The organism is Campylobacter sp. RM19073 (assembly GCF_024723495.1).
GTDB lineage: Bacteria > Campylobacterota > Campylobacteria > Campylobacterales > Campylobacteraceae > Campylobacter > Campylobacter porcelli.
The window spans coordinates 1-54,033 of record NZ_JANQCT010000011.1; the positions used below are offsets into that span (position 1 = coordinate 1).

At 33.2% G+C, this 54,033-nt stretch carries 52 protein-coding genes, 1 tRNA gene and 1 pseudogene; 25 read left to right on the forward strand and 29 right to left on the reverse strand.

All coding sequences use genetic code 11. The features are described from left to right. The 11 genes from CSUIS19073_RS05215 to gpmI all read right to left on the reverse strand — a co-directional run. On the reverse strand, positions 1 to 1,291 hold a 1,291-nt coding region (locus CSUIS19073_RS05215; RefSeq protein ID WP_337214387.1), incomplete at its 3' end, for a PDC sensor domain-containing protein. Positions 1,292 to 1,413: 122 nt separating this feature from the next. Next, positions 1,414 to 1,947 (reverse strand): DUF2393 family protein, encoded by a 534-nt coding sequence (locus CSUIS19073_RS05220; protein WP_086238021.1) that lies wholly within the window; start codon positions 1,945 to 1,947, stop codon positions 1,414 to 1,416. Then, the gene (locus tag CSUIS19073_RS05225) at positions 1,947 to 2,471 is read right to left on the reverse strand and encodes a DUF2393 family protein (RefSeq protein ID WP_086238019.1); all 525 of its coding nucleotides are present in this window, start codon (positions 2,469 to 2,471) and stop codon (positions 1,947 to 1,949) included. The genes CSUIS19073_RS05220 and CSUIS19073_RS05225 overlap by 1 nt, the downstream gene beginning before the upstream one ends. Next, on the reverse strand, positions 2,461 to 3,192 hold the full coding sequence (hisIE, locus tag CSUIS19073_RS05230) for a bifunctional phosphoribosyl-AMP cyclohydrolase/phosphoribosyl-ATP diphosphatase HisIE (RefSeq protein ID WP_236845273.1): 732 nt from the start codon (positions 3,190 to 3,192) through the stop codon (positions 2,461 to 2,463). Before hisIE ends, CSUIS19073_RS05225 begins: the two co-directional genes overlap by 11 nt. 15 nt (positions 3,193 to 3,207) lie before the next feature. Then, positions 3,208 to 4,293 (reverse strand): SPFH domain-containing protein, encoded by a 1,086-nt coding sequence (locus CSUIS19073_RS05235; RefSeq protein ID WP_086242304.1) that lies wholly within the window; start codon positions 4,291 to 4,293, stop codon positions 3,208 to 3,210. A 10-nt stretch (positions 4,294 to 4,303) separates the two neighbouring features. Next, positions 4,304 to 5,227, reverse strand: a complete 924-nt coding sequence (locus CSUIS19073_RS05240) for a branched-chain amino acid transaminase (protein ID WP_086238016.1) — start codon at positions 5,225 to 5,227, stop codon at positions 4,304 to 4,306. A 490-nt stretch (positions 5,228 to 5,717) separates the two neighbouring features. After that, on the reverse strand, positions 5,718 to 6,650 hold the full coding sequence (accA, locus tag CSUIS19073_RS05245) for an acetyl-CoA carboxylase carboxyl transferase subunit alpha (protein ID WP_086242303.1): 933 nt from the start codon (positions 6,648 to 6,650) through the stop codon (positions 5,718 to 5,720). After that, positions 6,650 to 7,861, reverse strand: a complete 1,212-nt coding sequence (locus CSUIS19073_RS05250; RefSeq protein ID WP_086242302.1) for a beta-ketoacyl-ACP synthase II — start codon at positions 7,859 to 7,861, stop codon at positions 6,650 to 6,652. The genes accA and CSUIS19073_RS05250 overlap by 1 nt, the downstream gene beginning before the upstream one ends. Positions 7,862 to 7,904: 43 nt before the next feature. Further along, positions 7,905 to 8,138 (reverse strand): acyl carrier protein, encoded by a 234-nt coding sequence (gene acpP, locus CSUIS19073_RS05255; RefSeq protein ID WP_086238013.1) that lies wholly within the window; start codon positions 8,136 to 8,138, stop codon positions 7,905 to 7,907. A 57-nt stretch (positions 8,139 to 8,195) separates the two neighbouring features. Next, a complete protein-coding gene (fabG, locus tag CSUIS19073_RS05260; protein ID WP_086238012.1) occupies positions 8,196 to 8,939 on the reverse strand; it encodes a 3-oxoacyl-ACP reductase FabG in 744 nt (247 codons plus the stop codon). An 11-nt stretch (positions 8,940 to 8,950) separates the two neighbouring features. Next, entirely contained in the window at positions 8,951 to 10,414 is a 1,464-nt protein-coding gene (gene gpmI, locus CSUIS19073_RS05265; RefSeq protein ID WP_086242301.1) for a 2,3-bisphosphoglycerate-independent phosphoglycerate mutase, read from the reverse strand. Between the two features lie 173 nt (positions 10,415 to 10,587). Here gpmI and mraY point away from each other — a divergent pair, with 173 nt between their 5' ends. The 3 genes from mraY (at position 10,588) to CSUIS19073_RS05280 (ending at position 13,004) form a co-directional block, all read left to right on the forward strand. Beyond that, positions 10,588 to 11,652 (forward strand): phospho-N-acetylmuramoyl-pentapeptide-transferase, encoded by a 1,065-nt coding sequence (gene mraY / locus CSUIS19073_RS05270; protein ID WP_086242300.1) that lies wholly within the window; start codon positions 10,588 to 10,590, stop codon positions 11,650 to 11,652. Positions 11,653 to 11,656: 4 nt separating this feature from the next. Further along, positions 11,657 to 12,856 carry a UDP-N-acetylmuramoyl-L-alanine--D-glutamate ligase gene (murD, locus tag CSUIS19073_RS05275; protein ID WP_086238009.1) on the forward strand — a complete coding sequence of 400 codons (1,200 nt, stop codon included), beginning with the start codon at positions 11,657 to 11,659 and terminating at the stop codon, positions 12,854 to 12,856. Between the two features lie 72 nt (positions 12,857 to 12,928). Then, positions 12,929 to 13,004 (forward strand) — tRNA-Phe (locus CSUIS19073_RS05280). 794 nt (positions 13,005 to 13,798) lie between these two features. Here the strand turns inward: CSUIS19073_RS05280 and CSUIS19073_RS05285 are convergent. The 9 genes from CSUIS19073_RS05285 to CSUIS19073_RS05325 form a co-directional block, all read right to left on the reverse strand. After that, positions 13,799 to 15,811: a hypothetical protein gene (locus tag CSUIS19073_RS05285; protein WP_086242299.1), complete on the reverse strand. Its 2,013-nt coding sequence runs from the start codon at positions 15,809 to 15,811 to the stop codon at positions 13,799 to 13,801. 1 nt (position 15,812) lies between these two features. Continuing rightward, a complete protein-coding gene (locus CSUIS19073_RS05290; protein ID WP_086242309.1) occupies positions 15,813 to 16,529 on the reverse strand; it encodes a glycosyltransferase family 2 protein in 717 nt (238 codons plus the stop codon). 1 nt (position 16,530) lies between these two features. Beyond that, positions 16,531 to 16,872: a hypothetical protein gene (locus tag CSUIS19073_RS05295; protein WP_086242298.1), complete on the reverse strand. Its 342-nt coding sequence runs from the start codon at positions 16,870 to 16,872 to the stop codon at positions 16,531 to 16,533. After that, the gene (locus CSUIS19073_RS05300) at positions 16,869 to 18,038 is read right to left on the reverse strand and encodes a hypothetical protein (protein ID WP_086242297.1); all 1,170 of its coding nucleotides are present in this window, start codon (positions 18,036 to 18,038) and stop codon (positions 16,869 to 16,871) included. Before CSUIS19073_RS05300 ends, CSUIS19073_RS05295 begins: the two co-directional genes overlap by 4 nt. After that, on the reverse strand, positions 18,031 to 18,375 hold the full coding sequence (locus CSUIS19073_RS05305) for a nuclear transport factor 2 family protein (RefSeq protein WP_086242296.1): 345 nt from the start codon (positions 18,373 to 18,375) through the stop codon (positions 18,031 to 18,033). The genes CSUIS19073_RS05300 and CSUIS19073_RS05305 overlap by 8 nt, the downstream gene beginning before the upstream one ends. Next, the gene (locus CSUIS19073_RS05310) at positions 18,368 to 19,093 is read right to left on the reverse strand and encodes a glycosyltransferase family 2 protein (protein ID WP_086242295.1); all 726 of its coding nucleotides are present in this window, start codon (positions 19,091 to 19,093) and stop codon (positions 18,368 to 18,370) included. Before CSUIS19073_RS05310 ends, CSUIS19073_RS05305 begins: the two co-directional genes overlap by 8 nt. Continuing rightward, positions 19,090 to 19,725 (reverse strand): HAD family hydrolase, encoded by a 636-nt coding sequence (locus tag CSUIS19073_RS05315; RefSeq protein ID WP_086242294.1) that lies wholly within the window; start codon positions 19,723 to 19,725, stop codon positions 19,090 to 19,092. Before CSUIS19073_RS05315 ends, CSUIS19073_RS05310 begins: the two co-directional genes overlap by 4 nt. After that, positions 19,718 to 20,293: a hypothetical protein gene (locus CSUIS19073_RS05320; RefSeq protein WP_236860772.1), complete on the reverse strand. Its 576-nt coding sequence runs from the start codon at positions 20,291 to 20,293 to the stop codon at positions 19,718 to 19,720. Before CSUIS19073_RS05320 ends, CSUIS19073_RS05315 begins: the two co-directional genes overlap by 8 nt. A 169-nt stretch (positions 20,294 to 20,462) precedes the next feature. Next, positions 20,463 to 21,134, reverse strand: a complete 672-nt coding sequence (locus CSUIS19073_RS05325) for an outer membrane beta-barrel protein (protein ID WP_086242293.1) — start codon at positions 21,132 to 21,134, stop codon at positions 20,463 to 20,465. 169 nt (positions 21,135 to 21,303) lie between these two features. On the opposite strand from CSUIS19073_RS05325, the gene CSUIS19073_RS05330 reads away from it, so the two are divergent. From CSUIS19073_RS05330 to CSUIS19073_RS05355, 6 genes are all read left to right on the forward strand, one after another. After that, positions 21,304 to 23,373, forward strand: coding sequence for a capsular polysaccharide biosynthesis protein (locus CSUIS19073_RS05330; RefSeq protein WP_180379371.1), 2,070 nt, complete (start codon positions 21,304 to 21,306; stop codon positions 23,371 to 23,373). Next, positions 23,370 to 24,566 carry a capsule biosynthesis protein gene (locus tag CSUIS19073_RS05335; RefSeq protein WP_086237989.1) on the forward strand — a complete coding sequence of 399 codons (1,197 nt, stop codon included), beginning with the start codon at positions 23,370 to 23,372 and terminating at the stop codon, positions 24,564 to 24,566. Before CSUIS19073_RS05330 ends, CSUIS19073_RS05335 begins: the two co-directional genes overlap by 4 nt. 64 nt (positions 24,567 to 24,630) lie before the next feature. Next, on the forward strand, positions 24,631 to 25,413 hold the full coding sequence (gene kpsM / locus CSUIS19073_RS05340) for a capsule polysaccharide transporter KpsM (RefSeq protein ID WP_086242291.1): 783 nt from the start codon (positions 24,631 to 24,633) through the stop codon (positions 25,411 to 25,413). Continuing rightward, positions 25,410 to 26,075 carry an ABC transporter ATP-binding protein gene (locus tag CSUIS19073_RS05345; protein WP_086237987.1) on the forward strand — a complete coding sequence of 222 codons (666 nt, stop codon included), beginning with the start codon at positions 25,410 to 25,412 and terminating at the stop codon, positions 26,073 to 26,075. The genes kpsM and CSUIS19073_RS05345 overlap by 4 nt, the downstream gene beginning before the upstream one ends. Continuing rightward, a complete protein-coding gene (locus tag CSUIS19073_RS05350) occupies positions 26,072 to 27,214 on the forward strand; it encodes a capsule biosynthesis protein (protein WP_423775234.1) in 1,143 nt (380 codons plus the stop codon). The genes CSUIS19073_RS05345 and CSUIS19073_RS05350 overlap by 4 nt, the downstream gene beginning before the upstream one ends. A 3-nt stretch (positions 27,215 to 27,217) precedes the next feature. Then, positions 27,218 to 28,417: a glycosyltransferase gene (locus CSUIS19073_RS05355; protein WP_086237986.1), complete on the forward strand. Its 1,200-nt coding sequence runs from the start codon at positions 27,218 to 27,220 to the stop codon at positions 28,415 to 28,417. Positions 28,418 to 28,459: 42 nt separating this feature from the next. Here CSUIS19073_RS05355 and CSUIS19073_RS05360 read toward each other — a convergent pair whose 3' ends face one another. Both CSUIS19073_RS05360 and CSUIS19073_RS05365 read right to left on the reverse strand, forming a co-directional pair. After that, complete coding sequence (locus CSUIS19073_RS05360) at positions 28,460 to 29,182, reverse strand: DNA-methyltransferase (protein ID WP_086237985.1); 723 nt, start codon at positions 29,180 to 29,182, stop codon at positions 28,460 to 28,462. After that, positions 29,175 to 30,233: a DNA cytosine methyltransferase gene (locus CSUIS19073_RS05365; protein WP_086237984.1), complete on the reverse strand. Its 1,059-nt coding sequence runs from the start codon at positions 30,231 to 30,233 to the stop codon at positions 29,175 to 29,177. Before CSUIS19073_RS05365 ends, CSUIS19073_RS05360 begins: the two co-directional genes overlap by 8 nt. 56 nt (positions 30,234 to 30,289) lie before the next feature. Between CSUIS19073_RS05365 and CSUIS19073_RS05370 the strand changes: the two genes are divergently transcribed. Then, positions 30,290 to 31,480, forward strand: coding sequence for an HNH endonuclease signature motif containing protein (locus CSUIS19073_RS05370; protein WP_086242290.1), 1,191 nt, complete (start codon positions 30,290 to 30,292; stop codon positions 31,478 to 31,480). Positions 31,481 to 32,055: 575 nt separating this feature from the next. Here CSUIS19073_RS05370 and CSUIS19073_RS05375 read toward each other — a convergent pair. Beyond that, complete coding sequence (locus CSUIS19073_RS05375) at positions 32,056 to 32,985, reverse strand: ribose-phosphate pyrophosphokinase (protein ID WP_086237982.1); 930 nt, start codon at positions 32,983 to 32,985, stop codon at positions 32,056 to 32,058. Positions 32,986 to 33,128: 143 nt separating this feature from the next. Here CSUIS19073_RS05375 and CSUIS19073_RS05380 point away from each other — a divergent pair, with 143 nt between their 5' ends. Both CSUIS19073_RS05380 and ccoS read left to right on the forward strand, forming a co-directional pair. Next, entirely contained in the window at positions 33,129 to 35,486 is a 2,358-nt protein-coding gene (locus CSUIS19073_RS05380; RefSeq protein WP_086242289.1) for a heavy metal translocating P-type ATPase, read from the forward strand. Positions 35,487 to 35,488: 2 nt separating this feature from the next. Next, positions 35,489 to 35,710, forward strand: coding sequence for a cbb3-type cytochrome oxidase assembly protein CcoS (ccoS, locus tag CSUIS19073_RS05385; protein WP_086242288.1), 222 nt, complete (start codon positions 35,489 to 35,491; stop codon positions 35,708 to 35,710). Positions 35,711 to 35,766: 56 nt separating this feature from the next. On the opposite strand, the gene CSUIS19073_RS05390 is transcribed toward ccoS, so the two are convergent. Further along, the gene (locus CSUIS19073_RS05390; protein ID WP_086237979.1) at positions 35,767 to 36,075 is read right to left on the reverse strand and encodes a c-type cytochrome; all 309 of its coding nucleotides are present in this window, start codon (positions 36,073 to 36,075) and stop codon (positions 35,767 to 35,769) included. Between the two features lie 158 nt (positions 36,076 to 36,233). On the opposite strand from CSUIS19073_RS05390, the gene gmhB reads away from it, so the two are divergent. Genes gmhB through gmhA form a run of 4 tightly spaced genes read left to right on the forward strand, consistent with a single transcriptional unit; the run spans position 36,234 to position 39,642 of the window. Next, the gene (gene gmhB, locus CSUIS19073_RS05395; protein WP_086242287.1) at positions 36,234 to 36,734 is read left to right on the forward strand and encodes a D-glycero-beta-D-manno-heptose 1,7-bisphosphate 7-phosphatase; all 501 of its coding nucleotides are present in this window, start codon (positions 36,234 to 36,236) and stop codon (positions 36,732 to 36,734) included. Then, positions 36,731 to 37,696 carry an ADP-glyceromanno-heptose 6-epimerase gene (gene rfaD / locus CSUIS19073_RS05400; protein WP_086242286.1) on the forward strand — a complete coding sequence of 322 codons (966 nt, stop codon included), beginning with the start codon at positions 36,731 to 36,733 and terminating at the stop codon, positions 37,694 to 37,696. The genes gmhB and rfaD overlap by 4 nt, the downstream gene beginning before the upstream one ends. Then, positions 37,696 to 39,072 (forward strand): D-glycero-beta-D-manno-heptose-7-phosphate kinase, encoded by a 1,377-nt coding sequence (gene rfaE1, locus CSUIS19073_RS05405; RefSeq protein WP_086242307.1) that lies wholly within the window; start codon positions 37,696 to 37,698, stop codon positions 39,070 to 39,072. The genes rfaD and rfaE1 overlap by 1 nt, the downstream gene beginning before the upstream one ends. 9 nt (positions 39,073 to 39,081) lie before the next feature. Then, the gene (gene gmhA / locus CSUIS19073_RS05410; RefSeq protein ID WP_086242285.1) at positions 39,082 to 39,642 is read left to right on the forward strand and encodes a D-sedoheptulose 7-phosphate isomerase; all 561 of its coding nucleotides are present in this window, start codon (positions 39,082 to 39,084) and stop codon (positions 39,640 to 39,642) included. On the opposite strand, the gene waaF is transcribed toward gmhA, so the two are convergent. The 5 genes from waaF to waaC are packed head-to-tail and all read right to left on the reverse strand — an operon-like array spanning position 39,635 to position 44,471. Next, positions 39,635 to 40,555 (reverse strand): lipopolysaccharide heptosyltransferase II, encoded by a 921-nt coding sequence (gene waaF / locus CSUIS19073_RS05415; protein ID WP_086237974.1) that lies wholly within the window; start codon positions 40,553 to 40,555, stop codon positions 39,635 to 39,637. The two genes, gmhA and waaF, sit on opposite strands and share 8 nt — an antisense overlap. Next, on the reverse strand, positions 40,539 to 41,555 hold the full coding sequence (locus CSUIS19073_RS05420; RefSeq protein WP_086242284.1) for a glycosyltransferase family 4 protein: 1,017 nt from the start codon (positions 41,553 to 41,555) through the stop codon (positions 40,539 to 40,541). The genes waaF and CSUIS19073_RS05420 overlap by 17 nt, the downstream gene beginning before the upstream one ends. Positions 41,556 to 41,591: 36 nt before the next feature. Beyond that, complete coding sequence (locus CSUIS19073_RS05425; protein WP_086242283.1) at positions 41,592 to 42,653, reverse strand: glycosyltransferase family 9 protein; 1,062 nt, start codon at positions 42,651 to 42,653, stop codon at positions 41,592 to 41,594. Beyond that, on the reverse strand, positions 42,650 to 43,513 hold the full coding sequence (locus CSUIS19073_RS05430; protein WP_086237971.1) for a lipid A biosynthesis lauroyl acyltransferase: 864 nt from the start codon (positions 43,511 to 43,513) through the stop codon (positions 42,650 to 42,652). The genes CSUIS19073_RS05425 and CSUIS19073_RS05430 overlap by 4 nt, the downstream gene beginning before the upstream one ends. After that, the gene (gene waaC / locus CSUIS19073_RS05435; protein WP_086242282.1) at positions 43,506 to 44,471 is read right to left on the reverse strand and encodes a lipopolysaccharide heptosyltransferase I; all 966 of its coding nucleotides are present in this window, start codon (positions 44,469 to 44,471) and stop codon (positions 43,506 to 43,508) included. The genes CSUIS19073_RS05430 and waaC overlap by 8 nt, the downstream gene beginning before the upstream one ends. 60 nt (positions 44,472 to 44,531) lie before the next feature. Here waaC and CSUIS19073_RS05440 point away from each other — a divergent pair, with 60 nt between their 5' ends. The 9 genes and pseudogenes from CSUIS19073_RS05440 to CSUIS19073_RS05480 all read left to right on the forward strand — a co-directional run. Then, positions 44,532 to 45,335: a 3'-5' exonuclease gene (locus CSUIS19073_RS05440; RefSeq protein ID WP_086237969.1), complete on the forward strand. Its 804-nt coding sequence runs from the start codon at positions 44,532 to 44,534 to the stop codon at positions 45,333 to 45,335. A 2-nt stretch (positions 45,336 to 45,337) separates the two neighbouring features. After that, on the forward strand, positions 45,338 to 46,153 hold the full coding sequence (locus CSUIS19073_RS05445) for a DNA ligase (RefSeq protein ID WP_336526357.1): 816 nt from the start codon (positions 45,338 to 45,340) through the stop codon (positions 46,151 to 46,153). Then, positions 46,154 to 46,393 (forward strand): hypothetical protein, encoded by a 240-nt coding sequence (locus tag CSUIS19073_RS05450; RefSeq protein WP_086237967.1) that lies wholly within the window; start codon positions 46,154 to 46,156, stop codon positions 46,391 to 46,393. It abuts the gene before it with no gap. Beyond that, a complete protein-coding gene (gene pseH, locus CSUIS19073_RS05455; RefSeq protein ID WP_086237966.1) occupies positions 46,371 to 46,844 on the forward strand; it encodes a UDP-4-amino-4,6-dideoxy-N-acetyl-beta-L-altrosamine N-acetyltransferase in 474 nt (157 codons plus the stop codon). Before CSUIS19073_RS05450 ends, pseH begins: the two co-directional genes overlap by 23 nt. A 150-nt stretch (positions 46,845 to 46,994) precedes the next feature. Further along, positions 46,995 to 49,032: pseudogene (locus CSUIS19073_RS05460) on the forward strand (HsdM family class I SAM-dependent methyltransferase); the annotation flags it as partial. A gap of 117 nt (positions 49,033 to 49,149) precedes the next feature. Continuing rightward, positions 49,150 to 50,241, forward strand: a complete 1,092-nt coding sequence (locus CSUIS19073_RS05465; protein ID WP_337214389.1) for a restriction endonuclease subunit S — start codon at positions 49,150 to 49,152, stop codon at positions 50,239 to 50,241. 86 nt (positions 50,242 to 50,327) lie between these two features. After that, the gene (gene pglE / locus CSUIS19073_RS05470) at positions 50,328 to 51,422 is read left to right on the forward strand and encodes a UDP-N-acetylbacillosamine transaminase (RefSeq protein ID WP_086237963.1); all 1,095 of its coding nucleotides are present in this window, start codon (positions 50,328 to 50,330) and stop codon (positions 51,420 to 51,422) included. Continuing rightward, complete coding sequence (gene pglF / locus CSUIS19073_RS05475) at positions 51,419 to 53,200, forward strand: UDP-N-acetylglucosamine 4,6-dehydratase (configuration-retaining) (protein ID WP_086237962.1); 1,782 nt, start codon at positions 51,419 to 51,421, stop codon at positions 53,198 to 53,200. The genes pglE and pglF overlap by 4 nt, the downstream gene beginning before the upstream one ends. Position 53,201: 1 nt before the next feature. After that, a partial coding sequence (locus CSUIS19073_RS05480; protein WP_337214388.1) for a PDC sensor domain-containing protein occupies positions 53,202 to 54,033 on the forward strand: 832 nt, incomplete at its 3' end.

Here is a 54,033-nt window from a genome sequence, read left to right on the forward strand (position 1 = left end):
GTAGTAGCTCTGGAGAAGCTGGGTTTAAAGTGATTCTAGCAGTTAGATTGCCTTTTTCTACTTCGTTTGCTTTTTGGAGTGATTCTTCAACGGCCTTTGAGTCTTTATCTAAATTTGATTTTATGATTATGATATTATCATTTATAACCTTTGCCATTTGGCTGATTTCATCATTATTTGTAATAACCGCAAGGCGTGCATCTGCTCTTTTGTGATTTAAAAAATCAAAAAATTCTGATAGTAAAATTCTAATATTTTCAATTCTGTGAATTAACATATTTGTAGCAAAGAATAGGAAAAATCCGCCGATTATAGCTACGACTATGCCTACGATTATTAGCCCATTTCTAGCTGATGCTACTTGAGTAAATATCTCATTGGTTGGCACAAGTGTGGCAAGACTCCAAGGCTCATTTATATAATTTATATTAACTTTAGCTAAATTAAAATGGACATTTTGATTTAGAGTTTTGCTATCAGCTGTTACTGTGGCATAGCTATTTTGATTGCTATTAATTACTGGGAATAATTGGGCTAAATTTGGATTTACTTGTTGGACTGGTAGGCCTCTTATTTCTGGATTGGAGTTGGCTACCATTATACCTTTATTTGATAGCAAAAAGCTTGTATCTGTTTTATATAGTTTGATCTCTTTTAGTCTATCAATAAAGAAATTTTCTATGTTTAAATCAGCACCGATTATACCTATAGTTTTTCCTTTATATTTTACTGGGAAGGTCATTGAGGACATAACTATTTGATTGCCCTCTATGTGGTCGCTAAATGGCTCAGATAGTCTAGGCTTCTCAAGACCATTTATATAGTAGTCTTTGCTTTTGTAGTTGTCCTCGATACGCTCAAGTCTGCCATGATAATTTACATAGATTGCTAAATCCCCAGCATTAGTATATCGTGGGTCGTTGGAATTTGGATTTTTAGCGTAGATACTATCATCTGTAGTATAAAAGAATATACCAGCGGCTAATTTACTCTCTTTTAGAGCGTCATCTAGCATATTGCTTATGATATTAACAGGCATAGCTATATTAGAATCTAGTGTTGATTCCATAGCGATTTTATAGGCATGTAAGCTATCAGCTAGTCTATTAAACTCAGCCGCAACTAAATTTGCATTTGATTTAGAGCTAGCCTCCATAAAGGCATTAGCATTATCTTCAGCCATACTTGAGGCTCGGTAAATGGCGATACCAGCAACTATGGCAACTATAAACCCGGTAAATATAAAACCTACAATCGCAAGTTTTACAGAGAGTTTCATATTTTTCAACATATTTATCCTTTGTTTTAGAATTATTTTATTAATATTTTATCCTATTATATATTTATAATAACTTAAAATATAAAAAGTAGAATTATAAGTAAATTATATAATTTGAATAAGCTAAATTTAGCTTATTTGCAATCTAGTGTATATTTTGTGCTGTGATTATTGAAGTGGGCTGGGTATGGCATAGTAAAGCCAAAGCTTTTTTGGTCGCCACTTGGTAGGTCTTTGACTATTAAAAATTCAGCCTTTATCGAGCTTTTTTGGTTATTTGAGCTGCCTAGGTAGGTTTGGAAAAATCCACGCTCTTCAAAGGCGCTAGCCTCTAGCTTTTTAACTGGAGCATTGATGAGTTCTATCTCCATAGTACATGAATTGATATAGCCATATCCGATATTTCTAACTACGCCTGTGTAGGTGATGGTCTCATTGATTAGAGTTCTTTTGCCTTGAAAGCTCTCTATAACTGCCACTTTGGTGTATCTATCGATAAGCATCATGGAGATGATGGCAATACAGCTCATAATAGTAACATTAGCTATCAAAAGGCTGATGGCAGCTTTTACTCTTTTTTCTTTTAGTATGATAAAGTAGGTAAAACCACCAAAAAGGGCTATGATGATAATGATGGCTAGAATGTGAAATAGGTTAAAATAGCTCATTAGAAACACTCCGAATTTAATATAGTATTATAATTTTGCGGACGAAAATCTTTTATAGTAAATTTAATCTCTTTTGTTTGACCTGGCTCAACTCCTTGTATTATAGCTATTTGGGTGCGAAAAGGGGTCAATCTAAATTTGAGATTTTGAATGCTGTTTTTGCCAATATTATGAAAGCTTAGCTTTACTCTACATTTTTTAAAAATCTTTTTAGAAGTATTGGTGATATTGATATCAGCTATCATAATATCGGCGTAGTATAGCTGTCTAAGCGGAGCCATAATTAGCTCCCTTGGGCGTATGGTATTATCTATAAATTTAAGTGAATAAAATAGCCCCGCACCAAGTCCGCCAAAGTCAAAAAAAAGTATAAATAGAGCAAGCATAGGTTTTTTAAATAGCATATAAAGTGCCAAAACCAGTAGAGCAAAAAATAGCAAAACCACCCACGAAATAGCTATATAGTCATAAAATCCAAAGTTATTAATATAGAATTTAATGGTATCTAAAATACTATTTATCACGGGAGTTTTTCTCTACTATTCCGCTTATGCCTTCTCGGCGTTTTAACTCATCTAGGATTGCGCTTGGATGAATATCATAATCAGCCAACGCTACAATCATATGAAAGATCACATCAGCAGCCTCATATATGACATCATATTTTGGCTCATCTGCCCTATGATCTCCAAAATTCTCAAGATTTAAATTTGAGTATAGCTTAAATCTTTGAAGATCTTTTATAGCTAAATTTAACTCACAACTCTCTTCGGCTATCTTTTTTAGGTAGCTATTAGGCGATTTGGAGTAGAGTTTGGATATGTATGAGTCTTTGCTTGGGTTTAGCTTTCTATCTAGGGCTACATGGTATAGGTGGTCTAATATATCATATTTAATGGTTTTTTCAAGATCTAAATCATCTTTTTTTTCTAAATTTAAATGGTTAAAAAAGCACGATTTTGCCCCTGTATGACAAGCGGCGTTGCCTATTTGCTCGACTTTTAATAGTAAGGCATCATTATCACAATCTAAGGATATGGATTTTACTATTTGAAAATTACCGCTCTCTTGACCTTTTTTCCAAATTTGAGATTTTGTGCGTGAGTAGTAGTGGGCAAGACCGCTACTTTGAGTTAGCTCAAAGGCCTCTTTATTCATATATGCTAGCATTAGCACATCGCCACTTTCATACTCTTGGACTACTACTGGAAGTAATCCATCGATCTTATCCCAATTCACACTCACGCCCATTTAATACCCCTAATTTTGTGCTGAAATTTGCTTTTGTTTATCTTTGGTATCAACCCAGATATTTGGGACAGCCCCGCCAGGAGTTAAGAAAATTTTCGCATCTTGATTGGTTTTTAAAGCTTCATTAAACCCTTTTTGAGTCTCAATTTGTTTGAGTTCTAAAAGATTATTTGTTAAGCTTCTTGCGATTTGCGAATTTGAGTAAGCTTGTGCGTCAGCTTCGATTTTTACAGCGTCGGCTCTACCTTGAGCTTCGATTTTAACAGCTTCGGCTGTACCTTTAGCAAGAGCTGCTTTTTTAAGTGCTTCTTGATTTGCCCTTTCAACCTCATATTTAGTTCTTTCGGCCTCTTGTTTGGCTATTTGGACTCTTTCTATCTGCTCTTTTACCTTTGGTGGCAAGATAATCTCTCTAAGTTGCACGCTAGCAAGCTCTACAGGCTGGTTTGGTTGCTTATCAATATCAGAGCGAATTCCCATATCGATAGCTGCAGCAATATCATTTCTACGCTCTGGTAGCTCTTCTGCTGTGTATTTACCTGTTACATTCCTAACAACATTTCTAACTACTGGGTCAATTATCTTGTTTTCCCAGCTAAATCCCCATGCGGCTATGGTTTGCGGTGCGTTTTGTGGATTTAGGCGGTATTGGACTGTTATATCCATGCTAACTGGAAGTCCGCGTGAGTCAAGGACTGAAATTGTATCTTTGGTCTCTATACCGCTACCACGATAGTTTGCTTCGTTTCTACCCTCGCTTGAAGTGTAGTTGATTTGACGCACTTTGGTATCAACTACTCTAACTTCTTGTATGAAAGGCAAGAAGAAGTGAAAGCCAGGTTGAAGTGGATTTGGGTCAAATTTACCAGCAGTGGATTTGATGCCCACTTCACCAGAGTTTATCACTACAAAAGGCTTAGCAACGGCTAAAACTACAATTATCGCTATCAAAGCGTAGATTATACCACTAAATTTACTTAATCCTCCACTGAAATTTGGCACATTTGGCTTTTTAAAATTGAAATTTGGCTTTTTCTCATCGCTATTTGAGTTGCCATTTTTTTTATTAAAATAGTCGTTTAAATCTGCAGGCAATTTCTATCCTTTAATTTATGTAAGTAATTAGATTTTCATATTTTACATTTCTACCCATCACAACCTCAAAATATGCGTCTTGAAGTTCTTTTGAGACCTTACCTCTTTTGCCACTACCTATAATGCGGCTATCTATTTGGCTAATTGGAGTAACCTCCGCAGCAGTGCCAGTAAAGAAAGCTTCATCGGCGTTATAAGCCTCATCTCTTGTGATTCTTTGGCGTAGGACTTCGTATCCTAAATCTTTTGCGATTTGGATTACATTTTTTTGTGTGATACTCTCTAGGCTAGTATCATTTGGTGGGGTGATTATTACGCCATCTTTTACTATAAAGAAGCATTCGCCACTTCCTTCAGCTATAAAGCCTTGTGGATCAAGAAGTAGGGCTTCATCGCAACCAGCTTCGTGTGCTTCGAAATTTGCCATTTGAGAGTTGAAGTAGTTTGCACTTGCTTTGGCCTTTGCCATCATAGAAAATGGAGCTGGCTTCATCCAAGAAGCGATTTTGACTTTTATACCATTTTGCAACGCTTCTTCTCCCATATATGCACCCCATTGCCATGCTGCGATAGCTACATTTATAGGGCAACCGATGTGGCTTACACCCATTTTGCCATAGCCTAAGAATACAAGTGGTCGGATATAGACATTATCTGTGTAGGTGTTGCTTTTTAGTAAGTCTATGTGAGCTTGATTTATCTCTTCTTGAGTAAATGGAATTTTAATCCCGCAAGCCTTAGCTGATTCAAATAGCCTTTTAGTATGAGCTTTAAGGCAAAATATCGCTAGTCCCTTTGGTGTCATATATGCTCTAACGCCTTCAAATACGGCATTTCCGTAGTGTAGTGAGTGGGTTAAAACATGAGTCGTAGCCTCGTGCCATTTGACTAATTTACCATCATACCATATATGTTCTGCTTCTGGTAGTGCCATAGTAACCTCTTTGTGAAAAATTTTTAGGCAATATTTTAGCTAAATTTACTTAATATCTTTTGAATAGTGTAAAATTTAATCCATACTTTAAAACCTAGTAATTTAATATAGCTTAAATTTAAAGCTTTTGATATTTTGTGAATATGGTTTAAGAAATTGCAGTTTTACCCAATATAATTTATAGTTTCAATTTATTGATATATAAATTTATTTTTAAGAATATGAGAATTTATATAAATTTTTTATTTATATTTGGTAAATTTATCCCATTTTTATAATAGATAAATTCTATTATTCATCTATGAAATACCTACATAAGCACTCTTAAAATTTAATTATTTTGATAGTGATTTTAAAGGTGTTTTAATATTAAAAATTTATTAAATTAACTTTTAAAGATAGGTTAGGGTTATAAAGTATATCAATATTTAAATATTGTAAAGAGATAAATTTAATGAAATTTAGCCAATAGATTTGGCTAAATTTTTGATTATTCGTAAGCTCCTATTGAGAGAATTTTTTCCATTCTAGCACTTACAACTTCATCGATTGATAATCTTTCTAACTCATCTAATTTGGTTCTAATATACTCACCAACTGCTGATATAGCACCATCTTTGTCTCTGTGAGCACCCATTATAGGCTCATCTATAACATCATCAATTAAATTTAACTCTTTTAAGTCATCAGCTGTAATTTTCATAGCCTTTGTTGCAGCTTCGCTTTTGCTAGGGTCATTCCATAAGATGGCAGCACAACCCTCTGGCGAAATAACAGAGAATACAGAGTTTTTCATCATTGCCAATTTGTCAGCTACACCAATGGCGAGTGCCCCACCACTACCACCTTCGCCGATAACTATGGCAATTGTGCGTGTTTTAAGCTCACTAAGCTCAAACAGATTTCTTGCAATTGCTTCGCTTTGACCGCGTTCTTCAGCTCCAACTCCTGGATAAGCTCCTGGAGTATCTATCAAAAATATCACTGGAATTTCAAATTTCTCAGCAAGTCTAGCTACACGCAAAGCCTTTCTATAGCCTTCAGGATGTGGCATACCGAAATTTCTCATAATTTTATACTTTGTTCCACGACCCTTTTGCTCGGCTATAACTATAACTTTTTTATTGCCTATATAGCCACTATAGCAGACTATCGATGGATCATCGGCATAGGCTCTATCGCCGTGAATCTCATAACTATTAGTCAGAAGTGCTCTGATATAATCAAGCGCATAAGGTCGATCTGGATGTCTGGCTAAATTTAAGCGTTGAAATTCATTTAAATTCTTATATGTTTTGCTTATCTCTTTTTCTAAATTTTTACTTAAGATCTCTATAGCATGTTCATCGCCTCTAATCTTAGCATTAGCTATATCTTCATCGATTTGCTGAATACCTTTTTCAAAATCAAGATAGCTAGCCATTATTTTAGCCTTTTAAAGATTACTGAGCCATTTGTCCCACCAAAACCAAATGAGTTACTCATAACAGCGTTTAATTCGCAATTTCTAGCAGAATTTGGAGTATAGTCTAAATCGCACTCAGGAGCTCTATCGGTTTGGTTAATAGTAGGTGGAATAATGCCTTGTTGCATTGCCATTACTGAGATTACGGCCTCTATAGCACCAGCAGCACCTAGGCAGTGACCTGTCTGACCTTTTGTAGAGCTTATCGCTGGAACATCACTACCAAATACGGCTTTTATGGCTGCCGTTTCATTGGCGTCGTTTGCCGCTGTTGATGTGCCATGAGCATTGATATAATCAATTTTAATATTTCCTGCCATTTCTAGGGCCTTACTCATTGCTCTTTGTGGGCCATCTAAGCTAGGACTTGTGATATGATGAGCATCACTACTTTCGCCAAATCCGACTATTTCAGCATAGATTCTAGCTCCTCTAGCCACTGCACTTTCATACTCTTCTAATATTAATGCTCCAGCACCTTCACCCATTACAAATCCATCTCTATTTGCGTCAAATGGTCTTGAAGCGACCGCTGGATCATCGTTTCTTGTAGATAGTGCTTTCATAGCAGCAAATCCACCTATACCCACAGGGCAAATAGCAGATTCAGCACCGACTACTAGCATAGCTTTTGCTTCGCCAATCATAATGCTTTTGACAGCTTCGCATATGGCGTGAGTTGAGGCGGCACAAGCTGTAACGCTAGATACATTTGGACCTTTTAGATTGTGAGCTATGCTGACTAATCCACCTAGCATATTTACCAAAGCAGAAGGGATAAAAAACGGAGATATTTTTCTAGGGCCTTTTTCTAAACATATATTTGAGTTTTTCTCGATATTAGGTAGGCCACCAATACCAGCTGCTGAGCTAACGCCAAATTCGTTTGGATCAAAATCTTTAAAATTCGCATCAATCATAGCATCTTTAGCGGCTTTTAGTCCTAATTGAATAAATCTATCTACCTTTTTTATCTCTTTTGCTTCCATTACACTAGCTGGGTCAAAATCATCTATTTGAGCCGCTATTTGCACTGGAAAATCAGTAGCATCAAATAGGGTTATCTTTTTTACTCCTGTTTTGCCATCGCAAATATTTTTAAAAGATATATCTTTATCAAGACCTAGTGCATTTATCATGCCTAAACCAGTTACTACCACTCTTTTCAATGCTACTTCTCCTAAAATTTAAATTTTTAACCATTATGGCTAATTATTTTTTTAAACCTTCAACATAATTTACAACATCTGCAATGCTAATTAATTTTTCAGCTTCACTATCTGGAATTTCAACATCAAATTTCTCTTCTAAAGCCATAACTAGCTCAACAACATCTAATGAATCAGCACCTAAATCTTCAATAATTTTTGACTCCATTTTTACAGCATCAGCTGCAACGCTTAGTTGTTCTACAACAACATCTCTAACTTCGTCAAATACTGCCATAATTTTCTCCTAAAATAAAAATGAGTGTAATCTTACTATAATTTGCCTTAAAGTTTGCTACATATATAATCCGCCGTTGATTTTAAGCGTATCACCTGTGATGTAGCTTGAATAATCGCTTAATAAAAACGCCACAGCTGTAGCTACTTCTTTTGCTTCGCCTAATCTTTTAAGTGGGATATTTGCCAAATAATTTGCCTTAATTTCATCGCTTAATGAATCTGTCATATCTGTAGCTATAAAGCCAGGAGTTACGCTATTAAAGCGGATATTTCTACTAGCTCCTTCTTTGGCAAAGCTCTTACTCATAGCTATCATACCGCCTTTGCTTGCAGCATAGTTTGTTTGACCTGCGTTACCCATTTCGCCTACGATTGAAGCGACATTTACCACTGAGCCAAAGCGTTTTTTGCTCATTACTTTTAATGCTTCACGAGAGCCTATAAATGCACTTTTTAAATTTGCGTCTATTACGCTATTAAAGTCATCTAGGCTCATTCTAATTGCTAATTTATCATTTGTAATTCCAGCATTATTTACAAGATAGCTTAGCTCTCCATCGCTTTGGACTATTAAATTTATAGCTTCGGCAAATTCTGCCTCATTTGTAGCGTCAAATTTAATCACAGCAGCGTTGCCGCCATCATTTTGTATTTGAGCTTTTAGAGCATCAGCAAGATCTGGATTTGATCTATAATTTATCCAAACTTTAAGCCCAAAATTAGCCAAAACTTTGCAAATTTCAGCTCCAATTCCACGGCTACCGCCAGTAACTAAAACATTTTTTCCGCTAAATTTCATTATTTATCCTTTTAAAATAGTGGTTTATCCATAACTTTTGGAATTTCTATATCCATTAGTTTTAATATTGTTGGGGCTACATTGCTTAACCCACCATACTCTATATTGGTTACTCCATCAGCAATTAGATAGCTGAATACATCAAATGTAGTGTGATTTGTAAGAAGTTCGCCACTACTATCTTGCATAGCTTCGCAGTTGCCGTGGTCGCTGATTTGCATATATGAGTATCCATTTTCTAAGGCTTTTTTAATCACCTTACCAAGGCACTCATCTACAGCTTCAACTGCTCTTATAGCGGCATTATAATTGCCAGTATGGCCGACCATATCGCCATTAGCGTAATTGACAACGATAAAATCAACCCCATTTTCAATCCCTTTAAGCACAGCTTGAGTAACTTCATATGCGCTCATTTGTGGCTTTTCATCATATGTTTTTACCTTTGGGCTAGGGATTAAAATCCTAGTTTCATTCTCCACTAAATCCTCTTTTCCGCCATTGAAAAAGAATGTAACATGGGCGTATTTTTCAGTCTCAGCAGTGTGGAGCTGACTAAGACCATTTTTGGCTATTACTTCAGCTAAAGTATCCTTAATATCATCATTTTCAAACATTATAGGAAAGTTAAATTTATCATCGTAATTTGTCATTGTGACTAGATTTTCGCAGATATTTTCACGATCAAATTCATTAAAATCCTTACTGGCTAAAGCAGCACAAATCTCCCTTGCTCTATCATTTCTAAAGTTAATAAATACTATACCATCACTAGCTTGAATTCCGCCAAAATCCATAAAGCTAGCTGGCTCTATAAACTCATCAAAAACGCCATTATTATATGAATTTTGTATATATTCATCTGGCTTTATACTTTGGATATTTTGGTTTTTGGCTATTACTTCATATGCTTTTTGAACTCTCTCCCATCTATTATCCCTATCCATAGCATAAAATCTACCGCTTATGGTGGCGATATTAAATTTATCTTGTAAGGATTTAATAAAATTTAAGCCACTTTTTGGGCTTACATCTCGTCCATCTGTTATTGGGTGAGTATAGACGATTTTGCCTTCATCTAGGCAAATTTGAGCCACAGCGTCAAAATGATTTAGGTGAGAATGCACGCCACCATCGCTATATAATCCTATTATATGCACCCTTTTTACTCTATTTAATAGCTCTTTTAATGCTTTATTATCTTTTAACTCATTGCTATTTATAGCTTTATCAATTTTAACCAAATTTTGATATAAAATTCTACCACTTCCTATAGTCATATGACCAACTTCGCTATTTCCCATCTGGCCATCTGGTAATCCAACTGCTAAGCCGCTAGTTTTTAGATAATTTTTAGCCGCATTTTTCTCTAGCCACTCATATGTAGGCTTTTTGGCTGCGTTAAAAGCGTTAAATTTATCACTAGGATTATATCCGATTCCATCGGTTATAACCAATATAGATTTTTTACCCATTAACTTTAACTCCTCGGTATTTTAAGGCAAATATATAAATTTACTCGCAATTTTATCAGTAAATTATAAATATATATAAATTTTTATTTTTTTATCCATGATTTACCGATTTTTTATCAAAAAATTTATATAATTTTATCCTTAAAAATTAATATGGAATTTAGGAAAATTTAGTGCTTTACTATATTTATGATTTTTTCGGTGTGAATTTTTTTAGCTATTTGACCGTTCGTGCTCAAATAAGCTTCTTTTTAGCTTTTATTCTTACTCTTATTTTTATGCCTAAATTTATAGCTTGGGCTAGGGCTAAAAATGCCAATCAGCCAATTTATGAATTAGCCCCACAAGCTCATCAGCAAAAAAGGAAAACCCCCACAATGGGTGGCGTGGTCTTTGTAATTTGCGCTATTGTAGCTACTATATTTAGTGCAAATTTAAATAACGCTTTTATTTTAATTGGGCTTTTTGTTTTGGGTGGATTTTGTCTGCTTGGATTTTATGATGATTATAGCAAGATAGTAGGTAAGCAAAATCACGCAGGGCTTAGTGCTAGGGTGAAGCTTGTATTTCAAATTTTATTAGGAGTGGCTACTGCTGTTTTTTTATATTTTTTTAGCTCACTAGATGCGATGTTTTATCTGCCTTTTTATAAATATCCTATTTACGATATATCCATATTTGCCGTTGTTTTGTGGATTTTGGTGCTTACTTCTGCTTCTAATGCTGTGAATTTAACCGATGGATTAGATGGGCTGGCTAGTGTGCCTTCAATTTTAGGGCTTTTGACTTTGGGGATTTTTGCTTATTTGATGGGGCATGCAGTTTATAGCTCATATTTACTGCTACCAAAGGTGGTAAATTTGGGCGAGATAGTTATTTTAGTTACGGCTTTAATAGGTGCTTTGCTTGGATTTTTGTGGTTTAATTGCTATCCAGCTGAAGTCTTTATGGGAGATAGCGGAAGCCTTAGCATTGGGGCGTTTATCGGCTATATGGGGATTGTGACTAAAAATGAGCTTTTGCTTATCATAATAGGCTTTGTATTTGTGGTGGAGACTCTATCTGTGATTTTGCAAGTTAGTAGCTTTAAAATCAGGAAAAAGCGTATATTTTTAATGGCTCCTTTACACCATCATTTTGAGATGAAAGGGTGGAGTGAAAATAAGATTATCGTGCGGTTTTGGATGATAGCTTTGGTGGCAAATTTGATTGCTTTAATAGCATTAAAACTAAGGTAAAACTATGATAAAATCACTATTTGGTTACGCAGGAACGACAAAATCAATCGCTAGAAGTGGCGGCTGGAATATTTATGATGATAAATTTGAAGTAGCTAGTAGCGACGAGTATGGAAATGCTTTGTTGCCAGTAGATAAATTTGATCCTAATCTAAGTGAGCTTGAGATCCCAAGTCCTGGATTTCCGCCATATCATAAGCTTATAAAATCAGCTAAAAATATAATTAGTGAGTATGATTATTTTAGAAATTATACGCCAAAGAGTATTTGGATTAGTGGCACAAATGGCAAGACTACAACGACTAAAATGACAGAGCATCTCTTAAGAGATAGGGGCGCTATAATGGGTGGCAATGTGGGAATTCCGCTTGGGGATTTGGTGGATAAAAAGGCTAAAATTTGGATCTTAGAAACTAGCTCTTTTACTATGCATTATACTAAATTCGCAAGTCCTGATATATATGTGCTTTTGCCTATTAGCGATGATCATATAAGTTGGCATGGTAGTGCTAAAGAGTATGAAAAGGCTAAGCTAAAACCACTATCTATGATGAGAGAAGGGGGCGTGGCTATAGTGCCAAAATGCTATGAAAATATCAGATCTAATGCTAAAATTATAGGCTATGAAGATGAGATTGATCTGGCTAATAAATTTAGTATTGATATTGGTAGGATTGATTTTAGGGTGCCATTTTTGATGGATGCGATTATGGCATTAGCTATTGAGAATATCATATTTAGCTCATTGAGTATAGATCTGCTTAATAAATTTATAATTGAGCCTCATAAACTTGAGGAGTTAAGAGATGGTAAAGGCAGATTGTGGGTAAATGATACTAAGGCTACAAATATTGATGCGACGCTTCAAGCTTTAGCAAGATATAGTGGCTTAAAAATACATATTATACTTGGTGGAGATGATAAGGGTGTAAGCATTCAAAAGGCCGTTGCTACTGCGGCTAGGCAAGGTGCTTTAATCTATGCTATAGGCTCAAATTGCGATGAGATAACCAAGATGGCTTGTGAGCTAAATGCAGATGTGTATAATGCCAAAACATTAGAGAATGCTGTAAATTTGATAGATAAGGCTATGGGTAGAGATGATGTGGCTTTGCTTAGTCCAGCTTGTGCTAGTTTAGATCAATTTAGCTCATATGCCCAGCGTGGGGATAAGTTTAAAGAGTATATATCGCAGATTTTGTAATTTTGATTTTTGAGTTGAATTTTATTTGATTTTAAGCTTTATTTTAATATAATTTCAACTCCTTTTTAAGGTGGTTGGATAGCTCAGTCGGTAGAGCAGCAGACTGAAAATCTGCGTGTCGGCAGTTCGATTCTGCCTCTAACCACCATTTTTATTCTATATATCATTTTGTGTATTCAAATAATGTGTGTCTTGATTATATTGCTTTTTAATATTAATTGATATAAATTTTTTAATTTAAGCCTTTTAAATTATTAATTTGGAGAAATAATGTCAAGACAAAATAAGAACATCTTGTGGTGGTGGCGTAAATAGGTAATATAAATACACTTCTAGCTAAGACTTTGGGAATTGTGTATTTTATACTATATTCTAATATAAATAAAAATATTTTGAATATGGAGATGAAATTGGTGCGATAATATAGCAAAAATTAATGACTAGATACTATAATATGCAAGCTTTAAAAAAAGTCATACTAAGGATTATTTGCGTATAAAACATAACTCGATTATAGAAAAGATTGTATTATGGTTAGGTTTGATTGTATCTGTAATAAATAGGGCTTCTTAGTATAAGAACTTTTAGTGTCGGAACATTTTTTCTTGGTTTGTTTCTTATTTTAGTTATAATACTTTGTATTTGGATCTTACCAAAAATTAAAGCATTTACAAAACTTCTTAAATTCATAGATAAATACAAAAGTGATTTACCTATGAATAATTATTAAATATAAAAATATTTGAATTAAGAGGATTTTCTTACATAAATTTCAGAAAACTTAATTGGGTATTAAATATTTTATAAATAGATTAATATTTATATGTTTTATATTAAATTTAATTATGTTAGCTATATTTTATAATGATATTTAAGTAGCATAAGGCTACTTAAATGAGGGTTGATTTACATCAATACTAAATTTACAAAATCAAAGCTAAGTTATTTATCATTAATTTTACAATTTTTATGCTCTTTGGTGATTTGTTTGCATTTAAACCATAACCATAGATAACCAAGCTTAAATTTAGATTTATCAGCATTTATTAAGGCTTCTCCAAGCTTATAGCTTAAATGATTTTTACATTTTATAGCTTCTTTATAATCAGGATAGGTTTCAAGAGGTGGAAGCTTAAGGCTTGGATTATTTTTAATCTTTTCTTGATAGATTTTTTGCTCTTTTTGGTGGGTATCTTTGATATAGCTTAGGATAAATGGCATTTTAATATAGCCTAATAAGCTTTTAGAATTATCGATTATAGCTTGACCTAATTTATAAGAAAGCTGGTTTTTAATGCGGAATTTGGCGGTTAGGTTGGTGGAGGTATTATCGCCAATTTTTATAATTTTATCAATTTTTATTTTTTGTTTTTGACAATATCTATCTATATGCCTAGCTTCATTTGATGGTTGTGGATAATTTGCTTTTATTAATTTAAAAAAATCTATAATTTTATAAACGATATCTTTAGTTAATATATTATTTATTTCTAAATTTTTACAATCTAAAATTACTTCTTCTGATACATCTGGAACACAAAATCCAGTAGATGCAGTAGTATGATGTATCTGATCAGAGGTTATTGGCTCCGTGATGCGATATCCAAGGAGAGTTATATATTTATAAGCTATTTCATGCGGATCAGCCCAATTAAAAATAAATTTATTATTTTTCAGTTGATCTAAATTTTCATATAGACTTGTATAATTTTTTACAGCTTCTCTGTATCCTGCAAAACAAGTTCTTCCACTCCCCCATGTAGTGTAATATTCTGTAATTTCATCATGTCTAATGTTTGTTATCTTACGATAGTCAACAGGATATGGTTTAATATCAACTCTACTCATTATTACAATATCATATAGTGACTTAACTTGATGTTCGTAAGCCTCCATTACTTTAAAAGTCCTATTTTGACTGTAGTGTAATTTAGAACAACCAATATTTTCTCCAAAAGATTCCTGATTTTCTAATTCATAACGTTTGATATTTGGATTTGATTTAATAAAAGCATTAAAATCATCTAAGTTAATTTTTATATTGTATTCATAATTTAATTTTTCATATGTTAAAGGCATATATTTTGCTAATGATTCTTTTAATTGTATCTCTTTTGGTGCAACATTAAGAAAATTAGGTGTTAGCAATCTTTTTACCCAATTATGACCACCGGTCAATGATGGCCATTCTTGATATTCATCCCATGAAAATAAAAAGCAATCAGCATTAAGAGGTTTTGCCATTACATCTATAATTTCTTGCAAATTTTCCTTCCAGGCTCCACGTAATATTCCAAAGAAACATATTGCAATTTTTTTAGGTGCTATATTAAGCGATTTTGTTAAAATATTTTGAGATATAAAATGATATTTATCCCAATAATATCTATTACCAATTGATTTAATTTTTGAATGTAAAAAATATAAGAATATATAATGATAGTTATTTTGATATCTGTTAAGAGAGATAAAAAATTTCTCTTTTTCCTCTTCATCTGTTAAGGCAAAGTAGTCAATGATTAATGCTGCTATATAACTTTTCAATATAATATTTTGACTACTAAATATATGATCTTTAAATGTTTGTAAGGCAAATTCGGATTTTAAAGTGCCACTATTTACTTCTTGAAGTATAATAAAAGCATAAGCTATATCGTTGGCAAATAATTCTTTTACACTGCTTTTTTTATCATCTGAACTCATTAGACTGCATAAATTATCTTTTAAAATTTTAAAGGATATATCTAAATCTAGCCACCAATTAGGTTTATCATTATAATTATCTAATATATTATATAATTTCTCAAGCTGACTAGTGTTATATAAAAAGTTTATATATTCCATCTTTATATCATCAAAAATATCAAAATTATTTTGATATAATCTTTCAGCCATTGAAAAATTCCACATATCTATTGCTTTTTGTATTTGATTTTTAATTGATAGTAATTGCATGTTATCTCCCAATATACTTTTCTAGGTCAGATGGCGTACCAATACCATGCATCTCATCAAATTCCATCAAAAAGCAACCAATTTTAGCTCCATTTTTAATAGCATAGTTATATGCTGGAGCTGTGTAAAACTCATTATTTACCCTATCATTTCTAGCGATCATATCTATTGCTGAATCTACAAATAATCTCCCCTTGGAAAATAGGTAAATTCCAACTGTAGCAATATCCGATATAACCTCTTTTTCTTTTACTTCTACGATTAGATCGCCATTCATTTTTACAAAAGACCATTTTGGGTTTTCTTCTTTATCTTTAAAACATAAAATTGAGCCATCTAGATGCCTATTTTTACAATCATTTATAAAATTGGCTATATCAATATCGACAATTTGATCGGAGTTTGCTATCATTAGTGGAGTATCATTATTTATAAGCTCTCTAGCATGTAATACTGAACAAGCAGTCCCTTCTGTAAGAGATTCTACACCAACGAAGCTAACATTGTAATCTTTGGCTATTACATTACATAACTCTTTTTCTTTTTCTAAATGGGCTTTTTGTAATATAATTATATAGTGTGCATCATCAACGCTTAAATTTTCCAAAACTCTTACTATCATAGGCTTACCAAGAACATCAATAAATGGTTTTGGCTTAGCATATCCCTCTTTAGCAAAGCGACTTCCAGCGCCTGCTGCTGGTATTAAAATATTTATTTTACTCATTATTTTCTCCATATTTTCCTAAATATTTATCATTTTTTGCTGCAGGAATTTTGACTACAACATTTTGCGAGTCTTCCAAAGCCTCAAAATCCGTATCTTCAAATGGGGCTATAGTGATAATATCTCCTTCTTTATAGACTACGCCATTCATTTTAACCACTCCTTTAGTAATCACCGTAATTTCAGTAGCGATTTTATGATAATGCCTTTCTTCATAATCGCCTTTTTTATAGCTTTTAACACCTACTTCTACTTGTTCTGTTTTAAATATATTTGGTTCAAAATCTCCTACAAACCAACCACGAATCATATCTTTTAAATTACCAATTTTCATTTTTTTGCCTTTTTAAATTCTTTTATTATGCGTCTAATTTCAAATAGCAGCCATATACCCCCCCCAGATATAAAGCCGATATTATTAGCTTTTATTAGAGCTTCTCCAAGTTTATAGCTTAGATCATTTTTTATTTTGATGGCTTCATTGTAATCAGGGTAGGATTCAAGTGGAGCTAGTTTTAAATTTGGATGTTGTTTGATAATTTTTTCATAAGATTTTTGTTCATTAATATGCTCTTTTTTAATTGAATACAATTTAAAAGGCATTTTTACATATCCAAAGATGCTTTTTGAGTTTTCTATCATAGCTTGACCCAATTTATAAGAAAGCTGGTACTTTATTATTTGAGTAGCTATATTGGATTGTATATATCCAAAATTATGCATCCTATCTAAATGTATTAGGCAAAATACGCTATTTCTATTTTTTATGTGCAAGGAATTTGGATTACTATGATAAAATTTTATAGAAAATACTTTTTTACTATATGGAGCTATGGTATTATGCTCTATCGCACCCCAATCGGCTAAGCACTCTAAATCTAAAATTTTAAATTTTTGATATGCAATAAGATAAAATCCAAATACCATATAATCAAAACTACAATAGCTAATTTTAGAAAAGTCATTTCTAGCAAAATCGTTATCTAATCCACTTTTATCAAAAAAATCTTCAAGAAATTGGCAAGGATAGATACATAACTGATTAAACCAAAAATATAGTTCTTGCGGGGGCTTTTTATCAAAAAATTTTACAGATTCTTGATATATACCACTCCAATCAGCCTGTGTTTGATTACCATATAGTAGTTTATTTTTTTGAAATTCCTTACACATTTTCATTAAGTTGATATTTTTTATAATCACAGACTCATCATCTAGTATAATAATATACTCATAATCCTTTTGTAAAAGCCATAAACTATATAGTTTCTTAATATTAATTATGCCGTCGCTTAAATTTTTTAATTCATTTTCTAAAACAATACTTCTAAATTCTCCACCATATCTTGCAAGGAAAGCAATCTCATCGTTATAGCTGCTAAATACAAAACACAAATCTGCTTGTTTATTTAATTCACAATCTATAAAGCTACGCATAAATTTGTATGCGTTTTCAAATCTAGGAAGATGTGTGGGTATTAAAAAACAAATTTTATTCATCTTTTGTTCCCTTTGTGTCTAGATACGCCCTAAGCTCGACTATCTTTTCACCTTTCCACTCTATAATATCTACACCTTCTAGTTTTAAACCATCTAAAATTAAGATGAATTCGATAAAAGTTGCATTTTTATCTTGATATATATTTTTTGCGTTAAAACTTAACTTATTTGCACTTTTAAATATATCTTCTATAGCATTTAAACACTTATTTTTGCCAGATATTTTTCTTACCACTGGATCTTGTAGGATAAAGCTCTCATCAAGCAATTTGGCTATTTCATCTAAATTTTTATTATTAAAAGCTTTAATATACTGCTTTGTTAGCATTTTAATCATTTTTTATCCTTTCATATTCGCTGATTTTAGCGTGTGAGTAAAATGTAAAATATCTATCTTTATCAATTTGTAAATTTTTAACAACTTTACCTTGCAAAATAAGCTCATTTAAAACAGGGGCCACATAAAATTTACCATCTAAATTAATATCTTTTTTTATCATATTTTTTGCTGCAAGTATAAAATCACTCCCTTTTTTAAAATAGTAAAATCCAGCAATTGCATTTTTACTAATTTGCTTTTTCTCAGAAGCTTGTACAATATTGTCAAATTCATCGCATTTAATATATGAAAATCTTGGATGTATATTTTCAAAACTCAAAACACCAGCGTCAAAATTTGATAATCTTTCAATATCTAAATTTAAATCAAGTTCAAAAATTTGATCCATATTGGCAATGATTAATGGCGTATCATTATCTATAAACTCAGTTGCCATTAGGGCAGAACAAGCCATTCCCGCCGTTTGATTTTTCAAAACAAGCACTTGGCTTTTATTATTTGTAAGCACATTTATCGCATCTTCTAAACCAAATTTTCTATTTTCATCATCTTGAATTATAAATATGAAGCGTTTGTTATCTATATTTTGATAGTTTAAAATAAAATGTTCAAGCATTGTTTTACCGCAAATTTCAATAAACGGCTTAGGAAATCCATCTTGTTTATCATCAAAAAAATAGCTCTTACCAGCCATAGGCACAAGGATATTTATCATTTATCTTCCTTTTTATATAGATCTATATGGGCTTTTATATTGTCGTAATTTACTTCGCTTACTTCGCTTACTATCATAACATTAGCTCCACTTGCTCTTGCTGCTTTTATGCCATTTTCATTATCTTCAACGATCAAACACTCTTTTGGGCTTAAACCAAATCTTGCTATAGCTTTGTTATACATTTCTGGATCTGGTTTGCCTTTTGTAACATCTTGATTAGATATATAAAAATCCAAGTAGCCATCTAATGCTGCTTTTTGCATCATTACTTCGATTGTGTTTTTTATCGAATTTGAGCAAACTGCCATTTTGTAACCTTCGCTTTTTAGCTTTGAAAGTGCGTATTCATGGCAAAATGTAGGCTTACAAAGAGTATGAACTAGCTCCATTGTGTAAAGTTGCTTTAGCTCATTTAAAAACGAGTGTAATCCCTGCGGCAAGCCTTTTGTGATTGTTAGCATTTTTAGTTTATCTTTTGTTGGAAGTCCATCAAATGTAGTTAAATGCTCATAGCGTGAAATTTCCATACCAAAAATCTTTAAAGCCTTATTTAATGCTTCATAATGCCAATCTTTAGCTTCTATTAAAACTCCATCCATATCAAAAATTACTGCTTTTATTTTACTCATTAAAAAACCTCCTAGCTTCTTCTACTTTATCAGTGCAAAGCATTAAATTTGAATTGTTTAATTTAGCTTCAATTTGCTTATACTCTTGCCACTCTTTTAGATAATCTCTACTATGTAAATCAGGAGAGACAATACAAATTTGTTTATTATTTTCCAAATGCGTTTTTATGATTTTTTCATCTATCCAATGTGTGTTAAATTCATCTAGCCAAACACCTATAGCTTCTTGATAAAATGATGGAGTAGTCTCATATTCACTTTGGCGTGTAAATACATTTAATCCATATTTTATATATCCCAAGGCATCTGGAACTGACATATCAAAGAAAAAATAATTAGATATTTTATATTTTTGAAGTATTGATTTAAGCTCTATTTGTAAGCCATCTGATTTGATATTTAGAGCTAGGGTTGAATTTGAATAGATATTACAATTAGAATATAAGGATAAAAGCTCATCTAAGCTTAAAGAGTCTTTTGTAGGAATATCATGAGAGATTACGAGATGACCATTATAATCTCTAATATCAGTCTCTACCCCCCCCCATATATTTGCCGATTTGTTCATTTAAAGCTTTTTGGCAAAACTTGAATTCTCTTTGAAATGCTATCATTTGATTCTTTTCACTGCTATCTTGCCACCAGCCACGATGAGATAATATATGCATAAGTTATCCTTTTTAAATAGTTTGTTGGTTATTAATATGCTCCATTATAAATATTTACAATAAAACATATTAAAATTTATAACTTACGCCCAGATATGCTGATGTATCAAGCTGTTTTAGCCTAAATGGCTTATTTTCTATCTCGTAGGTTGCGCCACCATAATCAAAGCTCAAATTTAAATCTTTACTTTTATACATTGTGTGCATAATTCTCGCACCAAATTCTATATTCCATTTATCATCTACTTCATACAAGGCACCTAATTTAGCTCCATAGCTAAATCCATCAAGAAAGTTAGGAATAGCTGGGGCTATATCTTGTATTAAGCTATTTTCTACATCAAATTCGCCCAAAGAGTATCCTACAAATACGCCTATATCAGCCCTTAAATTTGGTTGTATTAATGGAGTGTAGTCATATCCTAATAAAAATCTATGAGAGGTAAATTTATATTTTTCCCACTCATTTGCTATAACTACGCCGCCTATTTCGATATTGTAGCTTCTGCTGCCGATTGATTTGCCACCATATTCATATGATAGAGAGTATCTATGCGTATCATCTACTTGATAGCCAAATTTAGGTGATAATAAGAGATTATTATCTGATATTAAGTCATAGTTATCCTCATCTACTGAGCTATGATTAAATCCACCACTAAATCCGATAAAATACCCATCAGCTAGAGCAAATGTGGCGCTTAAAGATAGTATGAGAACTGTAGATTTTAATTTAAACATATTTATCCTATTTATTTTTGATTTAAAGAATTATAGTGATGCTTTTATAAAATATTGCTTAATTTGGTTAGCAAATCTAGATAATTGGATATATTTTGTATTAAATTTATTTATATTTATTTTATCCTTTATTGGGTATAATCTTCGGATTTTATTGGCTGGGTTTAAAATGAGATTTGATGGTTATAGTAAATCTATAAAATTGATAAAAAATATAAAATATTTTTATAAGCTTAGGCGATATTTTAAATTTGCATTCATAGGTGAAAATAGCAAATTTTATGGCTGGGGGCGTAAAAAATCTGGCTATGATGCTATCGATTTAGCAGATAAATTAAGTGGTGAATTTCGCCTTTTAGAAGATGGTTTTATCCGCTCGGTTGGGCTAGGGGTTGATGGTGCTAGATTGCTTAGTGTAGTTGAAGATGATATAGGGATATACTATGATGCCACTAGACCAAGCAGATTAGAGATGATTTTATCAAATTATGAATTTAGCGATGAGCTATTACAAGATGCTAGGTGGTGCATGGATTACATCATCACGCATAATATTTCAAAATACAATAACGCCCCAAATATCACTCAAGAATTGGTAGAAAAATATGAGCTAAATAGAGGCAAAAATATCCTTATAATAGCTCAAACTAGTGGCGATGCGTCGTTAGTTTATAGTTTTAGTGATAAATTTAGCACCAATGAGATTGTAAGTTTAGCTATAGATGAAAATCCTGGCGCAAATGTGCTTTTAAAAATCCATCCAGATGCCCTAAGTGGTAAGAAAAAATCCGATATAGATATATCAAATTTACCCCCGCAAATCAAAATCATCACTCAAGATATAAATCCAATCTCGCTTTTAAAACACATAGATAAAGTCTATACCAAAAGCTCTGGCATGGGCTTTGAGGCTTTGATGTGTGGGTGTGAGTGCGTCTGTTTTGGGGTGCCATTTTATGCTGGCTGGGGGCTAAGTGATGATAGGGTAAAAGCACCAAATAGACGCAATAAAAAGCTAGCCATAGAGCAGTTATTTGCTGGGGCGTATATGATTTATGCTAAATATATAGACCCATACACAGGGCAAAATACCACGCTAAAAAGGCTATTGCCGCAGATTAATACCATAAAAAATGCTAGGTTAAATCAAAGTGGTAAAGTAAAATTTTCATTTGGATTTTCTATTTGGAAGCGTAAATTTATACTTCCATTTTTGGGTAAAAATTTGAAATTCATAAGCACATTTAGTAAAGATCCGCTTAAAATAGCCTTAAAAAATGGGTTAGATAATAATTCTCTAGTTTATATCTGGGGTAAAAAAGAGTATCCAAAACTACAAAAATGGTGCGATGAAAACGGAGTTTTGATAACTAGAGTAGAAGATGGCTTTATCCGCTCAGTTGGGCTTGGGAGTGATCTTACAAGACCATACTCTTTGGTCTTTGATGATTTGGGGATATACTTTGATACTAGGTTTGAAAGTAGGCTAGAGCAGATACTAAACTACCATAAATTTAGTCAGTATGAGCTTGAATTTGCGAAAAAGTTAAGGGAAATTTTAATAAATAGTAAAATTTCGAAGTATAATGATGATAAAGATGGTATAATTGCGTCTCAAAATGGCAAAAAAATTGCTCTAGTTATCGGTCAAGTCGAAGATGACGCTAGTGTAAAAATCGGTGCTGATGGAATGAAAAATATAGAGCTAATCAAACAAGCAAGGTTAAACTCGCCTAAGGCTCATATCATCTACAAGTCTCACCCAGATGTGCTAAGTGGCAATAGAATAGGCAAAGTAGATGAAAAAGAGGCGTTAAAATATTGCGATGAGATAGTAGCTGGAGTGAGTATGCCTGTGCTACTTGATTTAGCTGATGAGATACATACGATGACATCTACTAGCGGATTGGAAGCTATTTTGCGTGGTAAAAAAGTCATTTGCTATGGTAGGCCATTTTGGGCTGGCTGGGGACTAAGTGATGATAAAAAATCACTTCCTAGGCGTTATAGAAATTTAAGTATAGATGAGTTAATAGCTGGGGCGTATATAATCTATCCAAGATATATTCATCCTGTAAATTTAGAGCCTTGCAATGCTAGTGATTTGGTTTTGGCGCTACAAAAGCAAAAAAAAGAGTTACAAAAACCTATAAATGCGTTTTTTCATAAGATAAATTCGCTATATGCTAGAGTGGGGCAAAAAATTTTATATATAGTTTTATTTATGGTAAAAAAATGAGATTAGAAGATAGAATTACTGATATTAAAGGCAAAAATATCTTGCTTTTACAAGGTCCTATGGGGGATTTTTTCAATAAGCTTGATAATATTTGTACGCAAAAGGGTGCTTTTGTTACAAGAATTGGCTTTAATGCTGGCGATGCGTATTTTTCTAAAACCAAGAGTTATTTTGCCTATAAAGGCAGACCAAAGCAGTGGGCTAAATTTATTAATAAATTCTATCAAGATAATAATATTGATATTGTTTTTTTATTTGGAGATTGTAGATTTTATCACAAGATTGCTATTAAGATAGCAAAGGGGTTGGGAATTGATGTTTATGTATTTGAAGAGGGGTATTTGCGTCCTGGATTTATCACTATGGAGTATTATGGGGTAAATAACCACTCTAGAATGCCTAGAGATAGGGAGTTTTATGATAATTATAGCCCAAAGACCAAGCCATTTACGGTTAAATCAACCTCTACTTATGGCTTGATGGCGTGGTGGGCAACGCAGTATTATTTGGTATCAAATATTTTTTATTTTCTATACCCACATTATATCCATCATCGTGATTTTTCACCTATTAAAGAGGGTTTTTATGGAATAAGAAATTTAATTAGAAAGATTAAATATAAATTTACTGAAAGAGATTTAAATGGGCGTTTCGAAGGGGAGTTAAGCGAAAAATACTATTTTGTAGCACTTCAAACTCACGATGATTTTCAAGTTAGAACGCACTCTAGATTTAGAACTATGGAGAGCTTTATTGAGTATATTATCTCATCATTTTCTAGATACGCTCCTAAGGATACAATCTTGATTTTTAAGCACCATCCTATGGATAGAGGCAAGAAAAATTATAACTCATACATTAGATATTTAGCCAAAATTTATAGGGTTGATGGCCGCATAATGGCTGTGTTTGATGCTCATCTTCCTACAATTATTAAAAATTCAAAAGCCGTAATACTCATAAATAGCACTGTTGGATTAAATGCTCTAAGCTACTCTAAGCCCGTAATTTGCCTTGGCAAATCTATGTATGATATTAAGGGACTTACTACTAAGGATTTAAATTTGGATAAATTTTGGAGCATTCAATCCCCAGTAGATAAGGAGCTTTATTCTAAATTTAGAGCCTATCTAATAGACAATACGCAAATAACTGGAAGCTACTATTTAAAAGATGGAGTAGAATTTAAATAGATTTTGAGTTGATTTGTAACCTTATTTTGATATAATTTTTTAAAACAGCTTTGCGGAGGATATAGTGCTAAATGTTATAAGAGCGCTATTTTTTAGAGAGTTAAAGACTAGATTTGGCAAAAATAGGCATCTAGGTTACTTTTGGGTAGTTGGAGAGCCTTTAATACAGATATTAGTAATTACCACTGTAGTAACCTTAATTCGCGAGAATATCACTCATTTAGTTGTCCCTGGTGGCACCCCTGTTTTTATGTTTTTAGCTTGTGGGGTTATCCCATTTTTTATGTTTAGAAATATTGTTACGCAGCTTATGGGTGGGATAGCTGGGAATTTATCTTTGTTTTTTTATAAGCCTGTTAGACCAATTCATGTATTTTTAGCTAGAGCTTTGCTTGAGTTTTATATGCACTCTTTGATATTTTTATGCGTGATGATTTTGGCTGGGTGGTTTATAGGTTATAATGTAGTGCCTAGGGATTTTTTAGCTATGTTTATTAGCGTTATGTTGATGGTGTTATCTGGGTTTAGCCTTGGTGTGATTTTTGCGATTGTTACGCATTTTATTGAGCCACTTAAGACTATTTTTACATATTTTACTACAGCTTTATATATACTATCTTGCGTTATCTTTCCTATTTGGATTATCCCATCTGATATATTAAAATATATGCTTTATAATCCTATACTACATATTTGTGAGAGTATAAAGCACTACTATTTTGATGGTTATCCGCTAGTTGATGGGATAAATTTATTCTATCCTTTGGTTTGTAATATCATAATGCTATTTATAGGATTTTGGTTTTACTACTATAAACGAAGAGAACTTGTAGCGAGCAGACCATGATAAAATTAGATAATTTAACTAAATTTTACCCACTAAGCAATGGCGATAAGCACTTTGTATTTCGTGAATTTACCTTTACTTTTCCAGATGATTGTAGTATAGGCTTAATTGGTAGAAATGGAGCTGGTAAATCCACTCTTATGCGATTATTAAGTGGGGCTGATATTCCAAATGCTGGTAGAGTCATCACTGATAAGAAAATCTCATGGCCTGTTGGTCTAGCTGGGGGATTTCAACACGCACTTTCAGCTAGGGATAATGTCAAATTTGTAGCTAGAGTTTATGGATATAAAGGCGAGGCTTTAGAAGAAAAAGTGCGATATATAGAGGAGTTTGCAGAGATTGGCAAATACTTTGATGAGCCGATGAATACATACTCTTCAGGTATGAGATCGCGAATTGGTTTTGGGCTTAGTATGGCTTTTGATTTTGATTATTATCTCATAGATGAAGCTGGTGCTGTGGGAGATGCTAAATTTAAGCAAAAAAGCGATGCAATTTATAAAGAAAAATTAAGCAATTCTAAGGTAATAATGGTATCTCATAATATGAGCGAGATAGAGCAGTGGTGCGATAAGGTGATCTTAGTAAATTGCGGTATGACTACGGTTTATGATGATGTCAAAGAGGGAATTGAGATGTATAAAAGGATATGCAGTTGAATAAAAGAGCTATGATTTTAAGATCAATTAAGGATATAAAACAGCATAAAGAGCGTCTAAATAGACTTGATAGTTTTAAAACTGTGATTTATATAATGGTCGTGGTAATATTTTATTATGTATTTATTGCAGCTGATAGATATGTAAGCGAGGTATCATTGACCGTTAAATCTACAGATGGAAGCTCCCAGGTTGCACTTAGTGGGATAGAGAGTTTAGTTGGCATTCCATCTAGTTCAACTGAGGATATTAAGCATTTACAAGAGTATATTAAATCCCTTGATATGCTCCAAAAACTTGATGAAAAGATAAATTTAAGATCGCTTTATGAGAAGCAAAAGCTAGATCTATTTTTCCGTATCTATTCATCAACTAGCAAAGAGAGTTATTTACAGTATTATAGAAATAGAATTCACATACTATTTGATGATGCTACTGGGCTTTTAAATGTTGCTGTGGAGGGCTTTAGCCCTGAAGATGCTCGCACTATTTCAGCTGCTATTTTAGAAGAGTGTGAGAGATTTATAAATGAAATTTCACACAATATTGCTAGAGAGCAGTTACGATTTGCTCAAGGTGAGTTAGAAAATGCTAAGCAAAAGTATAAAGATGCTAAAAATGAGCTTTTAGCTTTTCAAAATCAATATGGTATCTTCGATCCGCAAAGTTTGGTACAAACCAAGGCTGGATTTATCACAGATATAGAGTTGCAAATCTCTAAAAAAGAGACCGAGCTAAATACAATGAGAAGCTATCTAAATGAGAATGCGCCTGAAATTTTAGCGTTGAAAGCTGAATTAAGAGCGCATAAAGAGCAGTTAGAAAAAGAAAAACGCAAGGTAGCATCAAATGCATCGCAAGATAGGTTAAATGATGTTGTGGCACAATTTGAAGCTTTATATCTAAATTTAAACTTTGCTGAAGATGTCTATAAAACGGCTATTAAGGCAGTTGAGACAACTAGAATTGAGATAGGCAGAAAGGCTAAGCAACTAGTGGTAATCCAAAGTCCATATGAGCCACAAAGTGCCAAATATCCAGATAAAATGTATAATATTATCACAATTTTTATAATTTTGACATTGATATTTGGTATTGTTAGGCTTATTCGTGCTATTATCGATGAGCATAGATATTAATCTATGAAAAAACCATATAAAAGCGGTATTTTATTAGCAGCAACTAATAATTCCGCCTTTGCCATTGGGGCAATGGTAGCTAATATCACTGAGGTGATGAGTGGCGAGGTGGATGTATTTTATATTGTTCATGATGGATTTACTCAAAGTGAGATGGAAGCATTTTGTAGGCTTTGCGATGGTATAAAAATCAAATTTATTAGCTTTACTAAGGATGATTTCGTCACTAAAATTCAAGCTTTTGGCGATAAAAATAGCGCTAATTTAAATTCCCCATTTCTCTCTCGTTGGACGCATATGGCTTATGGAATGTTTGAGCCGCTTTTGCTACTTGATGAGTGTGAGTGTATAATATATCTTGATTTTGATATTATGCTGCTTAAGGGGATTGGCAAGCTTTTTAAATTTAAAAATTACCATTTTGGAGCGCACCGAGGCAAAAGCTTATTAAACCCAACGCTTAAAGATTATAATGGTAAATTTAGAAGCTATAGGGTCTATAGAAGCGGTATTGTAGCCTACTATGATACAATACCAAATCCAAAAGAGTGTTATAAGCAAATTTATAATTACAGCACCAAATATGGAGTAAATGACCAAGGGGTGCTTAGTCTATTAATATTAAATAGTAATTTTAAAGTCAAAGAGCTAGGCTATGAATATACAGGTAGCACATATTGGCGTAAAAGTATCGGATATAGTATTATTCACGCTTGGGGAAGAGATGGGAGATTTTGGAATAATGAGCTAGTTTATCAATTTTGGGGAGAAATTTGGAATAGCTATTATCAAAAATGGTTAAAATATGGCGGTAGCGAGTATAAAGGTGGCTTTATTTGCAAGGCAAATTACGCTATAGAGCGAATAAGATATCATCTAGCTTACAAGCTTGGGTATGCAATGGTACAAAATTACTATAGTATATTTGGAAAATTTAAACTACCTTTTATTTTATTAGCTATTTATTTAAGGCATAGATGCGAACAAAAAGAGTATTTTAAGATAATCCAAAACAAACCACACCTCAAAGTCCCACCGATAGAGCATTATGAGGATTATAAATCCGCCTTAAAAGAAAGGCAAAGCATACCATATAAACTTGGCTTAGCCTTGATAAATGCTAGTAAAACCTGGCATAAAGGTGGATTTGTAAAATTATATTTTGATATTAAAAAGATTAAAAAGGGAGATAAAATAACATAAAGATAGAAAAGCAAGGTTTTATAAAATCGAAATTTATTATGTTTATAAATCTAATGAAATTTGGATTGAAGCTTTTTCTAGTCTATTTTTTGCTATTTCAAAATAATTTTTATCTTTTTCGATCCCTATAAAATATCTATTTGCCATTACGGCAGCTACACCAGTAGAGCCTGAGCCCATAAAAGGATCTAAAATTATATCATTGGAATTTGTATGAATTTTAATGATCTCGCTCATTAGAGCTAGTGATTTTTGAGTAGGATGAGATGTTCGCTCCTTGCCAGCTACTACTGGAAATTTGTATAATGAGCGTAAATACGGCAGATTATCTGTTTTATTAAAAGTCCATTTGGCACCTTTTTTAACAGCCCAAAGAGCAAATTCCATGTCTTGAACATAGCGACGATTAGTATTTCTTGGCATAGGATTATTTTTTTGCCAGACTAAAATATCTTTTATTTCAAGGTTTGAGCTTTTGCAAACTTTGCAAATATCACTAATAAATTTATAAGAGCAAAATACAATAAAAGAACCATTTTGATCTAAAATTTTAGAAAATTTTTCTATCCATTCAAGCAAGGCAAAATTATTATCCCATAATCCAAAATCCACACCTTGACGAGGATTTTTCATAGTTGAAAAATTGTTTTTTTTTGAGATATTATAGGGTGGGTCTGTGATTATGTGATTTACTTTAATCTCTTTTTCTAATGCATTTTCTATCCAACAAAACGCATCAGTGTTAAATATTTCATATCTATTCATAATAAAACTCTTTTGCTATTTCATCTGCTAGAGCTTTTGCTAGTAGCGGTGGGACAGCATTGCCAATTTGCTTACAAACTTGTGTTTTTGAGCCACAAAATATAAAATTATCATCAAAGCTTTGAATTCTAGCAGCCTCCCTTGGTGTAATAGCTCTATTTAAAAAAGGATGTGAGTTTGTGCCGTTGCTTGGTGTGTCAAATCTAGTATCAATAGTGGGGCTTGGCTCATCCCATTTTAATCTCCCCCAAGTAGTGTTAAATTTTTGTTTTCCATGAAGTTCTTTTGGCAAATGCTCTTTACCGCTCTCGCAAGGTATCATTTTTAGTTTTTCAAGTGCTGTTTTAGAGTGATTGCTGGCTTTATGATATTGTAAAAATTCGCCTCTAAGCATTTTTTGATATTGGCTTTGGGCTTGATTTTGATACTGGCTTGTTATTTGCCCCTCTCCACTTTCTAAATAAGAAAGATCGCTAATTGCGTCTTTTACATTTACGTAAATTTCTTGTTTTTTAGGAAATTTTAGTTTTTTATTCTTTGCAGCTAAAAAAAATGCTCTTTGTCTATTTTGTGGCACTCCATAGTCTTTTGCATTTAGGATATCACAATTTACTTGATAGCCTAGTTCTTGAATTTTTGATAAAATTTCATTTTTAAAATATCCATTTGAACAAGCTAAAAGATTTTTTACATTTTCTATTACAAAAACTTCTGGTTGTAATTCTTTTACAAGCTCCAAATACTCTAAAAATAAAAAATTTCTAGAGTCATTTAATCCTAATTTTTTACCTTTCAGACTAAATCCCTGACAAGGAGGGCCGCCTATTATCATATTGACTTTAAGCTCTTGTGCTAAATTTATGATTTGTTTTTTTGTACTTTTGTCTGTGATATCTCCACAAATAGTTTGCGCACATTTGAAGTTGAGTTTAAAAGTTTCTATGGCTGAATTTTCAAAATCAAGCGCAAGCAGGGTTTTAAAATGCGGATTTTTGTCAAAACCAAGCGAAAAACCGCCGGCACCACAAAATAAATCTAGAATTTTAAACACGCAAGTCCTTTATCTTTTTTGTTATAATACAAAAATTCAATTTATAGGAACATAAAATGAAAGTTAGCGAGTTTTTAAACAATACTCAAAGCCCTTTTGTTTTGGGAGCATTTTTTTCTAGATATGTGATAGAAAAAGGATTTATACAAACTATATCTCAATATAAATCTACAAAATTTCTAGATGATAGCATTTATAAGAGTAGTTTACCTCTATATTTGGATGCGCTAAATTATCAAAGTAGTGATAGAATTTGGGAATATAAAAGTAAAACTTCATTTCAAATTGTATTAGAAAATGATTTGGATTTAAATAATGATAGATTTTACAAACTATTACTTCGCAAAATTATGTTAAGTCCATTTTTTATAGGCGAAATTTTAGATGATGATAAAAAGGAATTCATAAGAGGATTTTTTGAAATTCGTGGTAGTGTGGATACAAGCAGACCATATTTAAGTCAAGATTATTTTTATAACTCAGAGCTTGAGCTAAAAAGATTAAGACTTTTAATAGATAATTTTAATATTCCAGAAGAAGCTTTTAATATAAATTTTAGAGAATTACAATCACAATTTGTAAGTGGAGAAAATAGGCGCAATACACAATTTCGCATAAATTTATTTTGGTATATTAAAAATATAGGTTTGATAAATGAATATAAGGCAAAAATAATCAAAGAAGTTTATGGAATTAACTATAAAAGAAATATTGATGAAATATTTTATTTTGAGTGTGAAGAACCAAGTTTTACAAAAGCAATGATAAATGAAAGACTGGGTTTTTATTTAAATACAATTTATGGTAAAAATCTAAGCAATTATGAAATTGATAAAATTCGCAAAGATTTAGAGTTTGAAGAAGAGAAAAATGATAAATTTAAGCGTGATGTAAATATAGTGAAATTTATGCGTATTTATGCACCTGATATTTGCGCTGGCTGTAATGATATTTACAATATTAAAGACAGAAGTTTTCTGACACGGCAAAATCGCTATTATACTGAAATTCACCATTGTATCTCTGTGGGTAAAGATAAAGAGCTTGATGTGCTTGAAAATCTTGTAAAACTCTGCCCTACTTGCCATAGAGCTCTTGGCAAAGGCTCATCAAGTGCTGAATATCAAAAAGAGCTAATCAAAAGAATACTAAATTCAAATCAGCAAAACTTAGAATTTGCTAAAATCATCTTTGCTAGTGATGATATAAACATTTTAGTAGAAAAAATACAAGAAAACTTAAAATAACATTGATGAGTTTAAAAAAACTTGGTATAAGAGAGGATTGTTTAAGCTATATTTTGATATTAAAAAGATAAAAAATGAGTATAATCAGTAAGATTAGTGAATGATATAAGCAAATAAATAGCTGATTTTAGGGCTAAATTTAGCAGTGTAGTTATAAGCTAGTATGAATGATTTAAAAGAGGCAGTTTGCTCATACTCTCAATACTACAAAATTAGCTAGATAATTTCATCTGTATAAGCCAAGTAGCCCAGCACTATCCCCATTAAAACAAATCCAAATAATATTGAAGTTATGTTTATAGAAGATGAGTAAGATAGTTAAAATTTATTAGCTAGAAAAAGAGTTATATTTAGAGCAAATGCGGTTCATATCCCTAAAATTTATCAAGATATTTTTAAAGCTTTTAAGGCTAAAAATGAGATTTATAGCGTAATTTTAAGCTTGAATTTACTAAGGCGTTATTTGGCTTTAGTAAGGCGTATGATATTAATGAAGATTAGATCACTCTAGCAGTGGCTAATTATAGATGAGTTGGGCTTAAAGTGTTACTAAATTATAGCAACACTTTAATATATTAATAAAACAAGCTATTTACGCTCTCATCGTGATATACTCTACGGATTACTTCGCCAAATAGTGGGGCAGTGCTTAAAACCTTGATATACGGGCTTTGCTCTTTAAGTGGGATGGTATCAGTCGTTACTAGCTCATCTAATGCCCCGCTATTTATCCTATCATATGCTGGGCCACTTAAAACAGGATGAGTACAAAATGCCATTACGCTTGTGGCGCCATTTTTCTTAAATACCTCAGCAGCCTTTACTATAGTTCCAGCTGTATCTATCATATCATCTATTAAAATCACATCCTTGCCATTTACATCGCCTATTATATTCATAACTTCGCTTTCATTGGCCTTTTCTCGGCGTTTATCTACTATTACCATATCTAAATTTAAGCTCTTAGCAAGACTTCTAGCACGAGCTACGCCACCTACATCAGGGCTTGCGACAATAGGATTTTTAAGATTTTTACTTTTTACATAGTCTAAAAATACGATCGTTCCATATAGATTATCAACTGGAATATCAAAAAAGCCTTGAATTTGCCCAGCGTGAAGATCCATAGTAACAACCCTATCGATCCCAGCAGTTTGCATCATATTTGCTACTAGTTTGGCTGTGATTGGCACTCTTGGAGCGGCTTTTCTATCTTGTCTAGCATAGCCAAAGTATGGCACAACCGCAGTTATAGAGCTAGCGCTTGAGCGTTTTAGAGCGTCTGTTAAGATTAAAAGCTCCATCAAATTTATATTAGCTGGCGCACAGGTTGGCTGAATGATAAAGACATCTTTACCACGCACACTCTCACCGATTTGGACGCTAATCTCACCATCGCTAAAACGCTTTATACTTGCTTCACTTAATGGAATTCCTAGATATTTTGCTACCATTTTAGAAAATTCCACATTTGCTGTCCCAGAAAAAATCTTATATCCACGCATTTTTATCCCTTAAAATAGTTAAAAAATTTAATTCTATCCTAAATTTGCTTAAAAATTTAAATATTAATCGCAAAATAAATTTAAGTTTCTGAGCCATATGTAAGCAAATTTATTATAAAATCTTATAAAAATTTAGGGTTGGTATGGGAAATTTTATCTGTTTGCACTGCAAGGGCGAGTTTGACAAAAGTGCGATAATCACTGATGAGAGCGGGAATGAGTTTTGCTGTAATGGGTGTAAGAGCGTATATAATTTTTTAAATTCCCATAATTTAGGCGAATTTTATGATAAATTAGGCAATCAAAAGCACTTCAAAGCACCAAATTTGGCCAAAATTGATAGCGAGGCATTTTATAAAAATTATGTTAGAAATAGCGATGGATTTTGCGAAATTTATCTTATAATTGATGGAATTCACTGCTCAGCTTGCGTATGGCTAAATGAAAAGGTGCTTATATCAAGCGATGGGGTTGTTGATTTTAGCTTAAATTCAGCTACACATAAGGCCTATATAAAATGGGACGATAGCATAATAAAATTAGATGAAATCCTACGCAAAATCAACTCCATAGGCTACACGCCAATCCCATATGATCCTAAAAAAGCAGATTTAAGAGCGAGTCAAAAACGGCGAGAATTTTACTCTAAGATGCTTGTTGGGCTATTTTGTACTATGAATATTATGTGGGTGGCGGTGGCTTTGTATGGTGGGTATTTCAGCGGAATGAGCGATGATATTAAGGATATTTTACATTTTGCTGAGTTTGTTTTGGCCTCTCCTGTGCTGTTTTATACAGGAAGTGAGTTTTACAAAGGGGCGTATCTTGCCATTAAAAATCGCCAAGCTAATATGGATTTAAGCATTTGTGCTGGGGCCAATATAGCCTATTTTTACTCAGTTTATGCGATGCTTAGTAGAAGTGGAGAAGTATATTTTGACTCTGTGGCTATGATAATTACATTTGTATTTATAGGTAAATTTCTTGAAGTAATTAGCAAGAAAAAATCGATCGATACCCTAGACTCTCTTGGGGCGCTTTTGGTAAATCAAATTTATGTAAAACGAGATGGGAAATTCGAGTTAAAAGATGTAAATGATATAAAACCTGGCGAGATAATCAAAGTCCGAAGTGGTGAGCGAGTGATGATAGATGGCATCGTGGCTAGTGGGGCTGGGAGCTTTGATCTATCTAGTATTAATGGCGAGAGTTTGCCGGTGGTTATAAGCGAAGGCCAAAAGATTATAAGCGGAGCTGTGTGCGTAGATGGGAGCGTAGAGTATAGGGCTAGTGAGCTATTTAAAAGCTCTATTCTTAGTAAAATAATTGATCTATTAAATAAAGCAAGTTTTAAGAAGCCAAAAATTGAGCTTTTAGCTAATCAAATTTCAGCTAAATTCTCTCTAACTATCCTTTTGCTAGGGATTTTGACATTTGCGATTTGGCTTTTTAATAGCGGTGAGATTAGCAAAGGATTGATAGTAGCTGTAAGCGTGATTATAATCGCTTGTCCGTGCGCTTTAAGTCTTGCTACTCCGGTGGCTACGCTAATAGCCTTAGGTAGTGCGATGCGTGGTGGGATAATATTTAAAGAAGCTAGGATAATTGAGAGCTTGGCTAAGTGTAGTTGTGTGGTATTTGACAAAACTGGCACACTATCAAAATCCAAGCTTAAAGTTATTAAAGCGATAAAATTTAAAGAGTATAATCAAGATTTATTATACTCTTTGGCTCTTTCATCTACTCATCCTGTGAGTGTGGCTATAAGGGATTTTATCCTTGCTAAAGAGCTTAATTTAAGCGATATAACTAACCATAATGGCTTAGGTATGAGTGCGAAATATGGGGATTTGGATATTTATGGCGGTAGTGCGAAGTTTATGGCTCAAATGGGATTTGGGGAATTTGAAGCGAGTGGACTAGAATATCATTTTGCTGTAGGAAAAGAAGTTGTGGCGAAATTTGAGCTTGAAGATGAGCTAAGAGATGAGTCAAAAGCCGTTATAAATAGCTTAAAAAAAGATGGATATAAGGTAGTAATGCTAACAGGCGATAACGATAGTGTGGCTACAAAGATTGCAAATAGGCTAAATATAGATGAATTTTACGCTAGTAAAGATCCGATCCAAAAAGCTCAAATAATCAAAGATTTAAATTCCAAATCTCCAGTGGTGATGATAGGTGATGGAGTTAATGATATAGTGGCACTAAACACAGCTAGTGTGGGGATCTGTATGGGAAGTGGAGCGCAAATTAGTATAGAAAAGAGTGATGTAGTCTTGCTAGATGATAATTTAAATTCGCTTTTAAGGGCTTTGAAGCTATCTAAGCTAACTTTTAGAACTATTAAGGAGAATTTGATTTTTACCTTGATTTATAATGCTCTTACAATCCCTCTTGCTATGATGGGTTATATAATACCGCTATTTGCGGCAATTTCTATGTCTTTAAGCTCTATAATTGTGGTTTTAAACTCAACTAAAATAAGATTAAAAGGATAAAAATGGGCGCTGTGATAGCTATAATGCTTGGGATATCTACTTTGCTTGGTGCGTTGGCGCTTTTTGGGCTTTTATGGGGTGTAAAAACCAAGCAATTTGATGACTATTCTAAATTTTTAGATGGGACAAAATTTGATAGTGAAGATGCGTTAAATGATGCTGTAAATTTAGAAAATCGTAAAAAAGAGCTTATGAAAAATAAGGGTTATAGACCGCCAGATTAAGATAAGAATTAAAGATATTTAAAAGAACTAGCTAGGATAAACCTAGCTAGATAGAGTTATTTAAGAGTTGAAATGTAGTTGTTTACAGCTTCCATATCAGCATCGCTTAAAGCAGCCATTTGACCTTTCATGATAGCACCCATATTGATTTTACCTTTACCATCATTTAATGTACCAGCTTTGTAAGCTTTCATATCAGCTAATCTTTGAACTGGATCTGTATCAACTAGAGCTGGAACTTTATTTAAATATTTTTTTTCAGCTTTAGCACCATGACAAACTGCACATTTTTTGTATATTGCAGCACCATCAGCAGCGAATGCACCAACACAGGCTAATGCAACCAATAGAACTATTTTTTTCATTTTTTATCCTTTTGAAAGATTTAATATGAGTATTATAGTGCCAATATTCTGAAATTTAGATTAAATATTATAATTAAATTTTAATTTAGAGATATTAATTATCCAAAAATTTATGATTATTAAGTGAATTTAAACTAAAATATAGATAAAATCAGCCTATGGAAAAGATTAAAGCACTATTTTTAGATCGTGATGGGGTGATAAATAAAGACCCAGGATATGTTTATCGCATAGAGGATTTTGAGTTTATGCCTGGAATTTTTGAGGCTTTAAGTGGTTTTATGGCACTTGGATTTGAAATTTTTGTAGTTACAAATCAGTCAGGAATAGGTCGTAAATACTATACCCAAACTGATTTTGATAATCTTAGTTGCTATATGATTAGTGAGTTTAAAAAAAGAGGCGTAAGTATCAAAAAGATATATTATTGCCCTCACACTCCAGATGATAATTGTAGTTGTAGAAAGCCAAGATCTGGTATGTTTTTACAAGCTTTGAGTGAATTTAATATAGATATGAAAAGCTCAATTATGATAGGGGATAAAAAAAGCGATATAGAGGCTGCTAATAGTGCTGGTGTGGGTAGAAGCTTTTTGATTGATGGGGATAAATTTAGTAGTGTTTTAGATATTTTAGAGTGTGTAAAGGGATATGAATGAGAGTATTGATAACTGGCGGAGCGGGATTTATAGGCTCAAATTTAGCTAAGCATTTTATGAGTGAGAATGAGGTTTTGGTAGTGGATAAATTTCGCTCTAATGAGACCTTTAGTAATGGAAATTTAAAAAGCTTTGGACATTATAAAAATTTAATTGGCTTTAAAGGCGAGATTTATTGCGGTGATATTTGCGATATTGATACAATTAAAAAAATGCGAGATTTTGCTCCAGATGTGATATATCATCAGGCTGCTATCTCTGATACTACAGTGGCTGAACAAGATGAGATTATGAGAGTGAATTTAAACTCATTTAAAGATATTTTAGATATCGCATACCAAAATGGCTCTAAAGTGATCTATGCTAGTAGTGGTGCTACATATGGGGACGCCCCAAGCCCACAAAGTGTAGGCGTAGGTGAAAATCCGGCTAATGTCTATGGATTTAGTAAGCTTATGATGGATGAGATGGGGCGAGAGTATCACGCTAAAACGGGACTTCATATAGTTGGGCTTAGATATTTTAATGTATATGGAGATGGGGAGTTTTTTAAAAACAAAACCGCATCTATGGTATTACAATTTGGATTACAAATTCTAAGCGGCAATGCCCCAAGACTCTTTGAAGAAAGTGATAAGATAAAAAGGGATTTTGTATATATAAAAGATATAATCTTAGCCAATGAATTAGCCATAAATGGAGATAGTGGGGTCTATAATGTCGGAACTGGCAATGCTAGAAGTTTTCAAGATATTGCTGATATTTTACAGAAAGAAATTGGTGTAAGCTTAGGCAATGAGTATATCAAAAATCCATTTGCATCGCAGTATCAATACTTCACTCAAGCTGATATATCGCCTACTAAAACTAGCTTAAAATATGAGCCAAAATATAGCCTTGAAGATGGCATAAGGGATTATTTACCAGCTATAAAACGAATTTATAATAGTGAGTTTAAGTGATGGCTAGAGTTTTAGTAGTTGGGGATTTGATGATTGATCACTATATATGGGGAAGTTGTGATCGTATAAGCCCAGAAGCACCAGTCCAAGTAGTAAATATAAAAAATGAGACCAAAAGATTAGGCGGTTGTGGCAATGTGGTTTCAAATTTAATCGCTCTTGGAGCTGATGTTGGCGTGGTGAGCGTGGTTGGCGATGATGAATTAGGTAGTGAAATTTTAAAGCTTTTAAAAGATCGTGGTGCTAAAATCGAGCTAGTGATCGCACAAAAAGGACGCAAATCTAGCCAAAAAAGCCGTATAATGGTATCTCATCAGCAAGTTTTAAGACTAGATACTGAGAGCGTTAGCGATATAGATTGTGCTGATGAGATCATAGGTAAATTTCAAAGTATATTAGAAAATTATGATATTGTCTTGCTTAGTGATTATGGTAAGGGCGTTTTGAATGATTATCTAACAAAGCAGATAATCACAATTGCTAAAAAAACCTCCAAAATGGTCTTAGTAGATCCAAAAGGCAAGGATTATAGTAAATATAAAGGCGCAACGCTTCTTACGCCAAATAAAAAAGAAGCAAGTGAGGCTTTGGGCTTTGTGATTGATAGCGATGAGAAGTTAGAGTTGGCCTTAAAAAGTATGAAGATGAATTATGAGCTAAAATACTCTTTAATCACTTTAAGCGAAGATGGAATAGGGCTTTTAGATGATGAGGTGAAGAAATTCCCCGCATTAGCAAAAGAGGTCTTTGATGTAACTGGTGCTGGGGATAGCGTTTTGGCTACTTTGGGATATTGCTTAGCTAGTAAGATGAGTATCGAAGAGGCTATAGCTAATGCGAATTTAGCCGCAGCTGTGGTAGTAGGCAAGGTAGGCAGTGCTGATGCAAGCTGGAAAGAGATAGAGAGCTTAAAGAGTAAAAAAATAGGCTTTGAGAGAAAAATAGTCAAGCTTGATGAGCTTTTAAAGATTGATAGAAGTGGTAAGAGCTTGGTATTTACAAATGGGTGCTTTGATATTTTGCATTTTGGTCATATCAGCTACTTACAAAAGGCGAAAATGCTTGGAGATATTTTGGTTATTGGGTTAAATTCAGATAGCTCAGTTCGAGCTTTAAAGGGCGATGATAGGCCGGTAAATATAGAGCTTGATAGGGCAGCTATGCTGTGTGCGATGGAATTTGTGGATTTTGTCGTGATATTTGATGATGATACGCCTTATGAGCTTATTAAGGCCATTAGCCCTGATGTGCTTGTAAAGGGTGCTGATTATGAAGGCAAGGTGGTTGTGGGTAGTCAGTTTGCTAAAAGAGTTGAGCTAATTGAGTTTGTAGAGGGCAAGAGCACTACAAAAATAATAGAAAAAATAAGAAATTAAAGGATAATTATGAGTATATTTAGCGATGAGTTAAAATCACATTTAGAGGTGGCAAATTCGATTTTGTCTGTTGATGAATATGTAATGAAAGTAGCAAATATCATTATAGATACGCTTAAAAATGGCAATAAAATAATAATTTGCGGCAATGGCGGAAGTGCAGCTGATGCTCAGCATTTTGCGGCTGAACTTACAGGTAGATACAAAAGCGAGAGAGCTTCGCTTGGTGCTATAGCGCTAACTACTGATACCTCTGCACTTACGGCAATTGGTAATGACTATGGGTATGATATGGTATTTTCAAGGCAACTTGGCGGAGTAGGCAGGGCTGGGGATTTGCTAGTTGCTATTAGCACGAGCGGAAATAGTAAAAATGTATTAAACGCCATTCAAGTAGCTAGAGAAAATGGGATAAAAAGCGTTGGATTAAGCGGCAAGGGTGGCGGAGCTATGAATGATATGTGCGATATAAATATCGTAGTTCCATCTGATGATACGGCTAGAATTCAAGAGATGCATATTTTGATAATTCATACGATTTGTCAAGCGGTAGATTGTGCTTTTAGCTAAGCTCATTAATTAAATTTAAAACTATGCTAGGTTTGAGTGCTTTCATACACTCATGAGTGCCGATGGGGCATACTCTTTTCATACATGGCATACAATATAAATTTAAGTGAGCCAATCTAGCATTTGGGTTATTATATGGGCTTGTACGAGTAAAATTCGTTGGCCCAAATAGTGCTATGGTAGGGGTTTTGAAAGCTGCTGCTATATGCATTGGGCCACTATCGTTGGTTATAAATAGCTTAAGCCCAGCTATATGGCTAGCTAGCTGGCTGATTGTCGTTTTACCACAGAGATTTTGGTGGGTTATGCTATTTTGGTTTAGAATTTGGCTAATCTCATCACATATATCGCTCTCTTTATCGCCGCCAAATATCAATATATCAAATTTATCGCTCAATTTAGTTGCAACATCAGCAAAGTAGCTTGGATACCATCTCTTAGCACTTCCATATGTAGCGCCAGGATTGATGCCTAGAGTTGGCTTTGAGTATTTAATGGGGGTGAAATTTAACTCTAGTTGATCTGTTAGAATATCGATATTTAGTAGTTTTGAGCTAAAATTTAGATAATCAACAACAAGATGGCTATTTTTATCAATTGGTTTATAAACTCCGCTTTTTGCCGCTTCTATGAAAAACGCCAAAGCCTTAGAGGCAAGGTGGCTTCTAAAGCTGATAAATATATCAAATTTGGGTAGTGATTTGGCTAATTTATATAGATAAAGTAGGCGAAATTTGGATTTTTTAGAGTTATCTACTATGATATTTCCGCTTTTTTCAAAAAGAGCAGTTGAGGCGTATGAGCCAAAAAAAGTTAAATCCGCATTTTTGAAATTTGCCTTTATATTTGCGATGGCTGCACTACTCATCACTCCATCGCCAAGCCAAGTAGGCAACTCAATGAATATTTTCACTAATGACCTTTATTATTTGATTTAGGCTTTTATCTGTTGTAAAATCTTTGGCTAATTCAATATTTTTAGCTGATATTTCAACCATTAAATCGTGATTATTTAAAAGCTCATCAATATATTTTGCTGTATCATCAGTAGATTTTATGATAAACTCATCGCCTAATATCTCACTAGCTCCGTTATTAGCAGTAGTAAAGCATATGGAGCCATAGCTTAACGCTTCTAAAATTTGGGTGCTAAATGGGTTATAAAGCGATGGTAAAACAAATATATCAGCTGCTTCGTAGTATCGATTTAGCGTTTTTGGTGGTTGCTTGAAGATCGCTCTAACTCCAAGCTTTTTAGCCATTTTTCTATATTTTGGAGCGGATTTATCGCTACTTATGATTATAGCATTTATCTTGTTTTGAATTTGGCTTAATAGCTTGATAAACTCAGCCACTCCATCGTTTTTTAAATTATTAGATATAAATAGGATAATTGAGAACTCCATATCCAAGCTAAGCTCTTTGCATAGTTGCATTTTAGCACTGCCTTTTTGCACCTGGGTTGGTAGGTTAATTCCAGGGTAGATTGTGCTAATTTTATTTGGTTTTATATCATAAATCGTCTCTAATTGATAGCGTGTTAGGTTTGAGTTTGTTATGATTTTTGCGGAGTTGTTTATGCAGTTTTTCTCAATTTTACTTCTAATAAGACTTAATGGATTTAAAAACCAAAATTTATCTAGTCTTTTATATATCTTTTGTACTCCATCACTAGCTAGATATATATCAGCACTATCAAATCTATCTAAGCATACATATAGCTCATCACTCTTTTGCTTTTTGGCAAGTTTGTTTATTTTTAATAGTTTTATGATGGGATTTTTACCCTTTATATTATCATAATTTCTACTTGTGGGATTAAAGCCTTTTGAGCTTAAAGCTGATTTTAATCTCTCTAAAAATCTTTGGTTTTTATTTGTAGAGTTTATTTCTAAGATTGTTATATTTTTCATATTTTCATTTTATCATATTTAGGCTTATAAATTGGTTTAATTAGTTTGAATTTGTATTATAAAGCTATTTTTTATCTCATTTTTAATCCAGTTTATATCAAGAGTGTTTAAGCAATCGCTAATTTGTGAGCCATTACACCCTTCATTTCCGCATGGGACGCACTTTAGAGTGCTTTGAATGACTGTGTGCTTACCCATTTTTTGAATTCCATTTGTATCTTTATAGTAGCTTTTGGATTTGGAGTTATCCCACGGCCCCCAAGCACTAGTATAGCTAGGGCCAAATAACGCTATACAAGGCACATTATTTGCTGCTGCTATGTGCATTATGGCTGTATCTGTGCCTATGTAGAGTTGTGATTTTGAGCTTAAAAATGCCACTTGATCTAGAGTTAAATTCCCCATAAATACCATTGGCTTAGATTTACAAAGAGATAGGATATTTTTCATTTTATCAATCTCATTTTGACTCTTATCACAGGTTAGAACCACTCTTTTATCAAGCTCAATCTCGCAAAAGTCAATTATTTTAGCCATTATCTCATCGCTTACACATTTATAATTAAATCTAGCCATTGGGTGAATATGGATAAAATTATTTGGCAAATTTAGATTATACTCATTAAAATATAGGCTAACTTTCGTGCTTTTAATCTCCTTATTTAGGGCGTTTATAGCAGATAAATTCTGCATTACTATATGGCCGCTTGGTTTTGAGATATGGGTTATAAATTTATTTAAAATTCCATTTTTCCCTTTAGGTGATACTATGGTTTTAGCTCCGATAAATTTGGCTAAAAATAGCCCCCTATCGCTCATTTCTGTATTTATCACAATATCAAATTTCTCTTTTTTTAATCCCAAGGCATACCTTAGCTCTAGATAATTTTTTTTAAATATATTTGCTTTTTTGATTATCCCACGCTCATAAATGTGAATTTTCTCAATTTGCGGATTATTTTGTAGTGGTGCTTGTGTGCCGCTATTTACCGCATAATGTATAGAGGCATTAGGATAGTGAGCCTTAAGATTTGAGATTAGCGGTGTAGTTAGTAATACATCGCCGATAAATCTAAATTTTATAATTAATATTTTCATTTATATATCTCTGGGTAGAAGTGTTTAAATTTCTTATGCATCCAAAAATACTCATCTGGTTTGGAGCTTATAACCATCTGCGTAGCGTCGCTTTGGTATTGCGTGGCGAGTTGAATTTTGTCCCCATTTAGGGCATTAATATCGATTGGATCATAAAATATGATTAAATTTTTATCGCCATATCTTTGAATAAAAGCTGGGATTATCACCGCATTTAGCTTAGACGCAAAGATACTAGCAGCATGTGTGTGAGCTATTTTATTAGAGAAAAACTCACACGCTAACCCATCTCTAATATCGATATTTTGATCGACTAAAATCCCAAGAAGACGCCTTTTTTGTAGTGCTTTGATAATCATCTTTGCGCCACCGCTTTTAGGTATTACCTCTATATCGAATTTAGCTCTTTTTTGGCTTAAAATCTTATCCATTAAAGGGCTATCAAGATTTCTACCTACGATACTAACAGCGCCAAATTTCGCCGCCATCGCAAGGCTAAAAAGCTCCCAATTACCATAATGTGCGGTTGTGATGATGATGGGGCGATCTTTAAATTTATCCAAAATTTCTTCATTTTTAAATTCCACTTTGGATAAAATCTGCTCTTTTGAGCTATTTTGATTACGCAAAAACTCCATACCAAAGTAGGCAAAATTGCGATAAGTATCTAAAATAATCTTTTCTATATTATCAAATTTACACATTTTAAGGTTAATTCTCATTATATTTGTATGCTTCTTATCAAATTTATAAAACAGCCTAGCAAGTGCGTCTAAAAGCAGATTTTGAAACTTCATAGGCGTGTAGTTTGCGATAAATTTAAATATTTTATAAAGCAAAAAATATACAAAATCAATCATACAAATTCTCCAAATTCAAAATCTCCCTTGCTAAATTCGCCACGCTAATTGCCGGTATATCATTGATACAATAATCACTCTTATCTATATTTTTAGCATCAATTTTCTTGCCTGTATTGATGGTGCGATTAATGCGTGTTTGATAGCTATTTCTATGACTTGGTCGGTTGCCAAATAGCGTGATAGAGGCTCTATTTTGCGCCCAAGCTAGGTGAGTTATACCACTATCATTGCCGATGACTAATCCAGTATCACAAAGCAAACTCACCACCATCTCTAAGCTCATAGGCTCTAAAATCTTAGCGTGGGTATTTTGTGCGATTAATCTTGCTTGTTGTAGCTCTTTTTGGTTGCCAGAAATTATATTTATCTCATAATCTTTTAGCAAATTTATAAGATCTTTAAATTTATTATAGCACTTGCTTGGTTCGCTTGCAAATGGTGCTATTAAGATGGTTTGTGATGGTTTTGGCTCTTTAGTTGAGCTAAAACAAGCAGATTTGTGGGTAATCTCATCATCGCTAAAATTAAAGCCTAAAGCCTTGCTAGCAAGAGTTAGATTTCTTCTTATAATATTTTCATTATAATCAATACTAAATTTGCTTTTATAAAATATTGAAGCTAGTGGCTCTTTTATGCTATTTTTATCAAATCCAGCGATATTTTTGCCTAAAATTCTAGCTATAATTGCTGATTTTATAAGCCCCTGAAAGTCAATGATAATATCAAATTTACCGCTAAATTGCCTAAGAATTTTATAACTTTTATAAAATTTTTTACTCTTTAAAGGCAAGGCAACGACATTAATATCGCTAATAAGCTCTAAAATTGAGCTAAATTTATCATCGACGAACCAAGTAATATCTGCGTTTTTAAAATGCTTTTTAATGAATTGTATCACGATGCTAGTATGAATTATATCCCCAAGGGCTGATAATCTAATAATTGCTATTTTCAACTAATTTTCCAAGATTTTTTGCTATTATTCTATCCAAATTTGATTAAAAGTTGGTAATCTATGAGCGGATATATCTGTGTTTTTGATTGTGAAACCGTGCCAGATAGCGACTCTTTAAGGGCAGCTTATGGCTATGAAGGCGATGATGAGAGCGTGGCAAAGATAGCACTAAAAGCGCAAAAAGAGCAAAGTGGGAATGAGTTTTTACCTGTTTGCTTTCATAAAGTTGTTACAATTAGTGCGGTAATTGCTGATGAATTTGGTAGATTTAAGCGAGTATCTACAATTGCAGGTAGTAGTGAAAAAGAGAAAATATCTGAGTTTATTAAATTTATCAATGAGCATAATCCAAGATTGGTTAGCTATAATGGTAGGGGTTTTGATCTGCCTATGCTGATGATTAGGGCTATGCGGTATAATATCGATGCTAGTGAGTATTTTAGCACTAATGATAAAATTAATGGTAAAGATAAATGGTGTAATTATAGAAGTCGTTATGATGGGGTTTTTCATCTAGATTTGCTAGATCACATTAGCGATTTTAAGGCTGTAAGTGGGCTAAAGCTTGATCTGCTTTGTGCTAGTTTGAATTTACCTGGTAAATATGATGTTTGTGGCGATGAGGTGATGAGTTTGTATTATAGTGGGAAGCAAGATAAGATTGATGAGTATTGTGAGTCTGATACGCTAAATACATATTGGCTATTTTTGAAGTATGAGTTACTCCGAGGAAAGCTAAATATAGATGATTATATAGATTATTTGAGCCTAATGAGTGACTATATAAATACGCAAAAACCAGATATGAGCTATACTCCAGTATTTTGTAAATATATAGAAAATGAACTTAATAGGATAAGATAGAGTTGATTAGATTTTTAATATTATTTTGGTTATTTTGTGCTACCTCTTTTGGGGAGGTTATGCTGCTTAAAGAGTATAAAGATGAGAATTTAAGTGGCTGGGTAATGAGCCAAAAGTATGATGGTGTGCGTGCTATTTGGGATGGTAAAGAGTTAAAAAGTCGTAGTGGTAACACTATCAACGCTCCAGCTAAATTTATAAACTCTCTACCAGATTTTGCCCTTGATGGTGAGCTTTGGAGTGGGGTGGGCGAATTTGAGTTTATCGCCTCTACTGTATTGGATGAAATTCCAGATGATAAAGCTTGGGAGAATATTAAATATATGGTATTTGACCTGCCTAAATTTGATGGAAATTTGTATGAAAAAATGGATTATTTAAAGAGCTTTTTAAGCTCAAACCCAAGTGAGTTTATAAGGGCTATTAAGCAGATTGAAATTAAGGATAATAATCACGCTTTTGCCTTTTTGGATATGGTAGTAGCAAATGGTGGAGAGGGTATAGTGGTGCGTGATCCAAATACTAAATATACTAGCGGTCGTAGCTCATCAATTCTAAAGATAAAAAAATGGCGTGATAGCGAGTGCGAAATAGTAGCTATAAATGGTGGAAAAGGGAGATTAGAAGGCAAGATGGGATCTCTTGAATGCGTGGATATATTTAGCAAGGTTGCGTTTAAAATCGGCTCTGGATTTAGCGATGAAATAAGAACAAATCCGCCAAAGATAGGCACCATAATCACATATAAATTTCAAAATTTAACTAAAAATAATAAACCAAGATTTCCAATATTTCTAAGGGTTAAAAGGGGCGAATAGATGAGAAAAATAGCGATATTATGCCTAATATCAGTAGCATTAAATGCGATAATTTTTCACAAACCAAAGACAAAAGAGCAAAAAGAGGGCTATAGATATGGCAAGACAATGCGAATGCTGGGCATGGAAAAATGGGAGTGTAATAAATTTAAAAATATCGATGATATTAAATTTGAGTGGTGCGAGTATGGCTGGATCGATAAAAGCGAGGAGATAGATGCTAGAAAAGAGCGTGATTAATAAAGTAGATTTATTAAATTTCAAAGATTTTAATAACTCTCAAATAGAGCTAGTATATAAGTGGAGAAATGATCCTAAAATCGCACAATATATGATAAATAAAAGCATAAAATGGGACGAGCATCTAAATTTCATAAATTCATTAAAAAATAGTAGCGATAAACTATATTTTTTAGTATATCAAGATAGTGAGCCAATTGGGGTTATCTCATTTATAAATATAGATAGTCAAAAATGTGAATTTGGCCTTTATGCTAACCCAAATTTACGCAAAATGGGGGATATTTTGATGAGTAGTATAGTTGATTACGCTTTTAATCATTTAAAGGTTAAAGAGATTTTAGCTAAAGCTTATGCTAATAACCCAAAGGCTATTAATTTATACCAAAAATTTGGATTTGAGATATATAAAAAGAGCGATTTGATGGTATATTTTAGCCGTAAATTTTAGAATTTAGCTATTTTGACGCCTTACCAGACCCACAAAATGCTCTATTTTGACTAAATTGAAGCTTAAAATCAAAATTAAATTTCAATTATTAGATTAATTATTTTTTAAATTTAGTTATAATCCATTTTTCAAAGCATTAAAGGAGTATAAATGGCCAAAACTCAATCAGTAGAACCACAAATCGCAGACTTAGCAAATGGCTGGTTAAAATCATACAAACTTGATTATAAGCTAGAACAAGAATCAACTGGCAATAGCCAAATTGATAACGCATTAAATGAATATTACTCAAAAAATGGCGGCCAAGGTGGCAATCGCCCTGACGCTAAACTTATATTAAAAGATAAGTGGGGGGGTATATCCTATCCTTATAGAGTATAAAGGCTATCAAGATAAACTAATAAAATTAGATGATAAAAATCAAGTAGCAAATAAAACTGACAAAAATGAACCTGATTTTAAAAATATCAACTCTTATGCACTAAATGGCGCAGTGCATTACGCAAATGCGATTTTACACTATACAAATTACGAAAATATTATCTCAATTGGAATGAGTGGTTATAAAGATGATTTTGGTGCTTTAAAGCACGAAATAGCCGTTTATCTAGTCTCAAAAAGCAATTTTGGCATAGGTCAAGAAGTAGGCAAATTTAGCGATTTTTCGTTTTTAAAAAAAGAGAATTTTAATAATTTTATAGACAAAGTAAAAGAGCTAAGCCTAAGCGATGAAGAAAAAGCACAAATCAAAGAAAAATTAGACCTAGAAATAGCCACAAGCTTAACAAAGCTAAATAATGATATCTACAAAAACGAAAGCGGACTTGGAGAAAATGATAGAGTCTATCTAGTAACGGCTTCTATCATCGCCACGCTTGGAATTCCTGGTGGAGTAAAGCCCTTAAAACCACTAGAAAAAGCCGAGTTAAAAAGTCTAGATGAAGATGGCAATAGAGATGGCGATATCTTAATGCGAAAAGTAAAGGCATTTTTAAATCAAAAAACTATCCCAGATGATAAAAAAACCCTTATCACTCGCACACTAGAAAACACCATTTTAAGTGAAAATTTAAATAGAGTAATAAACAGCGAAACTCAGCTAAAAAGAGTTTTTAGCAAGATTGTAGATGACCTTGGGATTTATTATAAAACTGATTTAAGCACAGATTTTACCGGTAAGCTCTTTAACGAAATGTATTCATGGCTAGGGTTTGGTCAAGATAAGCTAAATGATGTCGTGCTAACGCCAAGCTATGTAGCTACGCTTTTAGCTAGACTTGCTAGAGTGGATAAAGATAGCTATGTATGGGACTTTGCTACTGGCTCTGCTGGGCTTTTGGTAGCTGCTATGAATGAGATGATAAAAGATGCTAAAAACGAGATAAAATCCCCAGATGAGCTAAAGCACAAAATCGCTCATATAAAAGCAAAGCAACTTCTAGGGCTTGAAATTTTACCTAGCGTTTATATGCTTGCCATTTTAAATATGATTTTAATGGGTGATGGTAGCTCAAATATCTTAAATAAAGATAGTTTAACTGATTTTAGCGGAAATTACGGCTTTGGTGAAAATGACGGAGTAGAGTTTCCAGCAACTGCCTTTATCCTAAATCCGCCGTATTCAGCTGCTGGCTGCGGTATGATCTTTGTCCAAAAAGCCCTAAAAATGATGAAAAAAGGCTACGCCGCTATAATCATACAAGGCTCAGCTGGCTCTGGTAAAGCAAGTGAATATAATAAAAAAATCTTAGAGCAAAACACGCTAATAGCAAGTATAAAAATGCCTATTGATTTATTTATTGGTAAATCAAGCGTCCAAACTTACATTTATGTATTTCGCATAGGCGAAAAGCATAATAAAGATGAGATGGTTAAATTCATAGATTTTTCAAACGATGGCTACGCTAGAGCAAATCGCAAAAAGGCAAAAGCTAGTCTAAATCTGCGTGATACAGGCGATGCAAAAGCTAGATATGATGAGCTAGTAAATCTCGTGCGCTTTGGTAAATCTAAGCTAAGTATTTTTACAGATAAAGAATACCACGAAGAGACAATAGATCCAAATAGCGGAAGTGACTGGAACAAATGCGCCCCAGTTGATACAAAGCCTACACTAAATGACTTTAAAAAATGCGTGAGCGATTATCTAGCTTGGGAAGTTAGCCAAATTCTTAAAAAGGATAGTCCCAGTCAAAGTAGAGTAAATCAAAAATTAGAAAATTTAGAGCGTGAATTTTTAGCAAATGGTGGGGAGTTTAAGATTTTTAGGCTTGATGAAATTTTTGAGTTAAAATCAAGTAAAAAAATTTTTCACGCTCAAAATTTAGAAATTTATGACAATCAAGCACAAGATACCAATCCGTATGTTGTCAGAGCTACGACAAACAACGGAATTCGTGGGTATGTTGCTGAAAATAAAGACTACTTAAACGATGGCGATACTTTAAGTTTTGCACAAGATACTTTCAGTGTGTTTTATCAAAAACAGCCATACTATACAGGAAACAAAGTCAAGGTTTTAAAACCAAAATTTAAAAACTTCAACTCAAAAATAGCCCTTTATATTGTTTCAAATTTTAATCATGTATTAAAAGATTGCACTTGGGGACTTGGCTCAAATGTTGATAGTATATCTCAAACAAAAATCCTTTTACCAACCAAAAATGGCGAGATTGATTTTGATTTTATGGAGAATTTTATAAGTGAGCTTGAAAAAGAATATGTTTGCGAATTAGAAGCGGAGCGTGTGCGTGAGCTAGAAGCCTATCTAAAAGCCACTGGCTTAAAAGATTATGAGCTAACCCAAAACGAAAAGGACGCCTTAGCTAAATTTGATGAATTTAGTAAATGGGGGGGGGTAGCGAGTGAATTTAAAATTGGCGATTTGTTTGATATTGTAGGAACAAAGTCGCTAGATAGTAATGCGGTAAATTTTGTAGAAAATGGAATAAATTTTGTAGGCAGAACCTTTGAAAACAATGGAATTCAGGGCAAAATAGAAAAACAAAAATTTGAACCTAACGAACCTTTTACAATAACTGCAACCGTTATAGGCAATTACAAATATGTCAAATATCAAAAAGAGCCGTATTATTGCTCACAAAATATTAACAAATTAACGCCAAAGCCTATTTTTATAAAATGGTCTGAAAAAATCGCCATTTTTTTAATGACAAATATTTGGCGTTTTGTTTCTATGTATGATGGACAACAAGGCGGTTATAAACTAGATGACATTAAAAATCATAAAATCAAACTACCCATAACCGCCAACGGCGAAATTGATTTTGATTTTATGGAGAATTTTATCAAAGCCATTCAAAAGCTAATTATAAAAGATCTTGTGATATGGAGCCAAAAAAAGATAGAAGCCACAAAACAAGTAGTAGGCTTATAAATTAAATTTAACTTTATTTGAGATATTAATACTAAGTTTATTCTAACTTTGATAAAATATCGCTACTAATTATCAAGGGAAAGATTATGGCTAGAGTCTTTTTAAGCGCACCATATATGGGTGGTAATGAGCAGAAGTATGTTAAAGAAGTGTTTAAGAGCAATTATATAGCTCCACTTGGAGAGTTTGTAGATAGATTTGAAAATAGCATTAAAGAGTATTGTAAGGTTTCAAATGCTCTAGCGTTAAATTCAGCCACAGCAGGACTTCATCTAGCACTTCGCACATTTGGGATTAAAGATGGCGATATAGTGCTAGCCTCTACCTTTACATTTGCAGCAAGCGTAAATCCTATAATGTATGAAAGATGCCAGCCAGTCTTTATAGATAGCGATGAGAGCTGGAATTTAAGCCCAAGATTATTAAAAGAAGCTATTAATAAAAGTGATAAAAAGCCAAAAGCCCTTATCTTAACCCATCTTTATGGACAAGCTGCTAAGATAGATGAAATTTTAGAAATTTGCAAAAATGAGAATATAAAAGTTATAGAAGATGCGGCCGAAGCTCTTGGTGGATTTTATAATGATAAGGCTCTTGGGACATTTGGCGATGCTGGAGTTTATAGCTTTAATGGTAATAAAATAATAACTACAAGTGGCGGGGGAATGCTAGTAAGTAGCGATGCTGATTTTATCGCAAAAGCAAGGTATTATAGCACTCAAGCAAGGGAGCCGCTACTTCATTATGAGCATTTAGATTATGGGTATAATTATAGATTAAGCAATGTCTTAGGTGCTATTGGTGTAGGGCAGATGGAGGTCTTACAAAGTAGAGTAGAGCGAAAAAGGCAGATATTTAAAATATACTCAAATTTACTTGGTGATGTGGCTGAATTTATGCCTGAAATTCCAAATTCAAAAGGAAATCGCTGGCTAACTACGCTTTTATTTAAAGAGAAAAATAGCCACTTGAAAGTTATAGAAGCCTTAAATAAAAATGATATAGAGAGCAGACCATTATGGAAGCCTATGCATATTCAACCTGTGTTTAAAGGTGCTAAATGCTTTATTGATGGCACGAGTGAAGAGTATTTTTCAAGGGGAATTTGCCTTCCTAGCGGGGCTGATATGAGTGATGAGCTGGTTGAAAAAATTGCTAGTATCGTTAGGAGTGCGTTGTGATTAGGGCGACTAAAAGGCGTAGAGTAGCCTTTTTTCTCTTATGCGATATTTTTATATTTACCCTTAGCATATATTTTGCTTTTTTGCTTAGATTTAGCGGGGATATTCCAGAGATTTTTATCCCTGGAATGATATATAGTGGGATTATTTTAGCTATTATAAAAATCGCATTATTGTGGGCATTTCGAATTTACCGCGTTCCGTGGAGATTTTTTGGTTTAAATGAGTCTAGGAAGATTACTTTGGCTTGTCTGCTTTGTGCTGGGATATTTTTTTGTATATTTTTATCTTATGAGGAGATTTTTGCTCCATTTCCAAGAAGTGTTATTATCATAGATGCACTTCTATCAGCTATAATGGTTGGTAGCTTAAGGATTTCAAAGCGAGTTTTACTAGATTTTAAAAAGAGCAAAAATGGCAATCCGTGCGTGATTATTGGCTCTACTTCTAAGACTTTACAAATTTTAAAAGGATTAAAAAGCGGTTATGCTAACTACTATGCAGTTGGGGTCGTAGATGGTAGGAAGGATTTAGTAGGGACATATTGCGATGGGTATAAAGTAGGTCATAAAGATGAGTTAAAAAGCTATGTAGATGATGGCGTAAAGAGTGCTATAATCGCTTTAAAACTTATGCCAAATGAGCTTAAAGAGCTATATGATGAGCTAGATGCTTTAGGCTTTAAGGATATTAAGATATTTTCTCTAATTGGGCAAAATAATCAAGGAATTACTGATATTAGCATTGAAGACTTACTAGCTAGAAAGCCAAAAGACCTTGATAGTAGCGTGGTTGAGAGTTTTATCGGTGGTAAGAGCGTTATGGTTACTGGTGCTGGTGGAACTATAGGTAGTGAGATATGTAAGCAGTGTTTGAAATTTGGTGCGAAAGAGATAATAATGGTAGATCACAGCGAGTATAATCTCTACCAAATAAATGAAGCTACAAACGCTGATAATCGTAACCGCTTAGTGATGTTAAATATCACGCATAAAAGCGAATTTGAGAGCGTATTTGCTAAGTTTAAGCCATATATTGTCATTCACGCCGCGGCGTATAAGCATGTGCCACTATGCGAGTTTAACCCCTTAGTTGCAGTGCAAAATAATATCTTAGGGACTAAAAATGTGGTAGATTTAGCTAAAAAATATAATACCCAAAAAGTAGTATTGATCTCTACAGATAAGGCCGTTAGACCAACTAACATTATGGGCGCTACTAAAAGAGTATGCGAGCTATATGCGTTAAATTCAAATACCAGCTCCACTGAGATAGTGGCAGTAAGATTTGGTAATGTGCTTGGTAGTAGCGGTAGCGTAATCCCTAAATTCAAAGCCCAAATCGCAGCCAATGAGCCATTAAGTGTAACTCACCCTGAGATCACAAGGTATTTTATGCTAGTTAGCGAGGCTTGTCAGCTAGTACTTCAAGCAGCTAGTATAGCTAAGGGCGGGGAGCTTTTTGTTTTAAATATGGGCAAGCCAGTTAAAATAGCTGATATGGCACAAAGAATGTTAAAATTAAGCTCCAAAGAGCATTTGGGTATTAAATTTGTAGGTCTTCGACCAGGTGAGAAGCTATATGAGGAGCTACTAATTGACCCAAGCGATGTAGCGACTAAATTTGAGAGTATATTTGTAACTAAGAGTAAGCCATATGATATTGATAAATTAAATTTACAAATTTCAAATTTATTAAATAGTCAAAGCCAGCAAGATATAGAGGATAATCTAAAAGCTATAGTTACAGAATTTAACCATAATAAAAATAGGAATTAATGTGACATTTAAAGAGATTGAAGAATTTAGCCAAATACGCTATAAAGCTAGAGCCTATCTATGTTATCTATTTAATAGAAATATCCCAAATAATCTACCAGGAGTTAGTGCTCAAAATATCAAAGATGGTTTTGATAAGATCGCTCATGAAGTTGATGGATTTGATGCTTTTTATATACTAGATAAAAATGGAATTCAGCTAGAAGACACCATAAGCTTAGATCCTAAAAATACAATTGGCAAAGGTGCTAATAGAAGTAATAAGGCTTATTATTATAGAAGTGTGCGTGAGAGGCGTTGTGTATTAACAGATCCATACCCTTCAAGCCTTACTAATCGTCTTTGCGTTACAGCATCTATGCCTATTTATAATGAGAATAAAGAGCTAGTTTATGTAGCTTGTATGGATATTGGCTTAAGTGAGCTTTTAGCTATTGTTAGCCCTGGGTCGGTTGATGGTATATTTGGTAAATTTACAAAGCTTATATACTCAGTTTTCTCCATTGCGTTATTTGTAATTTCGCTTGTTTTATTTATTTATGGGATAAAGGGCTTTGTGCTAAAGAGCTTTAATGAGATTAATATTAGCGAGGTTTTTGAATCCACTATTGTGCTGACTTTAGCGCTTGCGATATTTGATCTTGTTAAGGCTATTTTTGAATCTGAAGTTTTAGGCAGACCAAATCATCATCAAAATGGCGGAAGCAGAACGATGGTAAGATTTATAGGCAGTATCATTATAGCCTTAGCTATTGAGTCATTAATGCTTGTTTTTAAATTTGCTATTACCGATCCAAGCCAGATATTTTATGCTATCTATCTCATTGGCGGGG

Excerpts from the sequence above, each read along its gene's own strand:
- CSUIS19073_RS05220 (WP_086238021.1), bottom strand. The coding sequence starts at position 1,947 with ATGAGCTATTTTAACCTATTTCACATTCTAGCCATCATTATCATCATA.
- CSUIS19073_RS05240 (WP_086238016.1), bottom strand. The coding sequence starts at position 5,227 with ATGGCACTACCAGAAGCAGAACATATATGGTATGATGGTAAATTAGTC.
- accA (WP_086242303.1), bottom strand. The coding sequence starts at position 6,650 with ATGGCTAGCTATCTTGATTTTGAAAAAGGTATTCAGCAAATCGATGAA.
- acpP (WP_086238013.1), bottom strand. The coding sequence starts at position 8,138 with ATGGCAGTATTTGACGAAGTTAGAGATGTTGTTGTAGAACAACTAAGC.
- fabG (WP_086238012.1), bottom strand. The coding sequence starts at position 8,939 with ATGAAATTTAGCGGAAAAAATGTTTTAGTTACTGGCGGTAGCCGTGGA.
- gpmI (WP_086242301.1), bottom strand. The coding sequence starts at position 10,414 with ATGGGTAAAAAATCTATATTGGTTATAACCGATGGAATCGGATATAAT.
- murD (WP_086238009.1), top strand. The coding sequence starts at position 11,657 with ATGATAAAATCACTATTTGGTTACGCAGGAACGACAAAATCAATCGCT.
- CSUIS19073_RS05285 (WP_086242299.1), bottom strand. The coding sequence starts at position 15,811 with ATGCAATTACTATCAATTAAAAATCAAATACAAAAAGCAATAGATATG.
- CSUIS19073_RS05295 (WP_086242298.1), bottom strand. The coding sequence starts at position 16,872 with ATGAAAATTGGTAATTTAAAAGATATGATTCGTGGTTGGTTTGTAGGA.
- CSUIS19073_RS05300 (WP_086242297.1), bottom strand. The coding sequence starts at position 18,038 with ATGAATAAAATTTGTTTTTTAATACCCACACATCTTCCTAGATTTGAA.
- CSUIS19073_RS05305 (WP_086242296.1), bottom strand. The coding sequence starts at position 18,375 with ATGATTAAAATGCTAACAAAGCAGTATATTAAAGCTTTTAATAATAAA.
- CSUIS19073_RS05310 (WP_086242295.1), bottom strand. The coding sequence starts at position 19,093 with ATGATAAATATCCTTGTGCCTATGGCTGGTAAGAGCTATTTTTTTGAT.
- CSUIS19073_RS05315 (WP_086242294.1), bottom strand. The coding sequence starts at position 19,725 with ATGAGTAAAATAAAAGCAGTAATTTTTGATATGGATGGAGTTTTAATA.
- CSUIS19073_RS05320 (WP_236860772.1), bottom strand. The coding sequence starts at position 20,293 with ATGAACAAATCGGCAAATATATGGGGGGGGGTAGAGACTGATATTAGA.
- CSUIS19073_RS05325 (WP_086242293.1), bottom strand. The coding sequence starts at position 21,134 with ATGTTTAAATTAAAATCTACAGTTCTCATACTATCTTTAAGCGCCACA.
- CSUIS19073_RS05330 (WP_180379371.1), top strand. The coding sequence starts at position 21,304 with ATGAGATTTGATGGTTATAGTAAATCTATAAAATTGATAAAAAATATA.
- CSUIS19073_RS05335 (WP_086237989.1), top strand. The coding sequence starts at position 23,370 with ATGAGATTAGAAGATAGAATTACTGATATTAAAGGCAAAAATATCTTG.
- CSUIS19073_RS05345 (WP_086237987.1), top strand. The coding sequence starts at position 25,410 with ATGATAAAATTAGATAATTTAACTAAATTTTACCCACTAAGCAATGGC.
- CSUIS19073_RS05355 (WP_086237986.1), top strand. The coding sequence starts at position 27,218 with ATGAAAAAACCATATAAAAGCGGTATTTTATTAGCAGCAACTAATAAT.
- CSUIS19073_RS05360 (WP_086237985.1), bottom strand. The coding sequence starts at position 29,182 with ATGAATAGATATGAAATATTTAACACTGATGCGTTTTGTTGGATAGAA.
- CSUIS19073_RS05370 (WP_086242290.1), top strand. The coding sequence starts at position 30,290 with ATGAAAGTTAGCGAGTTTTTAAACAATACTCAAAGCCCTTTTGTTTTG.
- CSUIS19073_RS05375 (WP_086237982.1), bottom strand. The coding sequence starts at position 32,985 with ATGCGTGGATATAAGATTTTTTCTGGGACAGCAAATGTGGAATTTTCT.
- CSUIS19073_RS05380 (WP_086242289.1), top strand. The coding sequence starts at position 33,129 with ATGGGAAATTTTATCTGTTTGCACTGCAAGGGCGAGTTTGACAAAAGT.
- ccoS (WP_086242288.1), top strand. The coding sequence starts at position 35,489 with ATGGGCGCTGTGATAGCTATAATGCTTGGGATATCTACTTTGCTTGGT.
- CSUIS19073_RS05390 (WP_086237979.1), bottom strand. The coding sequence starts at position 36,075 with ATGAAAAAAATAGTTCTATTGGTTGCATTAGCCTGTGTTGGTGCATTC.
- gmhB (WP_086242287.1), top strand. The coding sequence starts at position 36,234 with ATGGAAAAGATTAAAGCACTATTTTTAGATCGTGATGGGGTGATAAAT.
- rfaD (WP_086242286.1), top strand. The coding sequence starts at position 36,731 with ATGAGAGTATTGATAACTGGCGGAGCGGGATTTATAGGCTCAAATTTA.
- rfaE1 (WP_086242307.1), top strand. The coding sequence starts at position 37,696 with ATGGCTAGAGTTTTAGTAGTTGGGGATTTGATGATTGATCACTATATA.
- gmhA (WP_086242285.1), top strand. The coding sequence starts at position 39,082 with ATGAGTATATTTAGCGATGAGTTAAAATCACATTTAGAGGTGGCAAAT.
- CSUIS19073_RS05420 (WP_086242284.1), bottom strand. The coding sequence starts at position 41,555 with ATGAAAAATATAACAATCTTAGAAATAAACTCTACAAATAAAAACCAA.
- CSUIS19073_RS05425 (WP_086242283.1), bottom strand. The coding sequence starts at position 42,653 with ATGAAAATATTAATTATAAAATTTAGATTTATCGGCGATGTATTACTA.
- CSUIS19073_RS05430 (WP_086237971.1), bottom strand. The coding sequence starts at position 43,513 with ATGATTGATTTTGTATATTTTTTGCTTTATAAAATATTTAAATTTATC.
- CSUIS19073_RS05440 (WP_086237969.1), top strand. The coding sequence starts at position 44,532 with ATGAGCGGATATATCTGTGTTTTTGATTGTGAAACCGTGCCAGATAGC.
- CSUIS19073_RS05450 (WP_086237967.1), top strand. The coding sequence starts at position 46,154 with ATGAGAAAAATAGCGATATTATGCCTAATATCAGTAGCATTAAATGCG.
- pseH (WP_086237966.1), top strand. The coding sequence starts at position 46,371 with ATGCTAGAAAAGAGCGTGATTAATAAAGTAGATTTATTAAATTTCAAA.
- pglE (WP_086237963.1), top strand. The coding sequence starts at position 50,328 with ATGGCTAGAGTCTTTTTAAGCGCACCATATATGGGTGGTAATGAGCAG.